Source organism: Pseudomonas sp. FG36, assembly GCF_057809275.1.
Genome location: NZ_JBMDJQ010000002.1, coordinates 224,962 through 279,559, shown reverse-complemented (window position 1 = coordinate 279,559; position 54,598 = coordinate 224,962). Strand labels below are relative to the sequence as shown.

Below are 54,598 nucleotides of genomic sequence, written 5' to 3'. Positions count from 1 at the left end.
TGTCCTGGCCCGCGTCGCTGCGGGTGTCGATGTCGGCGATCACCGACATGCCCACGCGCAGGCGCTGCAGCAACGGCTGGTCGGCGTCGAAGACGATTTTCACCGGGATCCGCTGCACCACCTTGGTGAAGTTGCCGGTGGCGTTGTCTGGCTTGACCGCCGCGAACGTCAGGCCAGTGGCCGGCGCGACGCTCTGCACGTAACCACGCAGGCGCTCGCCGGGGAAGGTATCGACGCTCACTTCCACGCGTTGGCCCGGCAGCACGTGGGTCAACTGGGTTTCGCGGAAGTTGCCGATCACGTAGGCGCGCTGCAGCGGCACCACCGAAAGCATCTTCGCCCCGGGCTGCACATAGGAGCCAATGCGCACCGCGCGCTCGCCGACCATGCCGTCGATCGGCGCGACGATGGTGGTGTAGGACAGGTCCAGGCGAGCCCGGTCCAGTGCCGCATCGGCATGCTTGCGCCCGGCCTCGGCGGCCTGCAGTTGCGCGCTGAGGATATCGGTCTGTTTGCGCGCCGCCGCCAGGGCCGCGCTGGAGTTGGTCAGGCGTGCCTGGGCCTGGTCGACCCGGCTGCGCGCCTGCTGGGCGTTCTGCACGGTGCCGGCGCCCTGCTCGGCCAGGCGCGTGTGGCGGGTAAGCTCATGGCTGGAGAACGCCAGTTCGGCTTTATCGGCGGCCACGGCGGCCTCGGCCTGGGAAATCAGCGAGGCCTGGCGCTCGAGGGTGGCCTTGGCATTTTGCAGTTGCGCGCGGGCCATCTGTGCTTGGGCCTCGGCCGCCGCCAAGGCGGCCTGGAAGTCACGGTCGTCGATGCGCGCCAAGGTCTGCCCGGCCTTGACCTGCTGGTTGTCTTCCACCAGGACCTGGGTGATGAAACCGGCCACTTTCGGCGCGACCACGGTGTAGTCGGCCGAGACATAGGCGTCGTTGGTCGACTGCACGCCGTCGGCGCCGAACAGCGAAGGCAAGGCGCTGAAGGCGATGCCGCCGACGACGATGACCGCCGCCGCGATCAAGGCCAGTTTCTGGTTTTTACTTATGCTCATGATGTTTTTCTCTCTCAACAAGAACGCTATGCCACCGCGCGGGGTGGATAGATCCGGGTAGGCACGAAGGGAATCAGCGCGATCAGCGCCAGCGCCAGCAGTGCCATGCACAGGTAGAGGTCAGCCGAGGTCAGTACCACGGCCTGTTCGTGAATACGCTTGGCCAGGCCGGCGGCGTTGCCGTCGACCAGCGGCGAGTTGCCCAGGTTGTCCACCAGCATGTTCGAGTGGAAATGCCGACGGCTGGTGGTCAGCGCGTCCAGCACCCCGGCGGCGACCACCGAGGCCAGGCCCTTGATGGTGTTGAACCAGGCCGAGGCGAACGGGCCGTCCTGCGGTGTCATGCCGCCGGTGGCAAGCATCAGCAGCGGGATCACCGCCATGGGTTGGCCGAAGATCTGGAACAACTGCAACACGTAGAAGTTGTCGCGGATCCACTGCGAGGTGACGAAGGTGCCGCCGAAGCAGGAAATCGCCAGCATGCCCAGACCGGTGGCCAGGACCCAGCGGCAGTCCACCGCGCGGATGTTGCACAGCGCCGCGGTCAGCGGCAGGGCCAGCAGTTGCGGCAGGGCCACCAGCAGCATTACCGGGCCGGTCTGTGCCGGACGGTAGCCCTGGATCTGGGCGAGGAAGCTCGACGGAATGATGATCACCGCCGACAGCACCACCAGCACGCCGCCCAGGGTGATCAGCGCATGGGTGAGGTTGCGGTTGGTGAGCATCTGCAACTTGAAGAACGGCAGCGGGTGAGACCATTCGTTGATCATGAACAGCACCAGCAGCGCCAGGCCACCGCCGAGCAGCCAGCAGATCAGCGGTGAGTTGAACCAGCCGTAGCGATCGCCCTGGGACAGGCCGATGACGATCGAGCAGATCGCCGGCAACCCCAGCAACAGGCCACGCCAGTCGAACTGCTTGAAACGTTCCAGGCGCAGGGGATCCTGTGGCAGGCCCCAGGCCACACAGGCCATGGCCAGCAGCGAGGGCACGATGATCTGCCAGAAAGCCCACTGCCAACCCACGTATTCGGTCCACAGGCCGGCCAATGGCAGGCCTAGGCTGGGGCCGAAGGTGGCGGTCAAGGCATAGCCGGCCAGGCCGTAGAGCTTGATGCCCGGCGGCAGGAAGCGCAGCGCGACGCTCATCAGCATCGGCGGCAGGGCGCCACCGGCGAAACCTTGCAAGGTGCGCAGCACCATCAAGGTTTCCTGGTTGGGCGCGAACGGGCACAGCAGGCCAAGCACGGCGAACGCACCAATGGCGCAGAGGGTGAAGCGGCGCAGGGAAAAGGTCACCGAGCACCAGGGCGCGAAGGCCATGGCCGACACCGAGGTCGCCGAGTACAGCGCCACCAGCCACGAGCCTTCATCGGCGCCGATGCCCATGCCGCCACGGATATCGGCAAGGGCCATCTTGGTGACCATCTCGTTGAGGCCAGCGCACAGCACCGCCAGCAGCACGCCGACCAGGCCGACAACGATGCGCGGGCCGAACGCCGGTGGCGCGGCCGGCTTGGCCGGGGCCGGGGCCGCGGCGGCCGCCGGAGCGGCCACGCCAGCCGTGGCGGCCAGCGACGTCATGGCCTGGCCCCGGCGGCACGGGCTGGGGCGGGGCAAGGCAGATAGGCACGCATGGCTATAGAACTCCGGGAAAGTAGATACCCGGCAAGTCTAGGGAGGCACAATGCTGACGAAAACTGACATATTCGCAGCTTTATGCTGCATGCAATGCAACTATAAAGTCACTAAATTAAGGTTAAGTGCGACGGCAGGCCTGGCAGAGGGCCCTGCGCAACCGGTGCCCGCGAACACCGCCGCAGTCGGTGCCATGCACCGCGCCGCCCGGGTCGCCAGCAAAGCCGGCTCCCGCATTGCACTCAATGCCTGCTGCAGCACTCCTTGAGCGTCTGGCGCAGCCAGCGGTGCGCCGGGTCGTTGTCATAACGCGGGTGCCAGGCCTGCATGATCGCCACCGACTCCAGCGCGATGGGAATGCGGAACGAGCGCAACGGCAAGCCAAGGCGCGCGACACTCAACAGCACATGCTGCGGCAACGGCAGCAGCAGGTTGGACTCGGGCAGCGAGAACATCGCCGAGTGGAAACTCGGTGTAATCAACGCCACTCGCCGGCTCAAGCCCATGCCCGCCAGCGCCTGGTCGATCGGCCCGGTGGCGCGACCACGGCGCGACACGCTGATCTGCTCGTAGGCGGCGAAACGCTCCGGGGTGATCTCGTCATTGAAGATCGGGTGATCGACCCGGGCCAGGCCGACGAAGGTGGTGGAGAACAGGCTCTGCACCTTGATCTCCGGCCCCAGGTTGCGGGTGGCGCTGATGTAAAGGTCCAGGCGCCCATCGCGCAGGCTTTCGTCCTCGTCGCCACCCTCGCCCTCCGGCACAAAGCGCAACACGGTGCGGGGCGCCTGTTTGCGCATGGTTTCCAGCAATGGCGTGGCGAAGGGTGCGATGAACACATCGTTGGCGCGCAGGTTGAAGGAACGTTCCAGGGTCGGCAGGTCGACCTCGTCGCTGGAGCTGAAGACCTGGCCGGCCTGTTCGACCACGCTGCGCACCTGGCTGCGCAAGGCCATGGCCTTGGGCGTGGGCACCAGGCCGCGGCCGGCGCGCACCAGGATCGGGTCGCCAACGGCGTGGCGGATCCGCGTCAGGGTGCGGCTCATGGCCGCCGGGCTGAGGTTCATGCGGCGCGCCGCTCCGACCACGCTGCCCTCGTCGAGCAGGGCGTCCAATGCGACCAGAAGGTTCATATCCGGAAAGTGCATGGTAAGCATCCATTCAAGAATTTCGGTGAATCCGCTGCAATATTACCAGTCTTTGCCAGTTTTCCTGCCTTTGCATACAACGCAACTTGTGATTGCACCGCACACCATTTACCCAATTGTAATCATTCCCAAAAATAGCTGCCTCTCGCATAACCAATGGACTTGCAACCATGTTCCGCTCGGTACTGATCGCCATTGATGGCACCCCGCGCAGCCTTGGCATCCTCGACACCGTCAAGCGCTTCTGCGACCCCGAGCAGTACTTGCTGCACGTATTGCTCGCCGTCGACAGCGCCTATGCCCTGGAAGAATTCGACCAGCGCCTGAGCCGCTTCGACCAAACCGAATACCCGGCCGCCGCCCAGGAGCAACTGCAGGCGGACAAGATCATGCAAGAAGCCATCCAGGCTTTTGAGCAGGCGGGTTTCTCGACCACCGGCAGCCAAGAGCTCGGCGAGCCGGCCGAAGCCATCATCAAGGCTGCCAAGGCACGCAATATCGACCTGATCGTCATGGGCCATCGCCACCTCTCACGCCTCAAACGCATGCTCGACCCTTCGATCGCCAGCAAGGTCATCGACGAAGCCAGCTGCCCGGTGCTGATCGATGCCCACCCTCAATCCCCACGCCACTGAACCGAGACGACACGGATGAAACTCGACTACCTGCAACTGGAACAGTTTGGCGCCGTCGCGCTGCTGCGCCTGAGCCGCCCCGAAGCCCTCAACGCCCTCTGCGTCGAGCTGATGGAAGAGCTGGCCGGCGTGCTCGAGCGCCTGGAACAGGACCGCAGCGTGCGCGCCCTGGTGCTGACCGGCGGCGACACCGTGTTCGCCGCGGGCGCCGACATCAAGGCCATGCGCGATCGCAGCTACATGGACGTCTACACCAGTGACTTCGTGACGGTGAACTGGGAACGCCTGGCCAGCTTCCGCAAGCCCACCATTGCCGCGGTGGCCGGTTACGCCCTGGGCGGCGGCTGCGAACTGGCGCTGATGTGCGACATGATCATCGCGGGCGAAAGCGCCCGCTTCGGCCAGCCGGAAATCAAGATCGGCACCATCCCCGGTGCCGGTGGCAGCCAGCGCCTGGCGCGCTCGATCGGCAAGGCCAAGACCATGGACCTGGTGCTGACCGGGCGCACCATGGACGCCGAGGAAGCCGAACGCTGTGGCCTGGTCAGCCGCCGGGTCAGCGACGCCACGCTGCTCGACGAGGCGCTGCAAGCCGCCTCGCGTATTGCCGGCTATTCGGGCCCGGTGACCATGATGGCCAAGGAAGCGGTCAACCATGCGTTCGAAACCAGCCTGAGCGAAGGTGTGCGGGTCGAGCGCCGGTTGTTCCACTCCACCTTCGCCATCGACGACCAGAAGGAAGGCATGGCAGCCTTCGCCGAGAAACGCACTCCGCAGTTCATGCACCGCTGAGCCCCGGCGCCAAACCCTAGGCACCGGCTACGCCGGTGTTCGCGGCTGAATCCGCTCCCACAGGATACGCGCCACTTTGACGCTAAGCGCTGTACCTGTGGGAGCGGATTCACCCGCGAAGCAAGCGCCCGCGGTACCCGGCACCAAAGCGAGTCAATCGCCATCCGGCGTGACCACCACGGTGCAGGTGGTACCCGCCGCCAGCAAAAAGCCCTCGGGCACCTCGTCGATGTGGATGCGTACCGGCACCCGCTGCGCCAGGCGCACCCAGTTGAAGGTCGGGTTCACATCGGCGATCAGCTCGCGGCTCTGCGGGTTGTCGCGGTCGTAAATCCCCCGGGCGATGCTCTCCACATGCCCTTTGATGCGCTCGCCGCTCATCATCTGCAGTTCGGCCACATCGCCTACCTTGACGTGGGGCAGCTTGGTTTCCTCGAAGAAGCCGTACACCCAGAACGACTGCTCATCCACCACCGCCATCACCGCCTCGCCGGTGCGGGCGTAATCGCCCTTGTGGATGTTCAGGTTGGTCACGTAGCCATCGACGGTGGCAACGATCTGCGTGCGCTTGAGGTTCAGTTCGGCGGCGGCCAGCTGGGCCTGGGCGTGCTGGTAGTCGGCCAGGGCGGAGCTGGCGATATTGCTGGCGTCGTCGCGGTTCTCTTTCGAGATCACCAGGTTGTCCATGTCGGCGCGGCGCCTGGCGTTGACCTTGCGCATTTCCCAGGTGGCCTTGCGCGAGGCAACCAGCGCCTTGGCCTGCTCCACCGCCAACTGGTAGTGCTCCGGGTCGATGCGGATCAGCACGTCGCCCTTCTTCACCCGCTGGTTGTCCTTGACCGGTACGTCCACCACATAGCCCGGCACATCGGCGGCAACGTTGATGATGTCAGCGCGCACCCGGCCGTCGCGGGTCCACGGCGTGGTCATGTAGTGCAGCCACAACTGGCGGCCGATCACCACGGCAGCGGTCAGCACCAACAGGGTGGCGATCAGGCTGAAGAACTTTTTCATTGCAGGATTCTCACCAGTAGAGCGACAGCGCCAGGGCGCCGAACAAGCAGACGAACAGGCTCAGGCGCAGCAGCGCCGGGTGCCAGAAGAAGCGGTAGCCATCATGGCTGGCGATGAACCGGTCCAGGCCCCAGGCCAGGCCCAGGGCGAACAGGAACATCAAGGTCATGGTGGGCATGTACACGCCATGGAAGGCGATCTCGCGAGGCATGGTTTCACGGAGCATCGTGCAGTCCTTTCGCCGGAGCCAGCGGCGACTGTGGGTCAAGCAGGGAGGAACGGATGAAGTGCAGGTAGCTTTGTGCGCGCCGCAGCACCGAGGTGTCGAAGTGCCGGGCGAAAGGTTCGTCGGTGGCCTGCACGCGGCTGATGGCATGGTCCACCGCCACCAGCGCGCGTTCGTAGTTGCTGGCGCTGGGTTGCAGGAACAACCGCGCCAGGGCCCGGCCCATCACGCGGATGGCCTGGCGCCACGGCTGCGACTCGGCGTAGGCCGGGTGCACCGGAGCGCGGGCCTGCTCCTTGCGCAGCTCGATGATGGCGTGGCCGATCTCCAGCACGGTGAACATCCAGCCCATCAGCTGGCTCTGCACCTGCGGCTTGCCGGCGGCCAGGCCGTAGGCCTGGTGCAGCAGGTCGCGGGTACGGCTTTCGAAGGCCGAGCCCAGGCCGCGCAAGCGCCCGCCGATGGCGAACAGCACCTGCTCGCGCAACTCCTGCTCCAGCCGGTTCCACAGCCAGCGGCTGTTGGGCGGCAGGATGATCGCCCCGGCCGCGGCACAGACGAACATGCCGATGACCATGCCGATGTAGTCGTTGATGAAGGTATAGGGGTCGTAGACCGTCAGGTTGTTCGGCACCGAGCCGATGGCAAAGAACACCAGCAGGCCCAGGCCGTAACCGGCATAGGCCGGGCGCGAGGCGAGGAACGCACCGAGCACGAACACCGGCGCCAACACCATGCACAACAGTGGGAAACCATCGATCCAGGGGAACACGAAGAACGTCTCGAAGAAGCCGACGAAGGCGCCGATCGCCGTGCCGCAGGCCATCTGAAACGCCATGCGCTTGGGGTTCGGCGATGCCGCCGACAGGCCCACGGTGACCGTGGCGATCAGGGTCATCATGCCGCCACTGGGCCAATCGCTGAGCAGCCAGTAGCTGCCCAGCAGCAACAGCACCGCCGAGGCACGCACCCCAGCGGCGAGCGATACCAGCCAGCTGGTCTGGGCCACATAAGGTTCGTCCCACTGTTCGCGCTCGTGCTTGTGCACGGCCAGCGAGGCGTGGGTCTCGGCGTAGCTGTACATCTCGTCGACGAAGCGGTACAGCAACTCGAAGGCGGTATGGAAGTCGAGCAGGTCAGACTCGCTGGGGTTGGTCTGCAGATACTCGGCGCGCAGACCACGCACCTGGGCCTGCAGGCCTTCCTTGTAGGTGCCCAGCTCCAGGGCCAGGCGCAAGGCGTCGGCGTCCGTCAACGCCCGGCCGACATAGGGCTGCAGCAGCTCGGCCAGGGTTTGCAGCCCGGGCTCGATGGCGCCGACGATCTGCAGCGGGCCACGGGCGCGCAGGCGCTCGAGCAACCGGTGCAGGGCGTTGAAACGCGTGGTGATGGCCATGAACTCGCTGTTCATCCGCACCAGCCGGCCGGAACGCCGGCGCATGTGCGGGTCTTCGAAGGCGGTGACGTTACGCAGGCTCTCAAGGCCGACCGCCTCGGCAACGAAGCGCACATTGCTGGTCTCGAAACGGTCGCGCTGGCTGTCGCCGCGCAGGGCCTCGACCACCACCCCGGCGAACACGCCAAAGCGCTGGTACAGGGCGTTGCGCATGGCGGCACTGGCCGACTGCGGCAGGATCGCGGCGCTGACGAAGGTCGAAACGAGAATCCCCAGGGCAATCTCCAGCACCCGCCACACCGCTGCCATGAACGCCTGATCGGGGTGCTGCAGCACCGGCAGGCCGATCATCGCCGCCGTGTAGCCGGCCAGCACGAACCCATAGGCGCGGAAGGTCCGATAGCGCATGGCGCCCGCCGAGCACAGGCCGACCCACAGGGCCAGGCTGGGCAGGAACAGCTCGGTGTTCTGCGGGAAGATCGCGATCAGGGCGACCATCATCGCCGAGCCGGCCAGGGTGCCGAGCACCCGGTAGAAACTCTTGGCGAACACATGGCCGCTCTGCGGCTGCATGACGATGAACACGGTGATCATCGCCGTGCGCGGCTGCGGCAGCTCCAGGCGCATGGCCAGCCACAGGGTGATGAAGGCGGCGGCCAGGACTTTGAAGATATAGACCCAGGTGACGCCGTCGGTACGCGCCCAGGCAAAGAACCCCCGGCGCCACTCCAGGCTCTGCAGCCAGCGCAAGGGCAAGCTCGATGTGCTCATTCGGCGTGGTCCGGCGTGTCGAAGATGGCCAGGGTGGCTGGTGTTTTCGGTGCGGCCTGGCGCTCTTGATCGGGCACATCCTTGCCCGCCTCCAGGCCGCCGCCCAGGGCAGTGACCAGTTCGGCATGGGCCACCAGGCGCGCGGCCTGCACTTGCTGCTGCACCTGCTGCTGACGGAACAGCAAGGTCTGGGCATTCAGCACGTTGAGGTAATCGGTGAGCCCGCGCTGGAAGGCGACGGTGGCGATGTCGTAAGTCTTCTGCGCGGCGGCCACGGATTCGGCGGCGAAATGCGCCTGCTCCTTCATCGACTCGCGGCGGATCAGTTGGTCGGAGATGTTCTTCAACGCGCCGATCACCGTCTGGTTGTAGCGCGCCACGGCCACGTCATAGCCCGCCGAGGCCACGCCCAGCTGCGAGCGCAGGCGGCCACCATCGAAGATCGGCAGGCTGATGGCCGGCCCGACGTTGTAGTTGAACTTGCGCCCGGTGAGGAACTCCAGCGGGCCGCCCCCAGTGGCCATGAAGCCGAGGCCGCCGACCAGGTCGACATTGGGGAAGAACCCGGCATGGGCCACGTCGATGCCACGGGCCTGGGCCGCCACCTGCCAGCGGCTGGCGACCACGTCGGGACGCTGCCCGACCAGTTCGGCGGGCAGGTTCGACGGCAGTTTCAGCGGCGCAGCGAGGGTCAGGGTCGGGCGTTGCAGTTTCGCGCCCTCCCCCGGCCCCTTGCCGGCCAGGGCCGCCAGCTGGTTGCGAGTCAGGGCGATCTCTTCGTCGAGGCTGTCGATCTGACGGTGGGTTTCCGGCAGCGGCGCTTCGGCCTGGCTGACTTCGAAATGGGTACCGATGCCGCCGTCGAGGCGACGCTTGGCCAGGGCGACGATCTGCTCCTGCTGCGCAAGCTCCGCCAGCACGATATCGCGCCGGGCGTAATGCAGGCTGAGCTGGATGTAGGAGCGTACCACGTTGTTCTCCAGCTCCAGCTGGGCCTGGCGCGCCTCGGCGGCGCTCATGTGCGCCTGGTCCACGGCCTGCTCGCTGGCATTGCGCTCGCGGCCCCACAGGTCCAGGGCGTAGCTCAAACCGATGGCGGCGTTGTTGTCCCAGGTGTTGGCGCCGGACAGCGCGCCGGGGCCGTAGAACTGATCCTCAGGCCAGTTGTGACGCTTGAGGGTGGCGTTGCCGTTGGCCTGCAGCTTTTCCGCCGACTCGACCACGCCCGCCATGGCCTTGGCTTCGCGCACCCGCGCGGCGGCCATGGCCATGCTCGGGCTGCCGGCCAATGCCAATGCGACCCAGTCGTTCAACTGCGCGTCGCCATAGGCGCGCCACCATTGCTGGGCCGGCCAGTGGGCGTCGCGCGCAGCCTCGCGGATGGCGTCGTCGGTGGTCAGTTGGTTGGCTTGGAGGGTCTTGCTCTGCGGGGCGATGCCCCAGGTTCCGATACAGCCGCTCAAGGTGAGACAAAGGGCACAGGCACTGAGCGCGCTAAGCGCTCTGATGTTGCGACGCGGCACAGCTGCGATTTCCCGAGGAAGAGGTGGAGGGGCCGGGCAATTCTAGGGGCGGGTTTCATTGGCGATAAGCGTATATTCCTGCGAATCTTTGTTACCAAAACAGCGATAATCCGGCTTTAGTCGGAAGCGAAACAGCGTTACTTCATGTCACAATTTTGTCCTCTAAACCGAGAGTGACCCATGGACACCCTGCAAAACATGCGTGCTTTCAGTTGCGTGGCCCAGCTCGGCAGCTTTACCGCTGCCGCGGCGCAACTGGATACGACCACCGCGAACGTGTCGCGGGCGGTCTCCAACCTGGAAGCCCATCTGCAAACCCGCCTGCTCAACCGCACCACCCGGCGCATCGCGCTGACCGAGGCCGGCAAGCGCTACCTGATGCGCTGCGAACAGATTCTTACCTACGTCGAAGAAGCCGAGGCCGAGGCCAGCGATGCCCATGCCCGCCCCGCCGGGCAGCTGAAGGTGCATTCGATGACTGGCGTCGGCCAGCACTTCGTGGTCGACGCCATCGCACGCTACCGCGAATCGCACCCGGACGTGACCTTCGACCTGACCATGGCCAACCGCGTGCCCGACCTGCTCGACGAGGGCTATGACGTGTCCATCGTGCTGGCCAGCGAGCTGCCGGACTCGGGGTTCGTCTCCCAGCGCCTGGGTATCACCTACAGCATCGTCTGCGCTGCGCCCGACTACGTGGCGCGCCACGGCTTCGCGCACAAGCCCGCCGACCTGCTCAAGCATGCCTGCCTGCGCATGGTCAGCCCGGTGATCCCGCTGGAGAAATGGCTGTTCGACGGCCCCGAGGGGCAGGAGGTGGTCAACATCACCACCTCGCCGTTCCAGGTGAACTCCGCCGATGCGATGAAGACCGCGATCCGCAGCGGCATGGGCGTGGGCGTGCTGCCGATCTACACCGCCATTGATGGCCTGCGCGACGGCAGCCTGGTGCGGATCCTGCCGCAGTACCGCCTGCAGGAACTGAACCTGTATGCGATCTACCCGTCGCGCCAGTACCTGGATGCGAAGATCAAGACCTGGGTCGAGTACCTGCGCAACTCGCTGCCGGAGATTCTCGCCGCCCACGAGGCCGACCTGAAAACCCACGAGCTGCTGATCGCCAACTGAAAAAGCCGGTGCATTCGGGCGGGGGACAATGGTAGGTTGCTAAGCAACGACACCGCCCCTACCCGCCTTGCAGAGAAGCAGCCCGATGAAAAAGACCGTCCTGGCCTTCAGCCGCATCACCCCGGCCATGGCCGAGCGCCTGCAACACGACTTCAACGTGATCGTGCCCAACCCCAAGCTGGGCGACATCGCCGCCCAGTTCAACGAAGCGCTGCCCGAGGCCCACGGCCTGATCGGCGTCGGCCGCAAGCTGGGCCGGGCGCAGCTCGAAGGCGCGGGCAAGCTGGAGGTGGTGTCCAGCGTCTCGGTCGGCTACGACAACTACGACCTGGACTACTTCAACGAGCGGGGCATCGCCCTGACCAACACCCCCGACGTGCTCACCGAAAGCACCGCCGACCTGGGCTTCGCCCTGATCATGGGGTGCGCCCGGCGCACCGCCGAGCTGGACGCCTGGACCAAGGCCGGACACTGGCAGGCCACCGTCGGCCCGGCGCAGTTCGGCAGCGATGTGCACGGCAAGAAACTGGGCATCGTCGGCCTGGGCAACATCGGCGCGGCCATCGCCCGGCGTGGCCGTTTCGGTTTCAACATGCAGGTGCTGTACACCGGCAACAGCCGCAAGGCCGCGCTGGAGCAGGAGTTGGGCGCGCAATTGCGCAGCCTGGATGAGCTGTTGGCAGAAGCCGATTTCGTCTGCCTGGTGGTGCCGCTGTCCGACGCCACCCGCAAGCTGATCGGCGCCCGCGAGCTGAAGCTGATGAAGCCCAGCGCGTTCCTGGTCAACATATCCCGTGGCCCGGTGGTGGACGAAGCGGCACTGGTCGAGGCACTGCAGGAAGGCACCATTCGCGGCGCCGGCCTGGATGTGTACGAGAAGGAACCGCTCGGCGATTCGCCGCTGTTCAAGCTGCCCAACGCCCTGACCCTGCCGCACATCGGCTCGGCCACTGCCGAGACTCGCGAAGCCATGGCCAACCGGGCCATCGACAACCTGCGCTCGGCCTTGCTGGGCGAGCGGCCGCAGGACCTGGTGAATCCGCAGGTGTGGAAAGGCTGAGCCGTTCAACCCGAGGTACTGGCCCGGTCGCAGCCCGCTCCCACTGCAGACTGCGACAGGGCGCCATTACTTGACTGCCAGCCCCCCTTCCACAGGCCTGGGCTTCGGCTTGCGAAACACCAGCACATTCCCCGCCATCACCGCCACCAACCCCAGCAACGCCGGCGCTGTCCACTGATAGCCCTCGGCGAACGCCGACACATTCAACGCCACCAGCGGGAACAGCACGGTGCAGTAGGCGGCCCGCTCCGGCCCCATGCGCCCGACCAGGGTGAGGTAGGCGGTAAAGCCGATCACCGAGCCCGGGATCACCAGATACAGCAGCGAGCCGATGTAACGCGTGTTCCACTCCATATCGAAGGGGATCCCCCTGAGCAGGCAATACCCCGCCAGCATCGACGCGCCATAGACCATGCCCCAGGCATTGGTGGTCATGGGTTTGAGCCCGGCCTTCTGCTGCACGCTGGAGAGCATGTTGCCTGCGGAGAAACACAGCGTGCCAAGCAGCGCCAAGCCCAGGCCATAAAGGGTTTCGCGGCTGGCGGCATGATGGGAAAGCTCCGGCCAGAACAGCAGCCCCAAGCCCAGCAGCCCCATGGCCCCGCCGCCAAGCACATTGGCGGCGATCCTCTGGCCGAAGAAGATCCGTGCATTGATCGCGTTCCACAGGGTGGCGGTGGAGAACACCACGGCGATCAGGCCGCTGGCGACCCACTGGCTGGCGGTGAGGAAGCACATGAAGTTGACGCAGAACAAGCACAGGCCCTGAGCCAGGCACACCAGGTGGCCGCGCCGGTTCATCGGCTGCAGGCGGCGGGTGAGCAGCAGCAAGGCGAACAGGATCAACCCGGCCAGGGCGAAGCGGTAGACGATCGACACCGGGATGGCGACCACCCCCAGTTGCAACTTCAGGGCGATCCAGGTGGTGCCCCAGATCAGGACGGTGAGCAGATAGAGCGACAGGTTCACGGGCATTCCTCCAGACAGTCGACTTGGGGCCGCTTCGCGGCCCATCGCTGGCAAGCCAGCTCCCACAGGAACAGCACATGCCTTCACCTTGTGGGAGCTGGCTTGCCAGCGATTCGAGGGCGCAGCCCTCGCCAGGACTACGAGTCTTTACCGCGCCCTGAGTCCGGCGCTTGCATAAACTTGCGCTTTTCCTCCTCCGCCAGCTGCCATCCCGCCCGCGCCGCAGTACGATGGCCTCCAGAGGAGTCTCCGATGCCCGCACTCGACCACCTGCAAGTCTTCAACGCCATGCATGCCTCGCCCCACGCCCGGCTGGAGCTGAGCGCGCACCTGGGCGACGGGCTGGCGGCGGCCTTGTGGAGCAACCGCGACGACGCCCGCGACTACCAGGCGCCCAGCCACCACACATTGTCCTGCTACATCGCCGACGGCACCGGTACCTTCCGCCGCCAGCGCCCGGCCGACAAGGGCGCGCCGGGCAAGCTGTGCATCATGCCGGCCGGCCATGAGTCCAACTGGGTGGTCAACGGCACGATCCGCCTGGCCCACCTGTACATCAGCGAACAGCAGTTCGCCCTTGGCTGCACCCGCCTGCTGGACCGCGAGCCGCGTGAAATGCAGCTGCACGAGGCGACCTTCCTCGACGACCCGCAACAGGCCGCACGCTTTCGCCAGCTGATCGGCCTGGACTGGGCCGAGCCCGGCGAGCGCCTGCTGGCCAGCAGCCTGGCCCATGACATCATCGACCACGCCGTGCTCAATCAGGCCGGCCTGCGCCAGGGGCTCAAACTCAAGGGCGGCTTGGCGCCGCACCAGCGTCGGCAACTGGTGGACTATATCGAGGCCCACCTCGACCAGGCGCTGACGCTTGGCGAGCTGGCACTGCGCTGCAACCTTTCCGAATACCACTTTGCACGGATGTTCCGGACAAGCTTCGGTTTGCCGCCGCATCAGTACCTGCTTGCTCGGCGGCTGCAGCGGGCGTGTCGGTTGCTGCGCATGGGCACACTGCCCCTGGGCGAAGTGGCGCTGCTGTGCGGGTTTGCCAGTGCCAGTCACTTCAGCAACCGGTTTCGCCAGGCGTTGGGAGCAACGCCCGGGGAGTATCGTGCGGCGTTCTGCGCCTGACTGCCGGGCGTTATCGCGCGGCCAGCCCGCTCCCACGCCGCCCATCATCGGTTGGCGTCAGAACTCGAACGTGCTCGACAGGCTGACCTGCCGCGCATCCCCCACCGCGACGAAGTAACGGTTCACCGCCGAGCTGTAGTACACCTTGTCGAACAGGTTCTTCACGTTCAACTGCAGGCGCACCTTGTGCTCGTCCAGCTTGGTTTCGTAGCTGGCGAAGGCATCGGCCACGGTGTAGGCCGGCAGGTCGAAGTCGTTTGTCGCGTTGCCCGCACGCTCACCCACGTAGCGCGCACCAGCCCCCAGGCGCAGGCGATCACCGCCGAACAGGCTGCCGTAGTCGTATACCGCCGACAGCGAGCCGCTGTGACGAGCGACGTTCTGCAGGCGATTGCCCTTGAGCTGCGGGTCCTTGGTGACCTCGGCGTCAGTGAAGGCATAGGCGCCGATCAGGCTCCAGCGCTCGCTGAGCTGACCGGTCAGGTCCAGCTCGACGCCCCGTGAACGGACTTCCCCCGCGTTGCTGTAGATAATGGTCCCCCGCTGGGTGTCGCCATCGGCCACCAGCACATTGCGCTTGGTGATGTCGAACAGCGCCAGGGTACCGGTCACCGCGCCCGGCACGTCGAGCTTGGCCCCCAGTTCCCAGGACTTGCCCTCCTCCGGCGCGATCCCAGAGTCCAGGGTCAGGGTGCGGCCACCGCCGATGCTCAGCGGGGCGATGGTCGAGTTGGGCTTGAACGACTCGCTGTAGCTGCCATAGAACGACAGTTGGTCATCGAGCTTGTAGACCACGCCCGCATGGGGCACCCAGGTCTGGTCGCTGCTGTCGGTGTTGACGGTGAACGGTCGGCCACGGCCGGCGTACTGGTCGTACTGCTGGAAACGCCCGCCGGCTACCAGGATCCAGTGCTCGTCCAGGTGCCAGGCGTCCTGCAGGAACAGCGAATCGGTGCGCAGCTTGTCGGTCTGGTCGCTGTCGGTGGCGCGCACGTTGGTGCCTTCCACTTCGCGGCCATAGACCGGGTTCAGGTAGCTGAAGGTCGAGCGGCTGTTCTGGCGGATCAGGTCGGCGCGATAGACCTTGCGGTCCTCGTGATCGGCACCCAGCACCAGGTCGTGGCGCATGCCGGCCAGCTCGACGCTGCCGTTGAGGCTGAAGGTGGCGAACTGGTCACGGCTCAGGGCGCCCCGGGTGCCGTCGATGCTGCGTGACAGCGTGCCCGTGCTTTCATCCACGCCGGTCACGCGCACCTGGCTGGCGTCGTAGGTCTCGCGGTTGAAGCTGTAGCCGACGTGCAGCTTCCACGCGTCATCCAACTGATGGTCGATTTCCAGGCGGTACAGGTCGGAGCGGCCCTCCATGTCGTTGAACGGCTCGTCCAGGCGACGGGTGGCGGGTATGTTCAACGGGTGGCCGTCGCTGCCGAAGGCGGTCCCGCGGTCGAATGGATAGCGAAACTCGCGGTGCTCATAAGCCAGCACCACCTGGGTGTCCTCGCCATACCAGGCCAGCGACGGCGCCACCAGCGATTCGCGGTGCACGCCGAAGTTGCGCCAGTAGTCTTCATCCTCGTGATCGACGATCAGGCGATAGGCCAGGTTGCTCTCCCCCAGCGCACCGGTGCTGTCCAGGCCGCCGCCGCTGCCGTTCTTGCCGCTGCCGTAGGTCGAGCCGCGCAGGGTCAGGGCGTTGTACTGGGTAAGTTGTGGGCGCTTGCTGACCACGTTGATCACCCCGCCCGGGTCCTGGATGCCGTAGAGCAGCGAGGCCGGGCCCTTGAGCACTTCGACCCGTTCGGTGCTGGCATTTAGCGCGCGGCCCTGCACAATCGGCATGCCGTCGCGCATGATCGAGCCGTCGCGGTTGTCGCCGAAGCCACGCTTCATCACCGTGTCGGCGGTACCGCCGAAGTTGTTGCCCTGGGTGATGCCGCTGACGTTGTACAGGGCATCGTCCAGGTTGCGCGGCGCCTGGTCGCGGATCACCTGGGCCGGGACCACGTTCACGGCCTGCGGGATATCCAGGGTCGCGCCCTGGCCGCGCATGATCGAGGCGCTGGCCGGCGGCTGGTAGCTGTAGTCGTCCAGTTGCGAGTTGATGGTGGTGGCCTGCAGGTTCAGCGCGCCGGAGGTGTCGACCGGCTCCAGGGTCAGGGTGCGGGCGTCGAGGCGGCGCCAGGCCAAGCCCGAGTTGCCGAGCAACTGTTGCAAGGCCTGCTCGGCGTCGAAGGTGCCGTTCAGCGCCGGGGCCCGCAGGTCCGGTAGCGTCAGGGTATAGACCACGCTCTGCCCGGTGGTACGGCTGAAGGCGTTGAGTGCCTGGGCCAGCGGTTGGCTGGGCTGGGCGAAGGCATAGACCTGGCTCTGCTGGGCGGCCACGGCATGGGGCACGACGACCATGGCGGACAAGCTGCAGAGGCCGAACCAGAGCGAGACGCAACGCGGGGTGAACTTCATGGACGCGGACCTGTGGGCGGGATGATCGTATGCGAATGAATCGCACTTCCACTCACTACACGGATGCCGGCGTGAGGTACCTCATCACCTGATGGAAATATTTTGCTGTTCCGCGATGGCGCCGGCGTAGGTCAACGCAAAACGGTCAACCGGCCCAACAGCGTCTGCCGCTCGAACCCCATCACCTTGCCCAGCGAATCCAGCGCGGCCAGCGGTTCCGCCACCGGGAAACTGCCACTGACCCTGCGCTGCGCGAGCTCACCGTCGAGCAGCAGGATCCGCCCTGGGTAGTAACGCCCCAGGTCCTCGATCACCTGCGCCAACGGCACCTGGTAGTAGTTCAGCCAGCCCTGGCGCCAGGCCAGGCGGCTGTCGCTGTCCACCGCCTCGACCCCACCGGCCACACCACCGGCATAGGCCAGCTGCTGGTTGGCTGTCAGTTCGCGGGCCGGTTGCCCTTCGGCCGCCGTCACCGCCACGCGCCCGCTGCGCACCGTGACCTGCGCGCCGTCACCCTGTCCGCGCACCTCGAACTGAGTCCCCAGCACCCGCACTTCGCCGCCCTGGGCATCCACCAGGAACGGCTCGCCGGTATGGGTTACCTCGAAAAATGCGGCGCCGCGCAGCAACCGCACGCGCCGCTCGCCCTGGGCGAAATCCACTGCCACGGCAGTGCCGGCATCCAGGGTCAGTTGCGAACGATCGGCCAGGGTTACCTGGCGTACCTGCGCGCCGCTGGTGTAGTCGGCGCGCAGGTCCTGCAGCCAGAACTGTGGCTGCCAACCCGCCGCGAATCCCAGCGCCAGGACCAGGCTCGCCGCCACCGCCAGGCCGCGCCACGGTCGCTTGCGCTCGGGCCGGCGCATGGCCTCCAGGTATGTTTGCAGACCTTGGTGTTCCTCGGCCGCCAGCCGCGCCGCCGGCGCCTCGCTCAGGCGCCAAAGCGCCTGGGCCTCGGCATAGGCCTGGCGATGGGCGGGGCTCTCCAGCAACCAGCGCTTGAACGCCGCGCCCTCGGCCTGCGCCGGCTGCTGCTGGATGCGCCCCAGCCAGCGCAGGGCGGCCTGGGACTGGGCGGCAGTGATCGGCTGTTCAACACTCATCGACGGGCGCTCCCTGGCCGGCGCAGTGGGGACACGGGTTCGGCGACACTCGCCTTGCACGCTTCGAGGGCGCGCATCATATGCTTTTCCACTGCGCTCTGGGACAACTGCATGGCCTTGGCGATCTCGCCGTAGGTGCAGCCATGGATGCGGCTGAGCAGGAAGATCTGCCGGGTGCGTTCGGGCAGCGCCCGCAGGGCCGCCTCGATGCGTTGCAGGTCGTGGTCGACCTCCAGGGCCTGCTCGGGTGCCTGGGCGCAATGCGTTTCATCGGGTTCGTGCAAGCCCTCGGCGGCGCGGTCGCGGCTGCCTTCGCTGCGCAGGTAGTCGATGGCCAGGTTGCTGGCGCTGCGCAGCAGGTAGGTATCGAGCGCCTCGACCTTCACCTCGGGGCGCCGCCAGAAGCGCAGGAACAGGTCCTGCACCAGGTCCGACGCCGTGGCGCGGCAGCCGACACGACGGCTGACCAGCGCCTCCATGCGCGCACGCTGGGCGAGGAACACCTGGAGGAAGCGTGCCCGCCCGCCGCCGGCCTCGGAGTCGCTCAAGGGCCTAGACCGCCAGCACGGCCAGCAGCGGCCCGAGCACCAGGCTGGCAAGCGCCGCGCCGAGCAACAGCCGCGGCTGGTAGGGCAGGCCGAACACCCACAGGGTCACCCCGGCCATCAGCACGGCGATCCACTCCACCAGACCCAGGGCCCAGCCGCGCCCATGCACGGCGAGGATCAACGACAGCAGCAGCAACGCCCAGCCCGTGATTTTCAAGGCTCGTAGCTGCCGCCCCGTGGGCTTGCGCCCGAGCAGGTCGTTGAAGTGTTTGTCCATGGCCAGGCACAGGCCGGCGAAACCGGCGAAGCCCATCAGCGCAACTCCCAGCATCAGCTCGCCTCCACGGTCTTGGCGGCGCGTGGCGCACGCTTGGCGGCCGGCTTGGGCGCGCGCAGCATCTTGCCGGCGGCCCAGGCCAGGAACAGGCCGGTGGCCAGGGCCGTCAGGTCGAAACCGGCCATGGCCCAGTCACCGGCGGCGATGGAGTGATCCAGCCCCTTGTCGGAGGTCAGCGCGTTGAGCAACGGCAGCAAGGCGAACGCCAGCGCGCCCAGCGTCAGTTGCTCGCCCCAGGCGCGGCGTCCGCTCCTCAGCATGGCGTGGAGCAATGACGCGCCCCAGGCCAGGAAGAAACCGTTGATTTCCCAGTCGGCCCGCCCTTCCAGCGTTGCCGGCAGCAGGCGATTGGCCCAGAAGAACGCCGCCACGCCCAGCAACAGGCCGCTCATGCTGGCGATGTTCAGCACTTCGACCAGGCGCAGCTCGCCGGGCATGCGCGCGCTCTTGGCATGCTTGAGCTGGCGCTTGCCCAGCCACATCACCAGCCCGGTGCCGATCACCGCGGTGCCGGCCACGCCGAAGGCAAAGTACAGCCAGCGCAGCCAAGGCCCGGCGAAGTTGCCCATGTGCAGGCCGACGAAGGTGAACGAGGTGGTCATCGCTGCGCTTTCCGGCGCGCCGCGGCGCAGCAGCTCGCCGCTGACGCCATCGAAGGTCCAGATGGCGCTGCGCTGGTAGGCGACACTGTCGGCCGAGGCGCGGGTGAAGGTGACCCGGGCGTTGCGGTCGCCGGGGTTGTGCACCTGGATGTAGCCCATGCGCGCCCCCGGCGCCTGTTCCTGGACCTTGGCATACAGTTCGGTCAACGGTGCCAGCGGCGCGGCCTGGGCAACCGCCTCGGGCACCTCGTCGCGGCCGAACACATCGTTGAAGTAGCCGCTGCTGTCGCCGTAGCTGGCCAGGATGCTGGCCGGCATGACCATGTACATGAAGATCACCAGGCTGCTGTAGCTGATCATCAGGTGGAACGGCAGCACCAGCACACCGATGGCGTTGTGACCGTCGAGCCAGGACCGCTGGCCCTTGCCCGGGCGGAAGGTGAAGAACTCCTTGAAGATCTTCTTGTGGGTGATGATCCCGGTGACCAGCCCCAATAGCATGATGAAGGCGCAGAAGGTCGACAGCCAGCGCCCCCATGGGTGGGGCATCTGCAGTTGGAAGTGGAAGCGGTAGAAGAACTCGCCGCCCCGGCTGTCGCGGGCCTCGACCGCCTCGCCGGTGCGCGCGTCGAGGTCCTTGTCGGTGAAACCACGACGCCCACCACCGTTCGGATCGCGCCAGCTGACGCTCAACGCCGCCTCGCGCTCGCTGGGCAGGCGGATGAACCAGGTGCTGGCGTGGCCGGCATTGGTTTCAAGGTAACGCTGGGCCAGGCTGAGACTGGCCACCGGGTCGAGCGGATGGCTCTGCACCTCGGGCTGGGTCCAGTGGCTGATCTCGTCCTTGAAGTACGACAGCGTCCCGGTGAGGAAGATAGCGAACAGCAGCCAGCCGAAGATCAGGCCGGTCCAGGTGTGCAGCCAGGCCATGGCCTGGCGGAAGCCTTCTTTCATGGCAGGTTCATCCAGTAGGCCAGTGCGTTGATCAGCCCCAGCACCAGGCTTGGCAGCAGCATGCCCAGCCAGGCACGCCAGGCGCTGCGGCAGGCGAAGCACCAGATGAAGGCGATCAGGTAGAAGACGAATGACAGCATCATCCCGGTCATCGTCGCGTCGGCCTGGGTCATCGGCGCAAGCAGGGTGATGCAGACACTGGCCATCGACGCCAGCAGGTAGCCACCCAGCAGCGCGGCAAGGCTGCGTGAGGTCACGGCCAGGCGGTAGCTCAGGGGAAGGCCGGCAGCTTTGCTCTTCATGGCGAGGGTCCGGGAATTGGGGCTGCAATACTAATGATTTCAATTCTCATAAGCAAAGCATGGCAGCGCGAGCTGTCGCATGCCTTGCGTCGGCAGCGATTGCCGAACACCAGCGGCATGAATACAATGCGAACAATTCTTACTTCCAGTTGCGCTATCCGGCGCCGGAGTCGCATCGGTGCCCAGCGCCCTCTCTTCCACCGTCGAAGGCCTCTACATCGCCCACCACAGCTGGCTGACCGGTTGGCTGCGACGACGCCTGGGCTGCCCGCAGAGCGCCGCCGACCTGGCACAGGACACCTACGTGCGCTTGCTCCAGGCCCGTGAAGCGCCGCGACTGATCGAGCCCCGCGCCTTCCTCACCACCGTGGCCAAGCGTGTGCTGTGCAATCACTTTCGCCGCCAGGAACTGGAGCGCGCCTACCTCGAAGCCCTGGCCCAGGTGCCCGAACAGGTGGCACCGAGCGAGGAAGACAAAGCCCTTATCTTCGATACCCTGCTGGAGCTCGACCGCCTGCTGGACGGCCTACCGGCGCTGGTCAAGCGCGCCTTCCTGCTGGCCCAGGTCGATGGCCTGGGCCAGGGCGAGATCGCCCGTGAGCTGGGCATCTCCCTGGCCACGGTCAAGCGCTACCTGCACAAGGCAGCCCTACGCTGCTACTTCGCCCTGTGAACGGCACGTTCTCGGCGCAGATCGCCGAACAGGCGGTACACTGGCTGATCGAATCGCAGAGTGCCGATTTCGACCAGCACCAGGCCCTGCAGCATTGGCTGCAGGCAGACAGCGAGCACCAGCGCGCCTGGGCGCATATCCAGCAGGTCAACCAGCGCCTGCGCGGCGTGACCGCGCCAGTGGTCCACGCCACCCTGCAGGCACCACCCTCGCCCGCCCGACGCCGCGCCCTCAAGGTCTTGCTGCTGGCCGGCGTGGCCAGTGCCGCCGGGCTGGGCCTGCAGCAGCACAATCCGCTGCCCGGGCTGATGGCCGACTACCGCAGCCCGGTCGGCCAGCGCCGCCGCCTGACCCTCGACGATGGCAGCCAGCTGCACCTGAACACCCGCAGCGCCGCCGATGTGCGTTTCGACGGCCAGCAGCGCCGGGTGCGGTTGCAGGAGGGCGAGTTGTTGCTCGAAGTGCAAGACGATCCCCGGCCACTGCGCCTGACCACGGCCCAGGGCGAGCTACGCCTGGAAAGCGGGCGCTTCGATGTGCGCCAGTTCGATGGATTCAGCCTGGTGTCAGTGTTCAGCGGCAGCGCCAGCGTAGCCGGCACACCGTTGCTGGCCGGCCACCAGGCACGGTTTGCCGTGGGCGGCTGGCAGGCCATCGCGCCGCTCGACCCCAACCGCGCGGCCTGGGTAGACGGCATGCTGGTGGTGTCGCAGATGCGCCTGGGCGATTTTCTCGCCGAGCTTGGGCGTTATCGGCTCGGGCAACTGGGTTGTAGCGAAAGCGTCGCCGGCCTGCGGATTTCCGGGTCGTATCCACTGGCCGACAGTGAGCGGATCCTGGAAATGCTGGAGGTGACACTCCCGGTGAAGGTGCGACGGTTCACCCGGTACTGGGTGTCGCTGGAGGCTGCGAAAACCGGCTGAGAGGCAAGCGAGGGCAACACGTGGCCATCGCGGGGCAAGCCCGCTCCCACGAAGAGCGGCTCCAGCGCACATTTATTTCATATCCGTTGAGCCATTTCCCGAACCTCGCGTGACAGAGAAGGCAGACCCCCTTGTCACAGGACCTCCGTCACATGCCCCTGCGCCTCAGCCCCCTCGCCTACGCCCTGATCCTCGCCGCCCCGTTTGCCCTGGCCGGCGAGCCCCGCGACTACCACATCGCGCCCGGCACACTGGAACAGGCCCTGAACCAGTTCGGTCGCGAAAGCGGCGCGCTGATCTCGTTCAGCCCCGGCCTCACCCAAGGCCTGAACAGCCCCGGTCTGGAAGGCCAGTACGAGGTCGGCCAGGGCCTGGACGCCCTGCTGCGCGGCAGTGGCCTGCAGGCGCGTCAGGAGGTCGACAACGCCTACAGCCTGCAACCGCTGCCGGCCACGGGCGGCAATGCACCGGTCGAACTGGGCGCCTCGACCGTGGTCGGCGATTGGCTGGCCGAGGCCCGCCAGGACAACGTCTTCGAGCACCCCGGTGCCCGCGACGTGGTGCGCCGCGATGAATTCGAACGCAGCGGCGCCAGCAGTGCCCGCGAAGTGCTCAACCGCATCCCCGGCGTCAACGCCCCGGAAAACAACGGCACCGGCAGCCACGACCTGGCGCTGAACTTCGGCATCCGCGGCCTCAATCCGCGCCTGGCCTCGCGCTCCACCGTGCTGATGGACGGTATCCCGGTGCCCTTCGCCCCCTACGGCCAGCCGCAGCTGTCGCTGGCGCCGATCAGCCTGGGCAACATGGACGCCGTGGACGTGGTGCGCGGCGGCGGCGCGGTGCGTTACGGGCCGCAGAACGTCGGCGGCATCGTCAACTTCGTCACCCGCGCCATTCCCGAAGAGGCCACCTTCAAGGCGGCAATGCAGAACCAGCTCAGCCCGTCGTCCAGCCAGGATGGCCTGAAGAACAGCGCCAACCTGTTGATCGGCGGCACCAACGCCAACGGCCTGGGCGGCGCCCTGCTCTACTCCGGCACCCGTGGCAGTGACTGGCGCGAGCACAGCGACACGCAGATCGACGACCTGATGCTCAAGGGCAAGCTGCAACTGGACGACGCCAACAGCCTGCACGCCATGGCCCAGTACTACGAGGGCGAGGCCGAGATGCCCGGCGGCCTCAGCACGGCGGACTTCGACGCCGATCCGTACCAGTCGACGCGCCTGAAAGACAAGTTCTGGGGCCGTCGTACCCTGTTCAACTTCGGTTACGACTACAAGCAAGACGACCGCCAGTTCAGCGTCAACAGCTTCTTCACCAAGACCCTGCGCAGCGGCTACCTCGACCAGGGCAGCTTCGTCTCGCTGTCGCCGCGCGAGTACTGGGTGCGTGGCATCGAAACGCGTTTCTCGCAGGGCCTGGCCCTGGGCGACAGCTGGCACGAACTGGGCGTCGGCTACCGCTACGTGAATGAAGCCGGTCATGAACTGCGTTACCGCGAGCCGGTCAACGGCGCCCTGCCGACCACCGCCAGCCGCAACGACCGTGACACCCGTGGCAGCACCGAAGCCCACGCGATCTACCTGGACGACCGTATCGACATCGGCCGCTGGACCATCACCCCGGGCATCCGCTACGAGATGATCGACTCGCGGCAGAGCAACAAGCTCAACGGCCAGCAGTACCAGGGCAGCTACAACACCGCCTTGCCCGCACTGAACGTGATGTACCACCTCACCGACCACTGGAACCTGTACGCCAACACCGAAGGTTCGTTCGGCAGCGTGCAGTACAGCCAGATGCCCAACCGGGTCAGCAGTGGCGAGGTGAAACCGGAGAAGGCGCGCACCTGGGAAGTCGGTACCCGCTACGACAATGGCGACCTGCAGGCAGAGATCGGCGCTTTCCTGATCAATTTCGACAACCAGTACGAAAGCAACCAGACCAACGACTCGGTGATCGCCCGTGGCGAAACCCGCCACCAGGGCATCGAGACCAGCGTGCGCTATGCCCTCGACGGCCTGAGCCCGGCCCTGGCCGGTTTCGATGTGCATGCCGGCTACGCCTTCGTCGACGCCACCATCCGTGAAGACGGCCCGAACAAGGGCAACCAGGTGCCGTTCTCGTCGCGCCACAAGGGCACGATGGGCATCGGCTACACCGAAGGCCCGTGGCAGTTGAACCTGGACAGCAGCTTCCAGAGCAGCCAGTACGCCGACAACGCCAACACCGGCAGCGAGAGCGCCGACGGCAGCACCGGGCGCATCCCCGGCTACATGCTGGTCAGCACCCGCGCCGGCTATGACTTCGGCCCTGCGCTTTCGAACCTGAAGGTGGCGGTGGGGGTGAAGAACCTGTTCAACCGCGAGTACTACACCCGCTCGTTCGACGACAACAACAAGGGCAAGTACGTGGGTGAGCCGCGCACGCTGTACGTGCAGACGTCGGTAGAGTTCTAGATCGCCCGGGGCTGCGTTGCTGCCCAGCGCCGGCGAGCCGGCGCTGGGCAGCCCGTGATCAGGCCAGCGCTTTCTCGATCGCCTGCACCACGGTCGGATCGTCTGGCGCGGTACGTGGGGCGAAGCGTGCCAGCACCCGGCCATCCTTGCCGACCAGGAACTTCTCGAAGTTCCAGGTGATGTCGCCGGGGAACTCGGCGCCTTCGCCCGCCAGCAGGCGATACAGCGAATGACGTTGCGCGCCGTTGACCTCGAGCTTGGCCCCCAGCGGGAAGCTCACGCCGTAGTTGAGGCTGCAGAAGTCCTGGATTTCCTTCTCGCTGCCAGGCTCCTGGCCGGCGAACTGGTTGCACGGCAGGCCGAGCACGTTGAAGCCCTGGCCCTTGTACTGCTGGTGCAGCTTTTCCAGCGAAGCGTATTGCGGCGTCAGGCCGCACTTGGAGGCGACATTGACCACCAGCACCACCTGGCCCTTGAACGGTGCAAGGGGCAGGTCCTCGCCGTTCAGCGCCTTCAACGTCAGGTCGTGAAATGCACTCATGATGAAATCCCCTCTCAGGTTCCGATTGCCGCAGGGGCGAATCCCGCCCACGAAAAAGGCGCGCGGCCAAACCGTCCACCCTCCCGAGGAGGGCAAGTCCGGCTTGCCCGAGCGCCTGGCGACTCTCTGAGCTTAGCGCAGAAAATCAGTGGTGATGGCCACCTTCACCGTGGATGTGACGGTGAGCGATTTCTTCTTCGCTGGCGTCACGCACGTCGACAACCTTGACCTTGAAGTTCAGGCGCTGGCCAGCCAGCGGGTGGTTGCCGTCGACAGTCACGTCGTCGCCGTCGATGTCGCGGATGGTGACGATCTGCATCTGGCCGTCCGGCGCCGAGGCGTGGAACTGCATGCCGACTTCCAGTTGGTCGACGCCTTCGAACATCTTGCTGCTCAGGGTGCTGACCAGCTCGGCGGAGTATTCGCCGTAGGCTTCTTCGGGTTCGATGGCAACGGTCAGTTCCTCACCGGCCTGCTTGCCTTCCAGGGCTTTTTCCAGGCCCGGGATGATGTTGCCGGCACCGTGCAGGTAGACCAGCGGCGCACCACCGGCGGAGCTGTCGATGACCTCACCAGCGTCGTTGGTGAGGGTATAGTCGATGGAGACAGCCTTGTTGGCGGCGATCAGCATGGGGCAAGACCTTTTGCAAAAGAATATAGAACGAACAAGTGTAACCAACGCATCGGCCGATTGCGAACCCGGCGCGGACCAACAGCAGCCCATCAGTCGGATCACGGGCTTTCACCTCGACGAAGAGCGGCACTGGGTGGTCGAGCTGTCCTGCGGCCACACCCAGCATCTGCGCCACCAGCCGCCCTGGCAGGCCCGGCCCTGGGTGCTCGATGCCGACGAACGCGCCCGGCGCATCGGCCAGGTATTCCCCTGCGGCTGGTGCGCTCAGGGTGCCGTTAGCGCTACCCTTGGCCGCTGAACTCCTTGCACCGCTTATTCCGAGAAGCACGCATGCAGACATTTTTCATCGCGCCGACCGACTTCGGCGTCGGCCTGACCTCCATCAGCCTGGGCCTGGTGCGCACCCTGGAGCGCGCCGGGCTCAAGGTCGGCTTCTTCAAGCCGATCGCCCAGCCGCACCCCGGCGACACCGGCCCGGAGCGCTCCAGCGAACTGGTCGCCCGCACCCATGGCATCAAGCCGCCGACGCCCCTGAGCCTGGGCCATGTCGAGCGCATGCTTGGTGACGGCCAGCTCGACGAACTGCTCGAACAGATCATCCGCCTGTACCAGCAGGCCTGCGTCGGCAAGGACGTGGTGGTGGTCGAGGGCATGGTGCCGACCCGTCACGCCAGCTATGCCGCCCGGGTCAACCTGCACCTGGCCAAGAGCCTGGACGCCGAGGTGATCCTGGTATCAGCGCCGGAAAACGAAGTGCTCAGCGAGCTGTCCGGCCGCGTCGAGCTGCAGGCCCAGCTGTTCGGTGGCCCGCGCGACCCGAAGGTGCTGGGGGTGATCCTCAACAAGGTGCGCACCGACGAAAGCATGGCCGATTTCGCCACGCGCCTGCGCGAGCACTCGCCACTGCTGCGCGGCAACGACTTCCGCCTGCTCGGCTGCATCCCCTACCAGGCCGAGCTCAACGCCCCGCGCACCCGCGACGTGGCCGAGCTGCTCGGCGCCCAGGTGCTCAACCCCGGCGACTATGACCAGCGGCGCATGAGCAAGATCATCATCTGCGCCCGCACCGTGGCCAACACTGTGCCGCTGCTGACCTCCGGCACCCTGGTGGTGACGCCGGGCGACCGCGACGACATCATCCTCGCCGTGTGCATGGCGGCGATCAACGGCGTGCCCCTGGCCGGCCTGCTGCTGACCAGCGACAGCAAGCCCGACCCGCGCATCCTCGAACTGTGCCGCGGCGCCCTGCAGGCCGGCCTGCCGATCCTGTCGGTGAGCACCGGTTCCTACGACACCGCCAACCAGCTCAACTCGCTGAACCGCGAGATCCCGGTGGACGACCGCGAGCGCGCCGAATTCATCACCGACTTCGTCGCCAGCCACCTGGACGCCGCTTGGCTGCACCAGCGCTGCGGCACGCCACGCGAGCTGCGCCTGTCACCGGCGGTGTTCCGCTACCAGTTGATCCAGCGCGCCCAGCAGGCCAACAAGCGCATCGTTTTGCCCGAGGGCGCCGAGCCCTTGCTGGTGCAGGCCGCGGCCTTGTGCCAGGCCCGGGGCATCGCCCGTTGCGTGCTGCTGGCCAAGCCCGAGGAAGTGCAGGCCGTGGCCCGCGCCCAGGGCATCAGCCTGCCGCCGGACCTGGAGGTGCTCGACCCCGAGGTGATCCGTGGCCGCTATGTCGAGCCCATGGTGAACCTGCGCAAGAGCAAGAACCTCAACGCGCCGATGGCCGAGCAGCAACTGGAAGACCCGGTGGTGATCGGCACCATGATGCTGGCACTCGGTGAAGTGGACGGCCTGGTCTCGGGCCTGGTGCATTCCACCGCCAACACCATCCGGCCGGCCTTGCAGCTGATCAAGACCGCGCCAGGCAGCAGCCTGGTGTCCTCGGTGTTCTTCATGCTGTTCCCCGACCAGGTGCTGGTCTATGGCGACTGCGTGATGAACCCGCACCCCAGCGCCGCCGAGCTGGCCGAGATCGCCCGGCAGAGCGCCGAGTCGGCCGAATCGTTCGGCATCGCGCCACGGGTGGCGATGCTCAGCTACTCCAGCGACTCGGCGGCCAGCGACGAAGAGGTGGAGAAGGTCCGCGAGGCCACGCGCCTGGCGCAGCAGGCCGAGCACGACCTGCTGATCGACGGCCCGTTGCAGTACGACGCCGCCGCCAACCCCGAGATCGCCCGACAGCTGGCGCCGTCGAGCCCGGTAGCCGGGCGCGCCACGGTGTTCGTGTTCCCTGACCTGAACACCGGTAACACCACGCACAAGGCGGTGCAGCGCAGCGCCGACTGCGTCAGCCTCGGGCCGATGCTGCAAGGGCTGCGCAAGCCGGTCAACGACCTGCCGCGCGGAGCGCAGGTGGACGACATCGTGCACACCATCGCCTTGACCGCGATCCAGGCCAGCACCGTGCGCTGAACAGCAAAGGGCCGCCATGCGGCCCCACGCTCACGAGAGCGGCCAAGCCTGGTTCTGAGCGAAAGAAAACATGCCACGACCCAGATCATTCATTTGAATTTCGGATCAATGGCAAAGAAAAACAAACTTCTCAAATAAGCCCCAGGCGCGGATGCTGTGACGATCACGCTCGTATCCTGGAGAACAACAATGAACGAAGTCGTCATCGTCGCCGCCACCCGCACTGCCATCGGCAGCTTCCAGGGGGCACTGGCCAACGTGTCCGCCGTGGAACTGGGCGCCGCGGTGATCCGCCAGCTGCTGGCCCAGACCCAGCTGGACCCGGCCCAGGTCGACGAAGTGATTCTCGGCCAGGTGCTCACCGCCGGCGCCGGGCAGAACCCCGCCCGCCAGGCCGCCGTCAAGGCCGGCCTGCCCTACGAAGTGCCTGCCCTGACCCTGAACAAAGTCTGCGGCTCGGGCCTCAAGGCCCTGCACCTGGCCGCCCAGGCCATCCGCTGCGGCGACGCCGAGGTGGTGATCGCCGGTGGCCAGGAGAGCATGAGCCTGGCGCCCTATGTGATGCCCTCGGCACGCACCGGCCAGCGCATGGGCCACGGCCAGCTGGTCGACAGCATGATCAGCGACGGCCTGTGGGACGCCTTCAACGATTACCACATGGGTATCACCGCCGAGAACCTGGTGGACAAGTACGGCCTGAGCCGCGAGCAGCAGGACGCCTTCGCCGCCGAGTCCCAGCGCAAGGCCGTGGCCGCCATCGAGGCCGGCCGCTTCAAGGACGAGATCACCCCGATCCACATCCCGCAGAAAAAAGGCGAGCCGCTGGTGTTCGACACCGACGAGCAGCCACGCCCCGGCACCACCGCCGAGTCCCTGGGCAAACTGCGCGCTGCGTTCAAGAAGGACGGCAGCGTCACCGCCGGCAACGCCTCCAGCCTCAACGACGGCGCCGCCGCGGTGCTGCTGATGAGCGCCGCCAAGGCCAAGGCCCTGGGCCTGCCGGTACTGGCCAAGGTCGCCGCCTACGCCAGCGCCGGCGTGGACCCGGCGATCATGGGCATCGGCCCGGTGTCGGCAACCCAGCGCTGCCTGGACAAGGCCGGCTGGCAGCTCGCCGACCTGGACCTGATCGAAGCCAACGAAGCCTTCGCCGCCCAGGCGCTGGCGGTGGGCAAGCAGCTGGAATGGGATGCGGCGAAGGTCAACGTCAATGGCGGCGCCATTGCCCTGGGCCACCCGATCGGCGCGTCGGGCTGCCGGGTGCTGGTGACCTTGCTGCACGAGATGATCAAGCGCGATGCCAAGAAAGGGCTGGCGACCCTGTGCATCGGCGGCGGCCAGGGCGTGGCGCTGGCGATCGAGCGTTGAGCTGAAGGCCCTCTCGCGACTTGACCCGCGAGAGGGCCGGCACAGGCAAGCCTTATTCAGCCACCTGCAGCATCGGCCACAACCTCAACCAATCCTTCTCCCGCATCCGCGTGGCCATCGCCTCACGCTTGCCCGGCGTAGCACGCACGACCATGCCGAACAGATCCTCCAACCCCAACGGCGCCAGCACCTCGCACCGGTCATCCTGCGTGCGCCGCACCGCTACCGCCGTGGCGGTCTCGGCCCAGTAACACATGGCATCACGGGTCGACGCATAAGGCGCCTGGCCGTGACGCAAGTGCATACGCGCCTGGTTCTTCACCGACCACAGCACCTCCGGTGCCCAGGCCTGCAACCGAGCTTCCAATCGCACATCCTCGGCCGAGTCGCTGCGCTCCCGGTCAAACCACAGCACGTCCACATCTCCTTGCGGCGCGGTCATGGCCCGCCCATGCAGATAGTCCCACACGGCGTTGCGCACGAAACCCGCCCCGATCCACGCATCCGGCAAGCCAAGATCACGTACCAGCGCCAGCAAACGCCAGCGCACAGGGTCATTGTGGATCAGCGTCTGGATCTGTTGTTCAGAGCGCATCTCAGAAGCGCTCGTCGCGCAAGGCGGGCAAGGTGATATCCCGCACGTAACTGGCCGACGACAGATTCAGCATCATCCGGCACACCTGCACCACATCGTGCAGCGGGATCAGCGAACCCTCGCCACGCCGTTCGGCCTCGGCCAGCGGCACGTCCAGGCCATCCTCGGTGTTCAGGTAGCCCAGGTTCAGGCAACTCACCCCCAGGCCCTGTTCGCGGAAGCCTTCGCGCAGGCTTTCGGCGATGCCGCGCAAGCCGAACTTGCTGGCACCGAAGGTCACCTCCGGGCGACCACTGCCCGGCAGGCCGGAGGTGGAGCCGGTGAGGATGATCCGGGGTCGGGCACTCTGCAGCAGCAGCGGCAGCAGGCGCTTGATCAGCAGCAGCGGCGCGGTGATGTTGGTGTCGACCATGCGCTCGATCTGCGCCTCGTCATCATCGAGGAAGCTGTAGCCTTCCTCGAAGGCCCGCGTCTCCCAGATGCCGACGTTGTACACCAGCACGTCCAGCCCACCGTCGGCCACCGCCTCATGGATGATCGTCGCGGCCTGGCGCGGCTGGCCAAGGTCGGCCTCGATCCACTGCGCCGCGCCCGGCAACGCCACCGGCCTGCTACGCGACACACCAATCAGCGTATCGCCATGCCCACCCAAGCCCTGCACCAGCGCCTGGCCCAATCCCTTGCTTGCACCGACCACTAGAATTCGCATCGAATCACTCCCTATGGACTGCGCCGGATAGTACCCTGCCTGTCCCAGTAATTCAGTCGGAAATGCCAGGCCGCCCGTGAACAGAGAGCAACTCGAGCAAAACCAGATCCCCCTGTACTTCATCGCCGTGGCGCTGGCCGCCGTGCTCGGCCTGCTCGCACCCAGCGTCGCCAGCGCGCTCGAAGCGCTGGTGACTCCGGCCATCGCCGTGCTGATGTACGCGATGTTCCTGCAGATCCCCTTCCTCGACCTGCGCGCGGGGCTTGGCAACCGGCGCTTCATGGGCGCGCTATTGCTGGCCAACTTCGTGCTGATGCCGCTGCTGGTCTGGGCTGGAACCCGCGGGCTGGTCGAGCACCCCGCCGTGCTGGTCGGCGCCCTGCTGGTGCTGCTGACGCCGTGCATCGACTATGTGGTGGTGTTCACCCACCTCGGCAAGGGCGACGCGCGCCTAACCCTGGCCGCCACGCCCGTGCTGTTGCTGGTGCAACTGGCGCTGCTGCCGCTGTACCTGGCATTGATGCTCGGCGGCGCCGGCCATGTGGAGATTTCCGTGGCGCCATTTGTCGAGGCCTTCGTGCTGCTGATCGCGCTGCCACTGCTGCTGGCCGTCGCCACCAGCGCCGGGGCGCGGCGCTCTACAGTGGTTTCGAAGTGGAACGATGCCTGGGCCTGGCTGCCGGTGCCGGCCATGGCCCTGGTGCTGATCGCGGTGATCGGCTCGCAGATCGGCGTGGTCGCCAGCCGGCTGGACGACCTGCTGCCGGTGCTGCCGGTGTATGTCGGCTTCGCTTTGCTGGCGCCGCTGCTCGGGTGGTTTGTGGCGCGGCTGTTCAGGTTATCCACAGGCGAGGCGCGGGCGGTGACCTTCAGCGCCGCCACGCGCAACTCGCTGGTGGTGCTGCCGTTGGCGTTGGCACTGCCTGAGTCGATCCGGGCATTGGCGGCAGCGGCGGTGATTACCCAGACGCTGGTGGAGCTGGTCAGCGAGCTGGTCTACGTTCGTGTCGTGCCGGCGTTGGTGCGCCGCTAGGCCAGTCGCACCCGCCACTGACCGTAATGGCTGAAACGCACATTGGCCAGGGGCTGCACATCTATGCGGTGGAAGGATTGCACAGGCGCGCCCAGCGCCTGCAGCATTGCGGCGCGGATGACGAAGGGGTGGGTGACGGCGATCCATTCGCCCTCGCCCAGGGCGCTGTCCATCCAATGGGCAACACGCTCGCACAGCGCGGCCAGCGATTCGCCGCCGTGAGGCGTGGCATGGGGGTCACTCAGCCACGCCTGCAACGCGGCTTCATCCAGATACTTGAGCGGCTGACCTTTCCAGGTGCCCAGGTCGCAATCGCGCAGACCCTCATCAACCGTCGCCCTCAGCCCCTCGGCTGTTTGCCGGGCACGCAGCTCAGGTGCGCTGAGGTAGCGGACCGCCGGTTCAGGCACAAGCGAGGGCAATTCCAGCAAAGGCTCGCCATCCTGGGCGAAGCGCCCCACCCTTTGCGCCTCGGTGCGGGCGTGGCAGATTAGGGTGAGGTGGATGGGCTTCATGGCAGGGCTTCGGCAGGAATGTCCGGGCACTCTAGCCGAAGTCCGGGGAACATGCGCAAGCCCTGCCAACCCCACTATCAGGCCGAAGCGCGCAACTCGCGGGCAGCGGCGACCATGTTCACCAACGCCGCCTCGGTCTCCGGCCAGCCACGGGTCTTCAAGCCGCAATCCGGGTTCACCCACAACCGCTCGGCCGGGATCCGCTGGGCGGCCTTGCGCAGTAGCTTGACCATCTCTTCCCTGGCAGGCACCCGCGGCGAGTGGATGTCGTACACGCCCGGGCCGATCTCGTTCGGGTAAGCGAACTGCTCGAACGCCTCCAGCAGTTCCATGTCCGAACGCGAGGTCTCGATGGTGATCACATCCGCATCCATCGCCGCGATCGACTCGATCACATCGTTGAACTCGCTGTAGCACATGTGGGTGTGGATCTGCGTCTCGTCCCGCACCCCCGAGGCACACAGGCGGAACGCCTCGGTGGCCCACTCCAGGTAGCGCGGCCAGGCACTGCGGCGCAGCGGCAGGCCCTCGCGGAAAGCGGCTTCGTCGATCTGCACGATCTTGATGCCCGCGGCTTCCAGATCGACCACTTCGTCACGAATGGCCAGTGCCAGCTGGCGTGCCTGCACCTCGCGGCTCACGTCCTCGCGTGGGAACGACCACATCAGCATGGTCACAGGGCCCGTCAGCATGCCCTTCATCACCTTGCGGGTCAGGCCCTGGGCGTAGGTGATCCAGGCCACGGTCATCGCCTTCGGGCGGCTCAGGTCACCGAAGATCACCGCCGGCTTCACGCAACGCGAACCGTAGCTCTGCACCCAGCCGAAACGGGTGAACACGTAGCCGTCCAGCTGTTCGGCAAAGTACTCGACCATATCGTTGCGCTCGGCCTCGCCATGCACCAGCACGTCCAGGCCGAGATTTTCCTGGATCTCAACCGCATGGCGAATCTCGCTGTGCATGGCCTCGATATAGTCGGCCTCGGTCAGCGTGCCCTGCTTGAACGCCTGGCGCGCCAGACGGATGGCCGCGGTCTGCGGGAACGAACCGATGGTGGTGGTCGGAAACGCCGGCAGGTTGAGCCCGGCGCGCTGCTTGGCGATACGCTGCTCGAAAGCGGTGGCGCGCTGGCTGTCGGCTGGCTTGATCGCGGCGACACGGGCCTGCACCGCCGGCTTGTGAATCCGTGGCGAGGTGGCGCGGCTGTGCTGCACGGCGCGGCTCTGCGCCAGCGCCGCCAGCACCTCGTCGGCCTCGGGCTGGTTCAGTGCCTTGGCCAGCAACGCCACTTCCTGGCACTTCTGCACGGCGAACGCCAGCCAGCTTTTCAGTTCGTCATCGAGCTGGTCTTCACGGGCCAGGTCCACCGGGCTGTGCAGCAGCGAGCACGACGGCGCCACCCACAGGCGGTCGCCCAGGCGCTCATGGGCATGGCGCAGCACCTCCAGCGCCTTGTCCAGGTCGCAGCGCCAGACGTTGCGGCCGTTGACCACGCCCAGCGACAGCACCTTGTAAGCCGGCAGGCGGTCGAGGATGGTCGGGTACTGGTCCGGGGCACGCACCAGGTCGATGTGCAGGCCATCGACCGGCAGGTTGGCGGCCAGGCCGAGGTTGTCTTCGAGGCCGCCGAAGTAGGTGGCGATCAGTTTTTTCAGCGGGGCGCGCTGGAGGATGTTGTAGACCCGCTCGTAGGCGTTCTTCCAGTCCTGCGGCAGGTCGAGGGCGAGGATCGGCTCGTCGATCTGCACCCACTCCACGCCCTGCACCGCCAGGCGGTTGAAGATCTGGTCATACAGCGGCAGCAGGCGGTCGAGCAGGTCGAGCTTGTCGAAGTCGGCGCCCTTGGCCTTGCCCAGCCACAGGTAGGTCAACGGGCCGATCACTACCGGCTTGACCGCATGGCCCAGGGCCCTGGCCTCCTCGACCTCTTCGAACAGCTGCTCCCAGCTCAGGGAGAATTGCTGGTCGGCGCTGAACTCGGGGACCAAGTAGTGGTAGTTGGTGTCGAACCACTTGGTCATCTCCTGGGCGTGGGCACCACCGCAGCAGCTATCGCTTCGGTCCGTCGCCACGGCGCCTCGGGCCATGGCGAACAGGGTCTGCAGGGTCGGCTTGGCACCGTCCTTGGCACGGAAGCGTTCGGGGATCACGCCAAAGGTCAGCGAGTGGGTCAGCACCTGGTCGTACCAGGCGAAGTCGCCGACCGGCAGCAGGTCGATGCCGGCATCCTTCTGCACCTGCCAGTGGGCGGCACGCAGCTCACGGCCCACGGCGCGCAGGCCGGCTTCGTTCAGCTCGCCCTTCCAGAACGCTTCCTGGGCTCTCTTCAACTCACGGTCGCGGCCGATGCGTGGGAAACCCAGGTTGTGTGCCAGTGCCATGTCGTGGTCCCTCGATCTTTTTAAAATGAATGAGGGAGATTCTGGGCTGAGGTTTAATGTGAGACAAACTCATTAAATTTGAGATGAACTCAAGATTTGTTCATAGTGCCTTTTGGATGCCGTCGGCTCGGGCCCATATGTCTCAATCAACACATTCCCCCGCGCATTCAGACATGCCAAAGCCGCCCACCTGTCGCACACTGCCACCCTGCCTCAACCCGGTAGCCCACACCCCATGAGCCTGCTGAAAACGACCCTGGACGCCAACGCCTTCGCCTGCATCCTCGAGTTCGTGCCCAAGCCCAGCGCCGAGCGCTTCGCCACCCTCGACACCCTCATGGCCCGCACCCAGCTGTGCGGCTGGCCGCTGACCGTGGCCATCGGCGACCGCGTCGGCAGCGCCCTGGACATGTCGCCGCTGGACGCCTTCAACAGCCTGGCCGAGCCCGTCCCCACCCTGCTGCACTTCTCAGGCAAGGACCGCGAGCGCCGCGAACTGCTGGCGCAATTGCAACGCATGGACGCCGCCGGCCTCGACCAGCTGCTGCTGCTCACCGGCGACCGCCTGCCCGGCCACGTCCCGGGCAAGCGCCCGGTGCGCTACCTGGAATCCGTCGCCGCCCTGCAGATCGTCCGCCAGGCCCGCCCGCACTGGCTGCTGGCCGCCGCGCTCAACCCGTTCAAGTACCAGGAGGCCGAAGGCGGCGCGCAGTACAGCAAGGCTGAAAAGAAACTCGCCGCCGGCGCCGACCTGTTCATCCTGCAACTCGGTTTCGATATCGACAAACACCAGGAAGCCTTCGACTGGATGCAGCGCCAGCCCCGCCCCAAGCCGCTGATGGCTTGCATCATGGCGCTGACCGAGGGCCGTGCCGGGATGCTCGAGCATGTCGCCGGGGTGACCGTCACGCCATCGATGCGCGCACTGCTGGCCGCCGAGGCTGCGGTTTCCAAGACCTACGCCAAGGAGCGCGCCAACCAGCGCCTGGCCTTGCAGGTGATCGGCCTGAAATTAATGGGCTATGCCGGGGTGCACTTGTCCGGCATCCACGAGGTGGCGCAGTTCGAGGCGCTGGAGCAGGCCATCGAGATGCTGCAAGCGCAGTTCAGCTCACTGCAGGACTGGACCCTGGCCTGGGAAGCGGCCTGGCAGGCACCTGGCCTGACGCCAGTCACCTTCCACCCACCCGGACACGCCTGGCGCCTCGGCCAACGGCAGATCACCGCGTCCAACAAGGAAAAGGTTCGCTATCACCTGTTGTCGGCGATGCACCATCAGCTGTTCAGCCGCACCACCGCCTTGAGCAAGGCCTTCGGCTGGGCCGTGACCCGGCCGCTATGGGCCAGCCCCACGGCAGCGCAGTGGCTGCACCAGCTGGAACGGCGTATCAAACGGCCGATGGTGGGCTGCGATACCTGTGGCAGTTGCCGGCTGGAGGACACGCTGTATATCTGCCCCGAGACCTGCCCCAAGGGGCTGGCAAACGGGCCGTGCGGCGGCACCAGCCTGGATCGTTGCGAATTCGGTGATAGGGAATGCGTGCACAGCGCCAAGTACCGGCTGGCGGTGAGCGTGGGCAGGACCGAGGTGTTGCGTGAGCGGCTGATTCCCTGTGTGCAGGTGGAGAACCGGCAGCGCAGTTCGTGGCCGGGGTGGTTCGAAGGGGGCACCTCGAGATCGCCCTCCCTGCAGCCTGACGTCGCTCCGGAGTTCAACGAGTAATACGCTTGTCGGTAATCTCGTTACTACCCTTGCCCAACAAACTGCTTTGCCTCATTGTACAGACCAATGTCATTACAAAGAGACTGCAAAAATGGCGTCCATCAATGTACGTATCGACGACGACCTCAAGGTACGCGCCTACCGTGAGCTGGAAAAGCTGGGTGTAACCCCCTCCGAGCTGATGCGCCAAGCGCTGCAATATGTTGCTGAGCGCGGGCAACTGCCTTTTAAACCCGTGTTAATGACCGAAGAGGACGAAGCACTGCTCGCCACGGTACGCGAACGCCTGGCCTCGCCGCAGAGGGTGAGGGTAACGCTGGATGACCTATAACCTCGATTTCGATGCGCGCGCACTCAAGGAATGGCAGAAGCTCGGCGACACCATTCGCCAACAGCTAAAGAAGAAGCTGGCAACCGTGTTGCTCAACCCGAGGGTCGAAGCGAACCGTCTGCACGGCTTCCCGGACTGCTACAAGATCAAGCTGCGCAGCAGCGGATATCGATTGGTCTATCAGGTCATCGATCATCAAATCGTGGTGTTTGTGGTCGCCGTGGACAAACGTGAGCGAGATCAGGTTTACCGCAAGGCGGCCGAACGATTGACCGAGTAAATCAGGCCTTTCAAAGGCGAAAGCCCTGGCGCTCTCAAGGGCACGATGAGGGTGCTCTGAGGGCGCGAGATACATCTCGCAAACGTCCCGATGAGGCCAAGCACTGCCCAAACCGGGACAATAGTCTGCAAGTCCACATAGCTGTCTTCACCATCCGTACCAGCTATTTGTCATACGTACAGATATGCGCATTGATATACGCAAATTGACCGTATGTGACGCCGAGGAACTCCAAATGACCGGCCTACTGACCCGAGCTGAACAGGCAGTGTCCACCACCACCATGGCCCGGGAGTTTGGCGCACGCTTGAAACAAGTGACCAGCACAGACGCCACTCATCTGGTCATATTCAAGGACAACGAACCCGCTGCGGTCCTGATGGGCGTGCAAGCCTACCAGGCCATGCTGGACGAGCTCGCCGACCTGCGTGCCGAACGTCTCACCACCGAGCGCCTGCCCAGCCTCAATGAGAAACACACCGTGAGCCTGGAGGAGATGGAGACTCGCTTCAGGTAGAAGCACATGATCTGGACTGTCAGGTTTCATCCCAACAGGAAGACAATCTTCTGTAACTTGGCCGCGCCGAAACTCAGCGGGTCCTTAAAGTCGTACGCGAGCGCATCGCTCAAGGTGAGCCCGATAAACTCGGCAAACCACTAAGGGGTACGCTTGCAGGATGCCGACGAATACGGACGGGGGATATACGTATCGTCTATCGCATCAACGGTACAGAAGTTGTGCTGGTGCTCTGTATTGGCGCCAGGCGCGATGACGAGGTGTATGACGCTGCCAATCGCCGTATATGAGCCCTGCAAGAGTAGGAAGAACGGGGCAGATTACTGTTCCCGCCCATCAACGGCAGCAACAGTGCCAGACAAAGCCCCCCTGGCCGGCAACCACACGGTGAAGGTAGTGCCATAGATCGCATCCGAACGCATGCCGATCCTGCCGCCATGCGCCTCGGCAATCTGCTTGACGATGAACAAGCCCAAGCCCACCGAGCGCAGCGGATCCTCGCGCTCGCTGCCTCGCGTCATCGGCTCGAACAGCGTCGGGATCACCGCTTCAGCAATGGCCGGCCCGTGATTGTGAACGCTCAAGGTCGCGCCTTCGTTCGTCAGGTCGGTGGTCACGGTGATCGGCAAGCCCGGGTCGCCATAGGCCACGCTGTTGGCGACCAGGTTGCCGAGCATCTGCTGCAAGCGGTCCTGGTCCACCTCGAAGGTGCCATGCCCGCGCGAATAATGACGAATACCGGCCTGAGTAAAGGCCACCCTGAGCTCGCTCACACACTGGTCCACCGCCTGGCGCAAATCGACCTGCTGACGCGTCACGCGGATGCCCTGCCCTAGCCTGACCGAAGCGAAGTCCAGCAGGTCGACGATCATCCGCTGCGCCCGGTCGGCGGCACTGCCGATGCTGCCCAGCAAACGCCGGGCCCGGTCGCTGTCGGCGTCACGTTCGAGCAGTTCGGTCGCCATCTTGATGGCCGTCATCGGGTTCTTCAGGTCATGGCTGGCGACCGCGACCATCTGCTCGGCGAGGATGGCGCGGCGCTCGGCGTTTTCATAGGCAGCGGCAAGTTCGGCCTGGGCCCGTTGCAGGGCGGCCTCGGCGCTGACCTTCTGCGCCAGCAGCTCTTCGGCGCGCTGCATGGCCACCAGCGCCGCCCGTTCGTTGCGGTCCCGCTCGCGGGTGCCAAGCAGCGCCAGGTGGTAGCGCACCCCCTCGGCGGTTTCGCGCCGCACCCCGTTGAGCAGCATGGCCAGCAGGTGCCCATCGCGGTGACGCAGCTCGAGCTTCACCTCCGACACCGAGCCCTGCAGGTTCATCAACGGCCCCCAGTGCGTGAGCTGGAACGCCCGCCCCGCAGCCGTCAGCAACTGATCGAAACTGCGCGCCTGCAACGCCGCCGGGTCATGCCCCAGCCACTGGCTGAACGTCTGGTTGCAGCGCAGCACGGTGCCATCCGCGGCCATGACGACCAGCCCGCACGGCGCGTGCTCGAACAACGACTCATCGAACAACAAGGCGGCGTCATCCATGGCCGAATCCATGGCCAGCGAAGAACGCATCCATCGCCGCCGCGCAGGCACCCGGGGCACTCAACTGCGGGTAATGGCCCATGTTGTCGATAAGGCTTAGCTGGCTGTCGGGGAGCACGCGGTGCAGGTACTCGCCCACGGCCACCGGCACCACCGGGTCGCCCGTGCATTGCACGATCAGCGTCGGAACTGGCAGGCCGCAGACCTCCTGGCGATGGTCGGAGAGGAAGATGACCCGGGCAAAGTGCCGGGCGATCTGCGCGTCGGTGCGGCAGAAACTGCTGGTCAGCTCCGCCTGCAGTAACGGTTGCCCCGGCGTGCCCATCAGCGTCGGGGCCATGGAACTGGACCAGCCGAGGTAGTTGTCATCAAGGGTGGTGAGCAGCGCCTGGATTTCCTCCGGCGCAAAGCCACCGGTGTACCCCGCCGAATCGATGTAGCAGGGCGAGCCGCCGATCATCACCAGCCCGGCAAGCCGCCCGGGCCGCTGACGCTCCGCCAGCACACCGATCATCGCACTCACCGAGTGCCCGACCACGATCACCGGCCCCTCGGCATAAGCGTCGATCAGCTCGTTGAGGTCCGTGGCATAGCCCCAGAGCGACGCATATTTCTCCGCCGTGTAGGCCGCAATGTCTGACTGGCCGGCACCGACCAGGTCGTAGGTGACCACACGAAAGCGCGTGACCAGATGAGGCAGCAGGCAGCGCCACATCGACTGATCGCAGCCGAAGCCGTGAGACAGGATCAAGGTGGCACTGCCGTTGCCAGCGATGTGCACGTTGTTACGCTTTTGCAGGGTCATTACCTATCCCGATGTCGTGCAACGTTGTGCTGAGCAGTGCCGAGCGGTCCATGCTGCTGGTGAGAATAGTCGAGGCGTGGGGCGGGTGGCTTGGATTGGCCGGCGGGTTGGGGCGGCCAATGAAGTAGCAGTGCGCGGGGCTCGACGTCACGGGCGCACCGGTGGATTTGGGTTGAACTGGTGGACACCATACGCGATATGGGTGGAAAGAGGGCGGATTTTGCGGGACATCGCCGGCTATTCAGCGCATCGGCATATTTTTCTCTCGAAGAAAGAGCTGGCGAAACGATAGATAAGCAGACGTGTTTGGTCATGCCGCCCCAGCTCGACATCATATGATGGCCAATGATTCATCTGCGTCTCAAAAGAATGTATAAAGCGTCAGCGCCCTGCGACCCCCGACGTCCGCACAAGGAAACCCCTCCATGCTTCGGCTCACCATGCCGGCCCTGCTCCTGGCTGTAGCCGGCTGTGCCACCAAGCCTCCCGCCAACCCCGAGAACCTCTGCGAGATCTTCCGCGAGAAGCCGAAATGGCACGAGGCGGCGTTGAAGATGCAGGCGCGCTGGGGCGCCCCGGTGCAGGTGCCGATGGCGATGATGTACCAGGAGTCATCGTTCAAGCACGACGCCCTGCCGCCGCGCTATTACTTCCTCGGCTTCATCCCCTGGGGCCGGGTCAGCACCGCCTACGGCTACGCCCAGGCCAAGGACGAGACCTGGGCCGACTACAAGCGCGAAGCCGGCGGCTGGGGCGCTGCCCGCGACGACTTCGCCGACGCCCTCGATTTCATGGGCTGGTACATGCAGAAGAGCCAGCGGGTGAATGGCGTGTCCAAGTGGGACGCCTATGGCCAGTACCTGAACTACCACGAAGGCTGGGGCGGCTACCGCAACCGTAGTTACGACGCCAAGCCGTGGCTGAAGAACGTGTCGCAGAAGGTGCAGGCGCGGGCTTCGGTGTTTGGGGCGCAGTATCGGAGTTGCGAGCAGGAACTGGCTCGGGGTGGGTGGTTCTGGTAGGCGCTGATACGGTCGTGATGGAACACCGGGCGAGCAATGCGTTGCCGACCGGGCACGCTCTTGCAAGAGGCGATGGTTCAAGTGGAGTCCGCTCAGGACACACCCCGCAATAGGGCCGCAAAGCGGCCCCGATGATGCGCAGCATCAGCCTGTAGAAACACCCTCTTCTTTCATCACCTCCAGCTTGCCGAACTGCTCGCTGGCCAAGCGGCTGATGATCCGGATCGCCTGGTGAATGCCCGCCGTGTTGCGGAAGCTCAGCTGCGGGTTGTGCTCGCACTCGAGCACCTCGTCATGCTGGACCAGCGCCTCGCCTAGCAGTTCGAGGGTCCAGACGTAGCTTTGCAGGGTAGACATGCGTTCATGGTCAGTCATGGCGCACCTCGCGATTGGCGCGCTCGGCGAGGGACTGGCTGTCTATCGGGTAGAAGGTTGGGGATGGACTGGCCGCACGGACTGGGCGGCGGAGAGCGGATGCGAGGATCCTGTACAGATTTGCGATGAGCATGCATGAGGTCCTTTTCGGTTAAAGCACCACACCATCGTCGCCAAACGAATAGGGTGGCAGCTGTACGCAGGTTGGCGAACCGAGGAAAAGGAACCCGGCAGACCCGAAGGTCTCCCACGCACAGCCGCCATTACACGGAACTGCGGACACAAAAAAAGCGCCTGCAATCGTGATCGGGGCGCCGTTGCGCCTTTTTCGGTCGGGTCGCCAAACCCGGTCGCGGAATTGGCCGCGACGGGAGAAATTTAACTCCCTTCTTTTAGCTATGCAAGCCACATGTGAGGTAAAGCAGCTACAATCAGTGTCAGATTTTTCTGTGCGCCCCCACAGACTGAGCGATATTTAATTAATGCCTTATCGCGGGAACTATACGATTGCCATCAAGCAAACCTATACGATATCAAAACTTACAAATGACAACACAACTTGACAATATATCACAAGACTTCTACAACAAGGCTCTTGAACTCGCACAAAAAGCTCTATTCTCAGGAGTTACCGTATCAGTTGTGGCCTACCTAGTAGCGATTAGTGAGATGGGGAAAACTGTTTACTCCATCCCAATAATTGGCATTGAAGTGAAAACAGCAAAAAACTTCGCCATTTCAATAATATTTCTTTACATGGCATGCGGCTTACTTTGTTCATACAGCATGAGCAAAGCCGTTAGAAACTGGGAGCTAATTTCTGATAGAGCACTGGCTAATAGACTGCTCGAATCCCCAAACTTATTGCTTTCAGGGAACATTTACAAGGCTGTGATCTACGGAGGACTGTATTCAGTGAGTTGCAGCCTAGTAACCCAGGCCTTCGAAATAAGTGGCTGGAAGGCAATGATCGCTGGATCAATAGTTAGCACTCCATATTTCTTATCAATCAGAGCAACGGCACATATACGAAGACATCAACTAGCAGACGACAGTTAAACCAAGATAAAAACAACCCATTAAAAAACGCTAGATACGCCAAAAATTGCGCTGACATCGCAAACTTTGCAAACATCAAAGACTACAAGTTTGCTCACCGTAGTCAAAACTATAGAAAAGCCGGCCATCTTTCAGACCGCCAAGGACTCACAGAGGTACTCAGAGAAAGGTAGCCTCAACCCTAAGTGTGTACATGAACCATAAGTGTGTACATGAACAAACTGTGGTAGGGTCATGCTCCTACCACCGTCCGCAAGCAAGAGCCCATAAGGTCAAGCTGGTTTCAGAGGGTAGGTATAAAACGCCAGCTAAATATCCGCAGGCGCGGAGGGTATATTGGCTACCTTCCACATCGGAACCTATCATACTCAATAGACCTGCCTCAACTCTTTTCTCTCAAGTGCGTTCAAAAGATCTACCTCACGCCAGTTCACGAACCAATAATTCGATGAACAAAAGGTCAAAAAAACGTCAAACTCTTCCTTTGACGGCTTTGGGCTACCTAAACTTTGGCACAACCTATCAGCGAGCTTTTTTTTGCGTTTATTATCGATATAAGGACATGAAAAAACGTCCAACATTAAACAGGCCTGCTCAGTGTTAACCTGAACATTAGACAAGTCTTGAAGCGCTACATCTATCCGGCTTAATATCTGAGAACGCAAAGAATCGTAACAAGGACTATCCCTTATGTAGAAAAGAGACACCACGAGATTATAATAAGACTCCTTGTTTGAAAATATCTTTCCCACTGTACTTAACGGAAGCATGTACTCTCGACCCAAGTCACTAATAGCTAGCACTATATTTATAGCTTCAAGAAATATAAAATTCTCAACATCTGATTCCGATCCAGCAAGGTTCCCATCCAACAATTCAATTGATAGGTCAAGCACTCTATGTTTGATGGTCCTCTCGTAGGCCCCTAAGTATTTTTCTGAAAACCGGGAAAGCAGTATTATTGAGGCACAAAGTTTATACGAGGCGCTAACCGATGGTGCCACAGAATAAAAGAAGAACATAACATCTAAGAAAACAACAATGGCATCTCTATACTTATTCAAGTTCTCATGAACGTCAGCAGTTTTTTTGACATTTATTAGCTTCTTCACACGTTCGAAAAACGCTGAAATTAAGTATGATGATACTTCATCATAACCAACCTGCTCTGAAGAGCATGTCGACTTTATCGAGTCAATGAAACTGTGGACCAACCTATCAACTCTATGCACTTCCTTAGGGACTAAAGTAGCCTCCTTATGATTCTCTATTAGAAACTTATCGACAAATTCATTAACCTTAACATTCACATCCCTAACGACTTTTGATTTGGACGTAAAAAATGGTCGCTTATATATCGCACTCTTAGACGAATTAGTATGCAGATTGTATCTTGCTAACGTATCTGCATATATTTCATAAATCTTATTAGCCACTTCAAGGTTTTTTTGCAAAAATAAAAACATCATCCACGTATCTTTTAACAGAGTAATGTTCGCCTAAACGCCAATTATAGGGAGTATCTGACAATTTCCCCTCGACTTGCGAGTCAATATTTTGAAAAATTATCTCCGCAAAAATTCGGCTTGACTCCGGCCCAATTACAATGCCATTAGTTTCATTATAATTTGCACCGCGAACTATCTCGTCAAAACTATTCCCAAACGTATTACACTTCAATTTCGATTTAACAAACTGCTTTTCTTTTGTAGCCCATGCTAGTGAATGCGTGTAAATACTATCAAAACATTTTGACACATCCAACGTTTTAAGAAATCCAAAATCTTTCTCTAACCCTAGAAACATTTTCGAGTTGAAAAATTTATAAAGCCGATCATAACCTCTATAAGAAAAATAAGACGAGCTATGTTTTATTTTTTTCTCAGAACGGAAATCATCCACTGTGCCGCGCTTATACTTTCCAACATTCTCCCAGGAGTTTTTATAATAAAATACGCTGGCCACTTTATATGGTGAACGGATCGAAAACTTACTAACCCCACAGTAATGGCATATCAAATGCTGATAGTTCTCATACAAGCCCTTCAATTTCCATTGAGATATTGGGTGTATAACAGAGAGCCGCCTAAACTCGGAAGAATTTTTCCGGATTTTGTATTGATAAGGAATAGTAAATGTTTTTTTGCAGCCGGTTCCATAAACAAGGCGATCAACAATAGTCGAAGCCAACTTTGACTTTAGATCGGGAGAGTTACAAATAGTATAGAACCCGTCATTGGAAAATATTAATGGAGTCTCATAGGGTATCGTTTCAGTTACTAAAACCCTGCAATAATCGCTCTTTCTTATCTGTTTGGCTTTGATATCAGGCATATTTCCAGCACTCCTGTATTCTTCCGAACTGCTGAGGGGAGAAATATGTGTAGGTTTTCTCCTCAAAGCCTCTCAGAAAACTATACTTTAGCAATTTCCTTCTCTGCGCAGCACTCGTATGGATAAAAAACTCATTAAACACTTTCCCATAACTACTCAGCGTTGCCCGCCGCAAATACTCGTCAAGCGCTGGAAGTGCTTTGGATACCGAGGCATCAACCCGATGGTAGTTATGATAGATCCCTGCTAAACGATAGCTACTCCTATTAACATCCAACACACTAAAATTTGTTGTCAGAAACCTAACCCTAGTTTCCAGAAGATTGAAATCTCGATTACTGCAATAGCTAATAATTGCTCGAGTTAGCCTTGTTTTAATTTTATTAACCTTACTATCAGCAATATCTAAATACACATCTCTAAACCTACCCTTTTCTAATGGATCGTGCACCGAGAAAAGATATCCCAAGTACTCAAAACTCAACAACATTGGCGAACTACAACTCCCCGCCCCCGTTCTAAACACCTTTGAGTCAGCCACAAAGCAAATCTGCTCTTTGCGTTTGTTGAGCAGCAGCCCAACTGGAAGCAGCCTTGTCAAAGACCTGATAAATACTTTAGGATTTTCATTACCACTAGTTATAATAATCACGTCATCCACATATCTAGAGTAGTAGAACACCTCTGCATGCTGCGACATAGATTCATCAACTGAACGCATCATGAAATCGGAAATAGTGGCACTAAGCGACAGACCTCTTGGAAGACCTAATCCGCCACTACCCCTATAGCTCACGAGCAGTTCAACTATCATTTTTTTTGTCTGGGCACTCAATTTTTTTATGTTTGACAACTTTTCTATTACATTATCGACTTCGAATGACTCGTAAAAACTCTTTATATCCAGCCTATAAACTCGATACTGCACGCCTTCAGAAAGCATATTTTTAATATTGGCAATTATCGAGTCACGACTTGTCGCTGCGGCAAATATAGATCGCTTTAAGTTCCTATCTATTTTCCGCAACACCAACTCATATGGAAAGTTAGAAACCCTGCATACTATCTTCTTCTTAAATTTCGTGGTTTCGAAAAAATCAATACCCCGAAATCCATTATCAGCACAACTAACGGAGCTTTTCACAACCGACTCTTTGAACGTTATGTTTTTCAGTCTTGGCAAGTCAAAAAAGTCGCTTTTCCTCAGCATCTTAGCAAGTGAAACGCTATTGAACGATTGGTCGTACATTACCTATCCTCTGCGATAATATAGATCACGGCAATTTCTCGATCACTGTAGCGTGACTATCGGAACTGCACCGCAAAGGCAAGATGTCGGCCAGCCTACAGGATCATATAAGCGTAGTTTACAAATCTAGAAATGCTAGAAAAACTACACTTGTTAAGGCATGCACCACCACCCACTCGTCAGTTCCCCACGGCGAATTACCTTTCGCTCATCAAGAAAAGCGATTTTCCGTCCCACTCATCATTAATCTTAAAGTACCTAGGAGTAAAAAGTGGATAGGATAGAGGGGGCGGTTTATTTTCTCGCTCTGCAAAACGCTGGCAAGTGATCGTATGGGCCGATCAAATGAACACGGCGAGGAAGCTCCACAGGGAAATACTCGGCAAATATTCTCTGAGGAGCCCTCTCCCCAAATTTCTTTACTATAGCGGCAAGCAAAGGAACCGCCGTGGTTACCACCCACTCCCCCATTTTCAAGATGAAACCAGCCGCCCTCGTGGAGCCCCCACGGGCGGCATCGTCTTTGGCGTGATCCCTCCGATTTCAGCCATGACCCTCAACTTCGCTGAGGAAAAGGTTTACGTCAAAGTCGGCCAGCATCACCAGGGCAAAGGCGATCGCGTCACTCATGACAAGGGGCACCGAGATCTACCACGACGCCAATCATCCTCTAGCGGCTAAAAAGCGCATCACACTGTTGCGAACGGTAGACGGGACGTCTGACGCTAGAGCCGCGGGAAGGAGATCGCGTACTCGGATTCCACTACTCGCTAGTGACCTGGACGCCCCAACCCACTCCACGCGGAACCAAAGTCGGTGAAATCATGATTGATTGGGCAAAAGAAAAGGCGACCCTTGTGGGGTCGCCTTTGGATATCAGTGAGGCTGTAGTCGCAGCGATTCTTTAGTTTCCGGATCTACGATCCTTAAGGTCAGAACCCAGTCAAATCAACGGCCATATGGTGGGGCCTATCGACTGTCCCTACGTCAGTGAGTGCCAGCTTCACTGCTGCCGGATTCGGGGGGCCAATTACTGGCAAGCCATGCCCAAAAATGCGCGTTTGCAGTCCTCGGTGCTCATCCTCGAAGATTTGCCTGGTTAGGTCAAACCATCGGCACTCGGTAATTTGTTTCAGCGGGCGACTCGATTGCCCTGGGCCTATCGCCTTTTTCGAGGCACAATAAAGGCCTGCATCGCTGCAAGCCTTCTTGATATCTGGTGCCGGAGACAGGAATCGAACCTGCGACCTTCGCGTTACGAGTGCGCTGCTCTACCGACTGAGCTACACCGGCGTGTTGCGCAACGTACCACTGCCGTGTCGGTTACGCAAACCCCTGTTTCACCTCACTTTCATTGCACCGTGCAGCCATTGGGCGCGAGGTCTTCCTCCACCGTGGTCACGCAAGTCCAGCCTGCCTGGGTACGCGCCAGGGTCACGGTCTTGCCCAGCACATTGGCCGGTGCGTCGGCCAGGGTGCAGGCGATGCTGGCGGTGCCGTCGGCGGCCTTGCCGCTGGCGGTGATCGCGCAATGGGCGGTGGCGGGCTGGCCGCCGAGGCTGGCGACGTCGGGTACGTCCTTGCCGTCGTTCAGGCGCACGTCCATCGGTGTCTTCAGCGCGGAGATCTCCAGCAGCGCGGCGGTAGCCTTGGCGCGGGCCTGGTGGTTGGTGTACATGGGGATGGCGATGGTCGCCAGGATGCCGATGATCGCGACGACGATCATCAGTTCGATCAGGGTGATACCTCGTTGCCCTTTCATGAACGGTCTTCCTTCGTGATACGTGGAGGCGCGGCGGGCGCTTTGCTTCGTGGCGCGCCCCGGCCGGCAGGCGCGCAGTAGGCCTGAACCGACACCTTTTGTCACCCCTGCGCGTCGGGGCGTCATCTTCGCTGGACTACTCTAGTGAGCCACAGGGAAACGCGCCCGGCGGCAGGCCGGGCAAGCTGTTACCGGGCTTTTCGCCCCCGTGCAAAAGGACTCTCGCCATGCCTCCTTCCACCCGTCTGTACGCCTGGGAAGGCGTCGATGCCAGCGGCACGCCGCAGCAAGGCCAGCACGCTGGCCGCAGCCCGGCGTTCGTGCAGGCGTGGTTGCGCCAGCAGGGGATTCGCGCGACGCGGGTGCGGCTGGCGGGTGGGCTGCACTGGCGCTGGCCGCAACGGGCGGGCAAGGCGGATGCACCGGGGTTCAGCCGCCAGCTGGCGACCTTGCTCACGGCGGGGGTGCCGCTGTTGCAGGCGTTCGAGGTGATGGCGCGCAGCACGGTGAACAGCGCCATGGCGGCGTTGCTGGCACGGTTGCAACAAGATGTGGCGGCGGGGTTGGGTTTGGCGGATGCCTTGCAGCGCCATCCGGCGTGGTTCGATGCGCTGTACTGCAACCTGGTGCGGGTGGGCGAGCAGTCGGGCACGCTGGACCGGCAGTTGGAACAGATGGCGACCATGCTGGAGAAACGTCAGGCGCTGCGGCAGAAGGTGCGCAAGGCGATGCTGTATCCGGCGCTGTTGCTGCTCACGGGGCTGGGGGTGGCGGCATTGTTGCTGCTGGAGGTGGTGCCGCGGTTCCAGGGGTTGTTCGCCAGCTTCGACAAGGCGCTGCCGGCGTTCACCCAGTGGGTGATCGATTTATCCACAGGGCTGGGCAATCACGTCGGGTGGTTGGTGCTGTTGATAACTGCACTGGGGTTCGGCATGCGGGCGTTGTACCGGCGGCATCTGCCGGCGCGCCTGTGGATATTGCGCGGGATGTTACGGGTGCCGGTGGTGGGCGCCTTGCTCGGGCAGGCGGCGTTGGCGCGCTTTGCCCGTAGTCTGGCGACCTCGTATGCCGCCGGGGTGGCGTTGCTGGATGCGCTGGCCACGGTGGCGCCGGTGAGTGGCGACAGCCTGCACGAGCGGGCGATCCTCAAGTTGCGCCAGGACGTGGCCGGCGGCATGGGGCTGCAGCAGGCGATGGAGGCGGATGCGCTGTTCCCGCCGCTGTTGCGCCAGCTGGTGGCGGTGGGCGAAGCCAGCGGTACCCTCGACCGGATGCTGGACAAGGCCGCGCTGCATTACGAAGAACAGGTGAGCCAGGCGCTGGAGCAGTTGACCACGCTGCTTGAGCCGGCCATCGTGCTGATCCTCGGGCTGCTGGTGGGGGGCCTCGTCGTGGCGATGTACTTGCCGATCTTCCAGTTGGGTAGCCTGATCTGAACATGAATGCCTGGACCGTAATCGTCGAACATCCGCCGTTCTTCCATACCTTGGCCGCGGTGCTGGGATTGCTGGTGGGCAGTTTTCTCAATGTGCTGGCTTACCGCCTGCCGATCATGCTCGAGCGCCAGTGGCAGCGGGAGGCGCAGGAGGTGCTGGGGCTGCCGCAGGCCGAGCATGAGCGCTTCGACCTGTGCCTGCCAGCTTCGCGTTGCCCGCACTGCCAGCGCCAGATCCGCGCCTGGGAAAATATTCCGCTGCTGAGTTACCTGGCCCTGCGCGGGCGTTGCGCGGGGTGCAAGGCGCGGATCAGCGTGCGTTATCCCCTGGTGGAGCTGGGCAGCGCCCTGCTCTCGCTGTTGGTGGCCTGGCATTTCGGGCCGAGTGTCGAGGCGCTGGGGGTGATGCTGCTGACCTGGGGGCTGATCGCCTTGAGCCTGATCGATGCCGAGCACCAGTTGCTGCCGGATGTGCTGGTGCTGCCGCTGTTGTGGCTGGGGTTGATCGTCAACGCCTTCGGGTTGCTGGTGCCGCTGAGCGATGCGCTGTGGGGCGCGGTGGCGGGCTACCTGAGTTTGTGGTCGGTGTACTGGGTCTTCAAGCTGATCACCGGCAAGGAGGGCATGGGCTTCGGCGACTTCAAGCTGCTGGCCATGCTCGGTGCCTGGGGCGGTTGGCAAATCCTGCCGCTGACCTTGATGCTGGCGTCCTTGGTAGGGGCGCTGATCGGGCTGACGCTGGTGCGTTTCAAGCGCACGCAAATGGGCGCGGCATTGCCTTTCGGGCCTTATCTGGCCATTGCGGGGTGGATCGCATTGCTCTGGGGTGATGAAATAGTCGCCTCATACCTGCAACTGCTTGGAACCTGATGAGCACAGCGCCCTTCACACCCTGGATTCTTGGCCTTACCGGCGGCATCGGCAGCGGCAAGAGCGCCGCCGCCGAGCGTTTCGTCGAGCTGGGCGTGCACCTGGTCGATGCCGACCAGGCCGCGCGCTGGGTCGTCGAGCCGGGGCGCCCTGCCCTGGCCAGCATCGTCGAGCGCTTTGGCGCAGGCGTGCTGCAGGCGGACGGCCAGCTCGACCGTGGCGCCCTGCGCCAGCTGATCTTCGCCGACCCAAGCCAACGGCAATGGCTGGAACAACTGCTGCACCCGCTGATCGGCCAGGAGATCTTCAGCTACCTGGCCAAGGCCGAGACGCCCTATGCGGTGTACGTTTCGCCGCTGTTGATCGAATCGGGGCAGCACCAGAAGACCCAGCGCATCCTGGTGATCGACGCGCCGACCGAGTTGCAGGTGCAACGCACCTTGGCCCGCGACAACACCAGCGCGGAACAGGTGCAGGCGATTCTCAAGGCCCAGCTGGCCCGGGAAGAGCGCCTGCGCCATGCCGATGACGTGGTGGTCAACGATCGTGACCTGCAATCGCTGCACGACGAGATCGACCGCCTGCACCACTTTTACCTGACTTTACGAGGAGGCCAGCCATGAGCCAGCCGATGACCGTTGATTGCCCGACCTGCGGGGCGCCCGTGGAATGGGGCGAGCAGAGCCCGTTCCGGCCGTTCTGCTCGGACCGCTGCAAGTTGATCGACCTGGGTGCCTGGGCGGCCGAGGAGCACAAGATCGCCGGGGCGGAGGAGTCCGAGGACGAGTTGTATTCGGGGGATCTGGAGCCGCGGCACTAAACGGATCGCGCAGCCTTGACAACAGCTGCTGCTTGAATCCTGGGGCCGCGTTGCGGCCCATCGCTGGCAAGCCAGCTCCCACAGGGACGGCGCTTGGCTTTAGGTTTACGCGGTCGGTGTGGGAGCCGGCTTGCCGGCGAGAGGCCGGGACAGGCCACTCGATAACGCTTTAGCGCTCGTCATCCTTCCACGGCGCCTGCAGATAGCGGCTGCGGTTGAAGGTCTCCAGCCACTCCGGGCAGAACACCACCAGCGCACTGATCACCGTGCCGTTGATGAACGCCTCGGGGAACATCATCAGCCATAGGTAGCCAACGAAGTCGCTGAGCCATTCCGGCATGGCGAAACGCTCGTCCATCCACAGCAACCCCAGCCCTGCCATCAGGCACAGCAACACGGTCAACGCCGCCGGGAAGAACCCGCAACAGAAGATGTAGACGAACAGGTTACGCGGCTGGGCGCGCTCGACCAGGATCGCGCACACCTCGGTGACCAGCACCGGCAGGCCGACGATCAGCAGGCCGTTGACGCCGATGGCGGCAAGGTCCTGCCGGCCCATCAGCAACAGGCCGAGCTGGGCGAGAAAGCCGCCAAGCACGGCCAATGGCCAGTCCAGCAGCAAGGTGACGGCGGTCATGCCGATGAAGTGGTACGACACCCCGGTATCGAAATCGCGGCGCACCAGCCAGAGTATGAACAGGCAGAACACCGTGCCGAACAGCAGGTGCTGGCGGCGGGTGTCGGTGAACAGCTCGACCCAGCGGGTGCGGCTGGCGGCCCAGATCAGCAGGGGCACGTAACCTATCCAGCCAAGGGTAAGGCTGGTGCTGGACAAGACTTGTGCGCTGATCACCTGAACAATATCCCTGTCGGCCATGTGGACAAGCCTGAGTCTACACCCATTCTCCCTTGCCACCGGTTGCTATAGGCTGGCACCTCCTTTCGATGCAGGACGCGTCCGCCATGCCTGAAGGACTTAACCTGCCGCTGCTGCTCGGCGCGGCGTTCAGCGCCATCGCCGGCGTGCTGCACCTGGCGGTGATCGCCATTGGCCCGCGCTGGTACCGCTTGTTCGGCGCCGGCGAGCGCATGGCCAGGGCGGCGGAGCAAGGGCGCGTCTACCCGGCCCTGGTCACTGCGGCGATCGCGGCGGTACTGCTCGTCTGGTCGGCCTATGCCTTGTCGGCGGCTGGGCTGATGCGCCCATTGCCCTTGCTGCTGCCGGTGATCTGCCTGATCACCCTGGTGTACTTGGCGCGGGGCCTGCTGGGGCCGCTGGTACTGGCCGGCACCGGGCGCAGCCGAAGGTTTATCGCGGTCAGTTCGGCCATTTGCCTGGGCGGCGGGCTGCTGCATCTGCTGGGGGTGGTGCAGCAATGGCTGGTGCTGGGCTGATTCCTACGCACAAACAGCATCTTACCGTCATCAATTAGCGACTAAGCTTGTCCCCATGGATGACTCAGACTACCTCCGCCTGCTTACCATCCAGGCCGAGCAAGCCAATGCGTTCCTGTCCAATGCCCGCAAATGGGAGCGCGAGCGTTGGGTCTGCCAGCGCCTGCTGCAAGGGCTGAACATCCCCTACCGCAGCGAGGATTTCACCCCGGCCGGGCAAGAGCCGCCGGACGTGCTGTTCCGCGATGCGGCGTTCGAGGTGTTCTTCGTGCTCGACGAGGGCCGCCGGCTCAACGACGAATGGCGCGAGGAGCTGCAACGGCGGCGCAGCGCCTTCTCCCTGGCCCAGCTGGTGCGCCGCGAGCAGCGGCCCCGGCGCATCAGTGCCCAGGAACTGCTGGCGCGCCTGGCGCCGACCCTGCGCAAGAAGTCGCACAACTACCGCGAGCGCGGGCTGGACCTTAGCGAGCTGGACATCATCGCCTTCGCCAGCCTCAAGCGCGAGGTGCTCGACCTCAACAGCCATTTCCCGCCGCCCACCGAGTACCTGCGCCAAGGCTGGCGGTCGTTGTCGCTGGTGGGGCCGACCTTCGCCCGGGTGCTGTTCGCCCACCCGGACGCGCCAGATTTCCTGCGCGGCAACCTGGGGCGCAGCATCGTGTTCGACGTAGGCATCAGTCTTTGATCCAGTGCCGGGTGTCTTTGCGATCACGTACACTCGGCGCCAGGGATAGAAAGCATTATCATTCGACCCATGCGTTTGCGTGAACGCTGTGGCGTACACGCAGTCACGAACGTCTATCTGACGAGGCCCACCATGACCAGCCGCCTGAATCCTGAAGATCAGCGTCGCGTCGATGAGTATCTGAGCGCCCCCCAGCATCAAGTCGAGCGCCGGCCCTTCCGGCCGTGGCTGCTCCTGCTGCTGGTGGTGGCCGTGACCATCGGTCTGGGCCTGTTGAGCCGCCTGCTGAGTGGACTGGTGCTATGAGCTGCCTTGCGCTCGCCCGCCCCTCATGCCGGATGCGGCCGGACCTTGTGTCCACGAATTCCGTAAAACTTGTGAGATATCCCCATGACTCATCGCATCGTGATTGTCGGCGGCGGCGCCGGCGGCCTGGAACTGGCGACCCGCCTGGGTAAAAGCCTGGGCAAGCGCAAACAGGCCGAGATCACCCTGGTTGATGCCAACCTGACGCACATCTGGAAGCCACTGCTGCACGAAGTGGCGGCCGGCTCGCTGAACTCCTCGGAAGACGAACTGAACTACGTGGCCCAGGCCAAGTGGAACAACTTCAACTTCCAGATGGGGCGCATGAGCGGCCTGGACCGCGAAAGCAAACTGATCCAGCTGGCCGCGACCCTCGACGACGAGGGCCGTGAGCTGCTGCCTGCGCGCACCATCGGCTACGACACCCTGGTGATCGCCGTGGGCAGCAACACCAACGACTTCGGCACCCTGGGCGCGGCGCTGCACTGCCTGTTCCTCGACAGCCGCAAGCAGGCCGAGCGCTTCCACCAGCAACTGCTCAACCACTATCTGCGTGCCCACGCCGGTGATGTGGCCAGCGAGCAGATCAGCGTGGCCATCGTCGGCGCCGGTGCCACCGGTGTGGAGCTGGCGGCCGAGCTGCACAACGCCGCCCACGAGCTGGCGGCCTATGGCCTGGACAAGATCCAGCCGAAAGACATGCACATCACCATCATCGAAGCCGGCCCACGGGTGTTGCCGGCGCTGCCGGAGCGCATCAGCGTGCCGGTGCACAAGACCCTGGAAAAACTCGGGGTGACGGTGATGACCAACGCCGCGGTCAGCGAAGTGACCGCCGATGGCCTGAAGACCGCCTCGGGCGAAGTGATCCAGGCCAGCTTGAAGGTCTGGGCGGCAGGCATTCGCGCGCCGGGCTTCCTCAAGGACATTGACGGCCTGGAGACCAACCGCATCAACCAGCTGGTGGTGCGCCCGACCCTGCAGACTACCCTGGACGACAACATCTTCGCCTTCGGCGACTGCGCCGCCTGCCCGCAACCGGGCACCGACCGCAATGTGCCG

The 54,598-nt window shown here is 63.5% G+C and carries 55 protein-coding genes and 1 tRNA gene (2 of these 56 running past the window's edge); 27 read left to right on the top strand and 29 right to left on the bottom strand.

What is annotated here, in order from left to right; genetic code table 11:
- From ACODS9_RS03455 to ACODS9_RS03445, 3 genes are all read right to left on the bottom strand, one after another.
- A protein-coding gene (locus ACODS9_RS03455; RefSeq protein ID WP_489093232.1) for an HlyD family secretion protein crosses the window boundary here: on the bottom strand, nucleotides 1–1,051 show its 5' portion. It extends 38 nt beyond the left edge of the window; 1,051 of the gene's 1,089 nt are visible here — the first part of the coding sequence; the start codon lies at nucleotides 1,049–1,051; the stop codon falls past the left edge of the window.
- 26 nt (nucleotides 1,052–1,077) lie between these two features.
- Nucleotides 1,078–2,634, bottom strand: coding sequence for an MFS transporter (locus ACODS9_RS03450; RefSeq protein ID WP_401106692.1), 1,557 nt, complete (start codon nucleotides 2,632–2,634; stop codon nucleotides 1,078–1,080).
- Nucleotides 2,635–2,930: 296 nt separating this feature from the next.
- Nucleotides 2,931–3,836, bottom strand: coding sequence for a LysR family transcriptional regulator (locus tag ACODS9_RS03445; protein WP_401106690.1), 906 nt, complete (start codon nucleotides 3,834–3,836; stop codon nucleotides 2,931–2,933).
- Nucleotides 3,837–4,006: 170 nt separating this feature from the next.
- On the opposite strand from ACODS9_RS03445, the gene ACODS9_RS03440 reads away from it, so the two are divergent.
- Together ACODS9_RS03440 and ACODS9_RS03435 are read left to right on the top strand one after the other, a co-directional pair.
- On the top strand, nucleotides 4,007–4,471 hold the full coding sequence (locus tag ACODS9_RS03440; protein ID WP_401106687.1) for a universal stress protein: 465 nt from the start codon (nucleotides 4,007–4,009) through the stop codon (nucleotides 4,469–4,471).
- Nucleotides 4,472–4,486: 15 nt separating this feature from the next.
- On the top strand, nucleotides 4,487–5,263 hold the full coding sequence (locus ACODS9_RS03435; RefSeq protein ID WP_401106684.1) for an enoyl-CoA hydratase: 777 nt from the start codon (nucleotides 4,487–4,489) through the stop codon (nucleotides 5,261–5,263).
- 153 nt (nucleotides 5,264–5,416) lie between these two features.
- On the opposite strand, the gene ACODS9_RS03430 is transcribed toward ACODS9_RS03435, so the two are convergent.
- From ACODS9_RS03430 to ACODS9_RS03415, 4 genes are read right to left on the bottom strand one after another with little or no spacing between them, the layout of a single operon-like run.
- On the bottom strand, nucleotides 5,417–6,277 hold the full coding sequence (locus ACODS9_RS03430) for an efflux RND transporter periplasmic adaptor subunit (protein WP_489093231.1): 861 nt from the start codon (nucleotides 6,275–6,277) through the stop codon (nucleotides 5,417–5,419).
- Between the two features lie 10 nt (nucleotides 6,278–6,287).
- Nucleotides 6,288–6,488 carry a DUF1656 domain-containing protein gene (locus ACODS9_RS03425; protein WP_008097766.1) on the bottom strand — a complete coding sequence of 67 codons (201 nt, stop codon included), beginning with the start codon at nucleotides 6,486–6,488 and terminating at the stop codon, nucleotides 6,288–6,290.
- Nucleotides 6,489–6,492: 4 nt separating this feature from the next.
- Nucleotides 6,493–8,670 (bottom strand): FUSC family protein, encoded by a 2,178-nt coding sequence (locus ACODS9_RS03420; RefSeq protein WP_489093230.1) that lies wholly within the window; start codon nucleotides 8,668–8,670, stop codon nucleotides 6,493–6,495.
- Nucleotides 8,667–10,193, bottom strand: coding sequence for an efflux transporter outer membrane subunit (locus tag ACODS9_RS03415; RefSeq protein ID WP_489093229.1), 1,527 nt, complete (start codon nucleotides 10,191–10,193; stop codon nucleotides 8,667–8,669). Before ACODS9_RS03415 ends, ACODS9_RS03420 begins: the two co-directional genes overlap by 4 nt.
- 180 nt (nucleotides 10,194–10,373) lie before the next feature.
- Here ACODS9_RS03415 and ACODS9_RS03410 point away from each other — a divergent pair, with 180 nt between their 5' ends.
- Complete coding sequence (locus ACODS9_RS03410) at nucleotides 10,374–11,321, top strand: LysR family transcriptional regulator (RefSeq protein WP_046854215.1); 948 nt, start codon at nucleotides 10,374–10,376, stop codon at nucleotides 11,319–11,321.
- An 85-nt stretch (nucleotides 11,322–11,406) separates the two neighbouring features.
- The gene (locus ACODS9_RS03405) at nucleotides 11,407–12,381 is read left to right on the top strand and encodes a 2-hydroxyacid dehydrogenase (RefSeq protein ID WP_489093228.1); all 975 of its coding nucleotides are present in this window, start codon (nucleotides 11,407–11,409) and stop codon (nucleotides 12,379–12,381) included.
- A gap of 66 nt (nucleotides 12,382–12,447) precedes the next feature.
- On the opposite strand, the gene ACODS9_RS03400 is transcribed toward ACODS9_RS03405, so the two are convergent.
- Complete coding sequence (locus ACODS9_RS03400) at nucleotides 12,448–13,350, bottom strand: DMT family transporter (RefSeq protein ID WP_489093227.1); 903 nt, start codon at nucleotides 13,348–13,350, stop codon at nucleotides 12,448–12,450.
- Nucleotides 13,351–13,602: 252 nt separating this feature from the next.
- On the opposite strand from ACODS9_RS03400, the gene ACODS9_RS03395 reads away from it, so the two are divergent.
- Entirely contained in the window at nucleotides 13,603–14,478 is an 876-nt protein-coding gene (locus ACODS9_RS03395; RefSeq protein ID WP_489093226.1) for a helix-turn-helix domain-containing protein, read from the top strand.
- A gap of 57 nt (nucleotides 14,479–14,535) precedes the next feature.
- Here the strand turns inward: ACODS9_RS03395 and ACODS9_RS03390 are convergent, their stop codons facing one another.
- From ACODS9_RS03390 to ACODS9_RS03365, 6 genes are all read right to left on the bottom strand, one after another.
- Nucleotides 14,536–16,938: a TonB-dependent siderophore receptor gene (locus ACODS9_RS03390; RefSeq protein ID WP_489093225.1), complete on the bottom strand. Its 2,403-nt coding sequence runs from the start codon at nucleotides 16,936–16,938 to the stop codon at nucleotides 14,536–14,538.
- Nucleotides 16,939–17,069: 131 nt separating this feature from the next.
- Nucleotides 17,070–18,041: a FecR family protein gene (locus ACODS9_RS03385; RefSeq protein ID WP_489093224.1), complete on the bottom strand. Its 972-nt coding sequence runs from the start codon at nucleotides 18,039–18,041 to the stop codon at nucleotides 17,070–17,072.
- Entirely contained in the window at nucleotides 18,038–18,589 is a 552-nt protein-coding gene (locus ACODS9_RS03380; protein ID WP_489093223.1) for an RNA polymerase sigma factor, read from the bottom strand. The genes ACODS9_RS03385 and ACODS9_RS03380 overlap by 4 nt, the downstream gene beginning before the upstream one ends.
- 4 nt (nucleotides 18,590–18,593) lie before the next feature.
- Nucleotides 18,594–18,920: a DUF3325 domain-containing protein gene (locus ACODS9_RS03375; protein ID WP_489093222.1), complete on the bottom strand. Its 327-nt coding sequence runs from the start codon at nucleotides 18,918–18,920 to the stop codon at nucleotides 18,594–18,596.
- Nucleotides 18,920–20,482, bottom strand: coding sequence for a PepSY-associated TM helix domain-containing protein (locus ACODS9_RS03370; protein ID WP_489093221.1), 1,563 nt, complete (start codon nucleotides 20,480–20,482; stop codon nucleotides 18,920–18,922). The genes ACODS9_RS03375 and ACODS9_RS03370 overlap by 1 nt, the downstream gene beginning before the upstream one ends.
- Nucleotides 20,479–20,784 carry a DUF3649 domain-containing protein gene (locus ACODS9_RS03365; protein WP_094011745.1) on the bottom strand — a complete coding sequence of 102 codons (306 nt, stop codon included), beginning with the start codon at nucleotides 20,782–20,784 and terminating at the stop codon, nucleotides 20,479–20,481. The genes ACODS9_RS03370 and ACODS9_RS03365 overlap by 4 nt, the downstream gene beginning before the upstream one ends.
- Before the next feature lie 178 nt (nucleotides 20,785–20,962).
- Here ACODS9_RS03365 and ACODS9_RS03360 point away from each other — a divergent pair, with 178 nt between their 5' ends.
- From ACODS9_RS03360 to fecA, 3 genes are all read left to right on the top strand, one after another.
- Nucleotides 20,963–21,457 (top strand): sigma-70 family RNA polymerase sigma factor, encoded by a 495-nt coding sequence (locus tag ACODS9_RS03360; protein ID WP_489093220.1) that lies wholly within the window; start codon nucleotides 20,963–20,965, stop codon nucleotides 21,455–21,457.
- Nucleotides 21,454–22,380 (top strand): FecR domain-containing protein, encoded by a 927-nt coding sequence (locus tag ACODS9_RS03355; RefSeq protein ID WP_489093219.1) that lies wholly within the window; start codon nucleotides 21,454–21,456, stop codon nucleotides 22,378–22,380. Before ACODS9_RS03360 ends, ACODS9_RS03355 begins: the two co-directional genes overlap by 4 nt.
- 152 nt (nucleotides 22,381–22,532) lie before the next feature.
- Nucleotides 22,533–24,842, top strand: a complete 2,310-nt coding sequence (gene fecA, locus ACODS9_RS03350) for a TonB-dependent Fe(3+) dicitrate receptor FecA (protein WP_489093218.1) — start codon at nucleotides 22,533–22,535, stop codon at nucleotides 24,840–24,842.
- 58 nt (nucleotides 24,843–24,900) lie between these two features.
- On the opposite strand, the gene ACODS9_RS03345 is transcribed toward fecA, so the two are convergent.
- Nucleotides 24,901–25,383, bottom strand: coding sequence for a glutathione peroxidase (locus tag ACODS9_RS03345; RefSeq protein WP_046854202.1), 483 nt, complete (start codon nucleotides 25,381–25,383; stop codon nucleotides 24,901–24,903).
- Between the two features lie 145 nt (nucleotides 25,384–25,528).
- Nucleotides 25,529–26,014: an FKBP-type peptidyl-prolyl cis-trans isomerase gene (locus tag ACODS9_RS03340; RefSeq protein ID WP_046854201.1), complete on the bottom strand. Its 486-nt coding sequence runs from the start codon at nucleotides 26,012–26,014 to the stop codon at nucleotides 25,529–25,531.
- Here ACODS9_RS03340 and ACODS9_RS03335 point away from each other — a divergent pair.
- The 3 genes from ACODS9_RS03335 (at nucleotide 26,013) to ACODS9_RS03325 (ending at nucleotide 29,806) form a co-directional block, all read left to right on the top strand.
- Nucleotides 26,013–26,315 carry a DUF3565 domain-containing protein gene (locus ACODS9_RS03335; RefSeq protein ID WP_094011780.1) on the top strand — a complete coding sequence of 101 codons (303 nt, stop codon included), beginning with the start codon at nucleotides 26,013–26,015 and terminating at the stop codon, nucleotides 26,313–26,315. The two genes, ACODS9_RS03340 and ACODS9_RS03335, sit on opposite strands and share 2 nt — an antisense overlap.
- 32 nt (nucleotides 26,316–26,347) lie before the next feature.
- The gene (gene pta, locus ACODS9_RS03330; protein ID WP_038706799.1) at nucleotides 26,348–28,438 is read left to right on the top strand and encodes a phosphate acetyltransferase; all 2,091 of its coding nucleotides are present in this window, start codon (nucleotides 26,348–26,350) and stop codon (nucleotides 28,436–28,438) included.
- A 189-nt stretch (nucleotides 28,439–28,627) separates the two neighbouring features.
- Nucleotides 28,628–29,806, top strand: a complete 1,179-nt coding sequence (locus ACODS9_RS03325) for an acetyl-CoA C-acetyltransferase (RefSeq protein WP_401106648.1) — start codon at nucleotides 28,628–28,630, stop codon at nucleotides 29,804–29,806.
- Nucleotides 29,807–29,858: 52 nt separating this feature from the next.
- On the opposite strand, the gene ACODS9_RS03320 is transcribed toward ACODS9_RS03325, so the two are convergent.
- Entirely contained in the window at nucleotides 29,859–30,401 is a 543-nt protein-coding gene (locus ACODS9_RS03320) for a nucleotidyltransferase family protein (protein WP_489093217.1), read from the bottom strand.
- Between the two features lies 1 nt (nucleotide 30,402).
- A complete protein-coding gene (locus tag ACODS9_RS03315; RefSeq protein WP_046854196.1) occupies nucleotides 30,403–31,110 on the bottom strand; it encodes an SDR family oxidoreductase in 708 nt (235 codons plus the stop codon).
- A gap of 76 nt (nucleotides 31,111–31,186) precedes the next feature.
- Here ACODS9_RS03315 and ACODS9_RS03310 point away from each other — a divergent pair, with 76 nt between their 5' ends.
- A complete protein-coding gene (locus ACODS9_RS03310; RefSeq protein WP_489093216.1) occupies nucleotides 31,187–32,143 on the top strand; it encodes an arsenic resistance protein in 957 nt (318 codons plus the stop codon).
- On the opposite strand, the gene ACODS9_RS03305 is transcribed toward ACODS9_RS03310, so the two are convergent.
- Both ACODS9_RS03305 and metE read right to left on the bottom strand, forming a co-directional pair.
- The gene (locus tag ACODS9_RS03305; protein ID WP_489093215.1) at nucleotides 32,140–32,658 is read right to left on the bottom strand and encodes a histidine phosphatase family protein; all 519 of its coding nucleotides are present in this window, start codon (nucleotides 32,656–32,658) and stop codon (nucleotides 32,140–32,142) included. The two genes, ACODS9_RS03310 and ACODS9_RS03305, sit on opposite strands and share 4 nt — an antisense overlap.
- A 77-nt stretch (nucleotides 32,659–32,735) precedes the next feature.
- Nucleotides 32,736–35,039, bottom strand: coding sequence for a 5-methyltetrahydropteroyltriglutamate--homocysteine S-methyltransferase (gene metE, locus ACODS9_RS03300; protein ID WP_489093214.1), 2,304 nt, complete (start codon nucleotides 35,037–35,039; stop codon nucleotides 32,736–32,738).
- Nucleotides 35,040–35,274: 235 nt separating this feature from the next.
- Here metE and ACODS9_RS03295 point away from each other — a divergent pair, with 235 nt between their 5' ends.
- The 5 genes from ACODS9_RS03295 (at nucleotide 35,275) to ACODS9_RS03275 (ending at nucleotide 38,180) form a co-directional block, all read left to right on the top strand.
- Entirely contained in the window at nucleotides 35,275–36,762 is a 1,488-nt protein-coding gene (locus ACODS9_RS03295) for a methylenetetrahydrofolate reductase C-terminal domain-containing protein (RefSeq protein ID WP_489093213.1), read from the top strand.
- 91 nt (nucleotides 36,763–36,853) lie between these two features.
- On the top strand, nucleotides 36,854–37,093 hold the full coding sequence (locus ACODS9_RS03290; RefSeq protein WP_094011752.1) for a type II toxin-antitoxin system RelB/DinJ family antitoxin: 240 nt from the start codon (nucleotides 36,854–36,856) through the stop codon (nucleotides 37,091–37,093).
- On the top strand, nucleotides 37,083–37,373 hold the full coding sequence (locus ACODS9_RS03285; RefSeq protein WP_023629498.1) for a type II toxin-antitoxin system RelE family toxin: 291 nt from the start codon (nucleotides 37,083–37,085) through the stop codon (nucleotides 37,371–37,373). Before ACODS9_RS03290 ends, ACODS9_RS03285 begins: the two co-directional genes overlap by 11 nt.
- Before the next feature lie 235 nt (nucleotides 37,374–37,608).
- Nucleotides 37,609–37,890, top strand: a complete 282-nt coding sequence (locus tag ACODS9_RS03280) for a type II toxin-antitoxin system Phd/YefM family antitoxin (RefSeq protein ID WP_401106632.1) — start codon at nucleotides 37,609–37,611, stop codon at nucleotides 37,888–37,890.
- A 104-nt stretch (nucleotides 37,891–37,994) separates the two neighbouring features.
- Complete coding sequence (locus tag ACODS9_RS03275) at nucleotides 37,995–38,180, top strand: type II toxin-antitoxin system RelE family toxin (protein ID WP_489093253.1); 186 nt, start codon at nucleotides 37,995–37,997, stop codon at nucleotides 38,178–38,180.
- Nucleotides 38,181–38,210: 30 nt separating this feature from the next.
- Here ACODS9_RS03275 and ACODS9_RS03270 read toward each other — a convergent pair whose 3' ends face one another.
- Nucleotides 38,211–39,449, bottom strand: a complete 1,239-nt coding sequence (locus ACODS9_RS03270; RefSeq protein WP_489093212.1) for a PAS domain-containing sensor histidine kinase — start codon at nucleotides 39,447–39,449, stop codon at nucleotides 38,211–38,213.
- Nucleotides 39,412–40,224, bottom strand: coding sequence for an alpha/beta fold hydrolase (locus ACODS9_RS03265; protein ID WP_489093211.1), 813 nt, complete (start codon nucleotides 40,222–40,224; stop codon nucleotides 39,412–39,414). The genes ACODS9_RS03270 and ACODS9_RS03265 overlap by 38 nt, the downstream gene beginning before the upstream one ends.
- A 425-nt stretch (nucleotides 40,225–40,649) precedes the next feature.
- Between ACODS9_RS03265 and ACODS9_RS03260 the strand changes: the two genes are divergently transcribed.
- Entirely contained in the window at nucleotides 40,650–41,246 is a 597-nt protein-coding gene (locus ACODS9_RS03260) for a transglycosylase SLT domain-containing protein (protein ID WP_046854187.1), read from the top strand.
- 144 nt (nucleotides 41,247–41,390) lie between these two features.
- Here ACODS9_RS03260 and ACODS9_RS03255 read toward each other — a convergent pair whose 3' ends face one another.
- Complete coding sequence (locus tag ACODS9_RS03255; protein ID WP_046854186.1) at nucleotides 41,391–41,621, bottom strand: hypothetical protein; 231 nt, start codon at nucleotides 41,619–41,621, stop codon at nucleotides 41,391–41,393.
- 546 nt (nucleotides 41,622–42,167) lie between these two features.
- Here ACODS9_RS03255 and ACODS9_RS03250 point away from each other — a divergent pair.
- On the top strand, nucleotides 42,168–42,680 hold the full coding sequence (locus ACODS9_RS03250; protein ID WP_489093210.1) for a hypothetical protein: 513 nt from the start codon (nucleotides 42,168–42,170) through the stop codon (nucleotides 42,678–42,680).
- Between the two features lie 368 nt (nucleotides 42,681–43,048).
- Here the strand turns inward: ACODS9_RS03250 and ACODS9_RS03245 are convergent, their stop codons facing one another.
- From ACODS9_RS03245 to ACODS9_RS03225, 5 genes are all read right to left on the bottom strand, one after another.
- On the bottom strand, nucleotides 43,049–44,149 hold the full coding sequence (locus tag ACODS9_RS03245) for a hypothetical protein (RefSeq protein ID WP_489093209.1): 1,101 nt from the start codon (nucleotides 44,147–44,149) through the stop codon (nucleotides 43,049–43,051).
- Complete coding sequence (gene drt3b / locus ACODS9_RS03240; RefSeq protein WP_489093208.1) at nucleotides 44,118–45,014, bottom strand: antiviral reverse transcriptase Drt3b; 897 nt, start codon at nucleotides 45,012–45,014, stop codon at nucleotides 44,118–44,120. The genes ACODS9_RS03245 and drt3b overlap by 32 nt, the downstream gene beginning before the upstream one ends.
- On the bottom strand, nucleotides 45,007–46,263 hold the full coding sequence (gene drt3a / locus ACODS9_RS03235) for an antiviral reverse transcriptase Drt3a (protein WP_489093207.1): 1,257 nt from the start codon (nucleotides 46,261–46,263) through the stop codon (nucleotides 45,007–45,009). Before drt3a ends, drt3b begins: the two co-directional genes overlap by 8 nt.
- Before the next feature lie 1,217 nt (nucleotides 46,264–47,480).
- Nucleotides 47,481–47,556, bottom strand: a tRNA-Thr gene (locus tag ACODS9_RS03230).
- A 58-nt stretch (nucleotides 47,557–47,614) separates the two neighbouring features.
- A complete protein-coding gene (locus tag ACODS9_RS03225; RefSeq protein WP_102682141.1) occupies nucleotides 47,615–48,025 on the bottom strand; it encodes a pilin in 411 nt (136 codons plus the stop codon).
- A 227-nt stretch (nucleotides 48,026–48,252) separates the two neighbouring features.
- On the opposite strand from ACODS9_RS03225, the gene ACODS9_RS03220 reads away from it, so the two are divergent.
- From ACODS9_RS03220 to yacG, 4 genes are read left to right on the top strand one after another with little or no spacing between them, the layout of a single operon-like run.
- Nucleotides 48,253–49,461 carry a type II secretion system F family protein gene (locus ACODS9_RS03220; RefSeq protein WP_489093206.1) on the top strand — a complete coding sequence of 403 codons (1,209 nt, stop codon included), beginning with the start codon at nucleotides 48,253–48,255 and terminating at the stop codon, nucleotides 49,459–49,461.
- 2 nt (nucleotides 49,462–49,463) lie between these two features.
- Nucleotides 49,464–50,330, top strand: a complete 867-nt coding sequence (locus ACODS9_RS03215) for a prepilin peptidase (protein ID WP_489093205.1) — start codon at nucleotides 49,464–49,466, stop codon at nucleotides 50,328–50,330.
- A complete protein-coding gene (gene coaE / locus ACODS9_RS03210) occupies nucleotides 50,330–50,953 on the top strand; it encodes a dephospho-CoA kinase (RefSeq protein WP_038706809.1) in 624 nt (207 codons plus the stop codon). Before ACODS9_RS03215 ends, coaE begins: the two co-directional genes overlap by 1 nt.
- Entirely contained in the window at nucleotides 50,950–51,150 is a 201-nt protein-coding gene (gene yacG / locus ACODS9_RS03205; protein WP_046854173.1) for a DNA gyrase inhibitor YacG, read from the top strand. The genes coaE and yacG overlap by 4 nt, the downstream gene beginning before the upstream one ends.
- A gap of 169 nt (nucleotides 51,151–51,319) precedes the next feature.
- Here the strand turns inward: yacG and ACODS9_RS03200 are convergent, their stop codons facing one another.
- Nucleotides 51,320–52,027 (bottom strand): energy-coupling factor ABC transporter permease, encoded by a 708-nt coding sequence (locus ACODS9_RS03200; RefSeq protein WP_476260716.1) that lies wholly within the window; start codon nucleotides 52,025–52,027, stop codon nucleotides 51,320–51,322.
- 86 nt (nucleotides 52,028–52,113) lie between these two features.
- Between ACODS9_RS03200 and ACODS9_RS03195 the strand changes: the two genes are divergently transcribed.
- From ACODS9_RS03195 to ACODS9_RS03180, 4 genes are all read left to right on the top strand, one after another.
- A complete protein-coding gene (locus ACODS9_RS03195) occupies nucleotides 52,114–52,545 on the top strand; it encodes a hypothetical protein (protein ID WP_277502078.1) in 432 nt (143 codons plus the stop codon).
- A gap of 55 nt (nucleotides 52,546–52,600) precedes the next feature.
- Nucleotides 52,601–53,230, top strand: a complete 630-nt coding sequence (locus ACODS9_RS03190) for a DUF1780 domain-containing protein (protein ID WP_038706811.1) — start codon at nucleotides 52,601–52,603, stop codon at nucleotides 53,228–53,230.
- A gap of 132 nt (nucleotides 53,231–53,362) precedes the next feature.
- Nucleotides 53,363–53,536, top strand: a complete 174-nt coding sequence (locus ACODS9_RS03185; RefSeq protein WP_023631877.1) for a DUF3094 family protein — start codon at nucleotides 53,363–53,365, stop codon at nucleotides 53,534–53,536.
- 84 nt (nucleotides 53,537–53,620) lie between these two features.
- A protein-coding gene (locus ACODS9_RS03180; protein WP_489093204.1) for an NAD(P)/FAD-dependent oxidoreductase crosses the window boundary here: on the top strand, nucleotides 53,621–54,598 show its 5' portion. It continues 318 nt past the right edge of the window; the window shows 978 of its 1,296 coding nt (coding positions 1–978); it begins with the start codon at nucleotides 53,621–53,623; the stop codon falls past the right edge of the window.

What these genes read in the sequence shown, in the direction of transcription:
- ACODS9_RS03425 (WP_008097766.1), bottom strand. Translation starts at nt 6,488, where the DNA reads ATGCCTCGCGAGATCGCCTTCCATGGCGTGTACATGCCCACCATGACC.
- ACODS9_RS03280 (WP_401106632.1), top strand. Translation starts at nt 37,609, where the DNA reads ATGACCGGCCTACTGACCCGAGCTGAACAGGCAGTGTCCACCACCACC.
- ACODS9_RS03440 (WP_401106687.1), top strand. Translation starts at nt 4,007, where the DNA reads ATGTTCCGCTCGGTACTGATCGCCATTGATGGCACCCCGCGCAGCCTT.
- metE (WP_489093214.1), bottom strand. Translation starts at nt 35,039, where the DNA reads ATGGCACTGGCACACAACCTGGGTTTCCCACGCATCGGCCGCGACCGT.
- ACODS9_RS03290 (WP_094011752.1), top strand. Translation starts at nt 36,854, where the DNA reads ATGGCGTCCATCAATGTACGTATCGACGACGACCTCAAGGTACGCGCC.
- ACODS9_RS03215 (WP_489093205.1), top strand. Translation starts at nt 49,464, where the DNA reads ATGAATGCCTGGACCGTAATCGTCGAACATCCGCCGTTCTTCCATACC.
- ACODS9_RS03255 (WP_046854186.1), bottom strand. Translation starts at nt 41,621, where the DNA reads ATGACTGACCATGAACGCATGTCTACCCTGCAAAGCTACGTCTGGACC.
- ACODS9_RS03200 (WP_476260716.1), bottom strand. Translation starts at nt 52,027, where the DNA reads ATGGCCGACAGGGATATTGTTCAGGTGATCAGCGCACAAGTCTTGTCC.
- ACODS9_RS03345 (WP_046854202.1), bottom strand. Translation starts at nt 25,383, where the DNA reads ATGAGTGCATTTCACGACCTGACGTTGAAGGCGCTGAACGGCGAGGAC.
- ACODS9_RS03450 (WP_401106692.1), bottom strand. Translation starts at nt 2,634, where the DNA reads ATGACGTCGCTGGCCGCCACGGCTGGCGTGGCCGCTCCGGCGGCCGCC.
- ACODS9_RS03365 (WP_094011745.1), bottom strand. Translation starts at nt 20,784, where the DNA reads ATGAAGAGCAAAGCTGCCGGCCTTCCCCTGAGCTACCGCCTGGCCGTG.
- ACODS9_RS03195 (WP_277502078.1), top strand. Translation starts at nt 52,114, where the DNA reads ATGCCTGAAGGACTTAACCTGCCGCTGCTGCTCGGCGCGGCGTTCAGC.
- drt3a (WP_489093207.1), bottom strand. Translation starts at nt 46,263, where the DNA reads ATGTACGACCAATCGTTCAATAGCGTTTCACTTGCTAAGATGCTGAGG.
- ACODS9_RS03225 (WP_102682141.1), bottom strand. Translation starts at nt 48,025, where the DNA reads ATGAAAGGGCAACGAGGTATCACCCTGATCGAACTGATGATCGTCGTC.
- ACODS9_RS03375 (WP_489093222.1), bottom strand. Translation starts at nt 18,920, where the DNA reads ATGCTGGGAGTTGCGCTGATGGGCTTCGCCGGTTTCGCCGGCCTGTGC.
- ACODS9_RS03420 (WP_489093230.1), bottom strand. Translation starts at nt 8,670, where the DNA reads ATGAGCACATCGAGCTTGCCCTTGCGCTGGCTGCAGAGCCTGGAGTGG.
- ACODS9_RS03245 (WP_489093209.1), bottom strand. Translation starts at nt 44,149, where the DNA reads ATGATGTTTTTATTTTTGCAAAAAAACCTTGAAGTGGCTAATAAGATT.
- ACODS9_RS03265 (WP_489093211.1), bottom strand. Translation starts at nt 40,224, where the DNA reads ATGACCCTGCAAAAGCGTAACAACGTGCACATCGCTGGCAACGGCAGT.
- ACODS9_RS03305 (WP_489093215.1), bottom strand. Translation starts at nt 32,658, where the DNA reads ATGAAGCCCATCCACCTCACCCTAATCTGCCACGCCCGCACCGAGGCG.
- ACODS9_RS03435 (WP_401106684.1), top strand. Translation starts at nt 4,487, where the DNA reads ATGAAACTCGACTACCTGCAACTGGAACAGTTTGGCGCCGTCGCGCTG.
- ACODS9_RS03430 (WP_489093231.1), bottom strand. Translation starts at nt 6,277, where the DNA reads ATGAAAAAGTTCTTCAGCCTGATCGCCACCCTGTTGGTGCTGACCGCT.
- drt3b (WP_489093208.1), bottom strand. Translation starts at nt 45,014, where the DNA reads ATGCCTGATATCAAAGCCAAACAGATAAGAAAGAGCGATTATTGCAGG.
- ACODS9_RS03320 (WP_489093217.1), bottom strand. Translation starts at nt 30,401, where the DNA reads ATGCGCTCTGAACAACAGATCCAGACGCTGATCCACAATGACCCTGTG.
- ACODS9_RS03220 (WP_489093206.1), top strand. Translation starts at nt 48,253, where the DNA reads ATGCCTCCTTCCACCCGTCTGTACGCCTGGGAAGGCGTCGATGCCAGC.
- pta (WP_038706799.1), top strand. Translation starts at nt 26,348, where the DNA reads ATGCAGACATTTTTCATCGCGCCGACCGACTTCGGCGTCGGCCTGACC.
- ACODS9_RS03250 (WP_489093210.1), top strand. Translation starts at nt 42,168, where the DNA reads ATGACAACACAACTTGACAATATATCACAAGACTTCTACAACAAGGCT.
- ACODS9_RS03370 (WP_489093221.1), bottom strand. Translation starts at nt 20,482, where the DNA reads ATGAAAGAAGGCTTCCGCCAGGCCATGGCCTGGCTGCACACCTGGACC.
- ACODS9_RS03260 (WP_046854187.1), top strand. Translation starts at nt 40,650, where the DNA reads ATGCTTCGGCTCACCATGCCGGCCCTGCTCCTGGCTGTAGCCGGCTGT.
- ACODS9_RS03190 (WP_038706811.1), top strand. Translation starts at nt 52,601, where the DNA reads ATGGATGACTCAGACTACCTCCGCCTGCTTACCATCCAGGCCGAGCAA.
- ACODS9_RS03385 (WP_489093224.1), bottom strand. Translation starts at nt 18,041, where the DNA reads ATGAGTGTTGAACAGCCGATCACTGCCGCCCAGTCCCAGGCCGCCCTG.
- ACODS9_RS03185 (WP_023631877.1), top strand. Translation starts at nt 53,363, where the DNA reads ATGACCAGCCGCCTGAATCCTGAAGATCAGCGTCGCGTCGATGAGTAT.
- ACODS9_RS03340 (WP_046854201.1), bottom strand. Translation starts at nt 26,014, where the DNA reads ATGCTGATCGCCGCCAACAAGGCTGTCTCCATCGACTATACCCTCACC.
- fecA (WP_489093218.1), top strand. Translation starts at nt 22,533, where the DNA reads ATGCCCCTGCGCCTCAGCCCCCTCGCCTACGCCCTGATCCTCGCCGCC.
- ACODS9_RS03410 (WP_046854215.1), top strand. Translation starts at nt 10,374, where the DNA reads ATGGACACCCTGCAAAACATGCGTGCTTTCAGTTGCGTGGCCCAGCTC.
- ACODS9_RS03395 (WP_489093226.1), top strand. Translation starts at nt 13,603, where the DNA reads ATGCCCGCACTCGACCACCTGCAAGTCTTCAACGCCATGCATGCCTCG.
- ACODS9_RS03315 (WP_046854196.1), bottom strand. Translation starts at nt 31,110, where the DNA reads ATGCGAATTCTAGTGGTCGGTGCAAGCAAGGGATTGGGCCAGGCGCTG.
- ACODS9_RS03325 (WP_401106648.1), top strand. Translation starts at nt 28,628, where the DNA reads ATGAACGAAGTCGTCATCGTCGCCGCCACCCGCACTGCCATCGGCAGC.
- coaE (WP_038706809.1), top strand. Translation starts at nt 50,330, where the DNA reads ATGAGCACAGCGCCCTTCACACCCTGGATTCTTGGCCTTACCGGCGGC.
- ACODS9_RS03390 (WP_489093225.1), bottom strand. Translation starts at nt 16,938, where the DNA reads ATGAAGTTCACCCCGCGTTGCGTCTCGCTCTGGTTCGGCCTCTGCAGC.
- ACODS9_RS03295 (WP_489093213.1), top strand. Translation starts at nt 35,275, where the DNA reads ATGAGCCTGCTGAAAACGACCCTGGACGCCAACGCCTTCGCCTGCATC.
- ACODS9_RS03270 (WP_489093212.1), bottom strand. Translation starts at nt 39,449, where the DNA reads ATGCGTTCTTCGCTGGCCATGGATTCGGCCATGGATGACGCCGCCTTG.
- ACODS9_RS03445 (WP_401106690.1), bottom strand. Translation starts at nt 3,836, where the DNA reads ATGCACTTTCCGGATATGAACCTTCTGGTCGCATTGGACGCCCTGCTC.
- ACODS9_RS03335 (WP_094011780.1), top strand. Translation starts at nt 26,013, where the DNA reads ATGGGGCAAGACCTTTTGCAAAAGAATATAGAACGAACAAGTGTAACC.
- ACODS9_RS03285 (WP_023629498.1), top strand. Translation starts at nt 37,083, where the DNA reads ATGACCTATAACCTCGATTTCGATGCGCGCGCACTCAAGGAATGGCAG.
- yacG (WP_046854173.1), top strand. Translation starts at nt 50,950, where the DNA reads ATGAGCCAGCCGATGACCGTTGATTGCCCGACCTGCGGGGCGCCCGTG.
- ACODS9_RS03405 (WP_489093228.1), top strand. Translation starts at nt 11,407, where the DNA reads ATGAAAAAGACCGTCCTGGCCTTCAGCCGCATCACCCCGGCCATGGCC.